Consider the following 57,173-nt stretch of genomic DNA (forward strand, 5'->3'; position numbering starts at 1 on the left):
TTCGCACCTTGAATTTTGCGCCACCTCTGTGAGGTGGGGAGGCCGGCCAGATGATTCTCAGATCTATTTTAAAAAAATAGATCAGTCCCCTTTTTGCTCAGCACCACCGCCAGTGGCGTCAGGACGAACGGATTCAAGCCGGGCAGCCGGGAGCCGCCAACATAATTCGGGGACATTGAAGTTTATCTTGGAGGGCCCGTGAAATTGGACTGAGGCGTCCATGATAGGAATCAGCGCGAGTTTTTTGGACTCGCTTTCCCCAAGGTCTGAATCAAGCCAAAAAAACCTTTTAAATCAGTTATTTAATTAGTATTCGGTATGGCAAAAACGACTTTTTGCTTCAAACGAACTCAGGTTTTTTGCCGCTATCGAAAGGACTCAAGTGAAGTTGACCACCATCCGTACTAAAGCATCTTCAATGGCTTGGCGACTGCCAGGTTCAAGGGTTTGCGGGTCGTTGAGCATGGCGCGCAACACACCACTGATTGCGTGAGTCAGCACAAAAGCCTCGGCCTCATCAAGCGTGCGCCGCTGGTGGTCGGCGTCAATCAGGCCAGTGTCAGTGAAGTACTGGATGACCGCTGCGCGCAACTGCGGCAACGGCGTGCCCGCCCCCCGACTCAACAGGTAGTGCATCAGTACACCATGCACCCCGGTACGCCCACCATAGGCGCTGACAATCGCACGGATCACCGCTCGAACCCGCGCCCCGGGCACGACAGGCTCATCACTTGTGATGACTGTCATCACCTCGCGAGTCAATGCTCCCAGCTCACGCAACGCCAGTTCATCGAGAACCCGCTGTTTGTTGGGAAAATACTGATAGAGCGTGCCGATGCTTACACCGGCCAGTTCGGCGACATGGTTGGTGGTAAATCCATCGATGCCGTCCCGCTCCAGGATGCGCCGTGAGGCTTCCAAAATGAGTTCGACCTTGACCTGCGCGCGTGTTTGCGACGGAGATCGACGGCTATCCAACTGATTTTCTTTTATTTTTTTTACCAAGAGCGCTCTCCCGGAATGCGAGTACAGGCAGGCGAAATGCTTGCCTATTATGGCAGCCATATCGCAACTAACGGGTGACTCCATGAATCACACACCTCAAGTAACAGAAGTAGAGCAGAACCCGACCCGTCGGCTTGGCATGACCTACCGTTTCAACGACGAGCATATGGATCTGTTTTTCATGGCAGCTTTGGGGTGGGGGCCAGCCGGCGGTCTGGATGTCGGTCAGGTCTACCACATCGCTGAAACGATCACAGACGGTGACCCGGACACGTGGGTGAACGCCTTTGCTCTTTACGGCAACTATCTCGATCAACAAGCCAACACCTGGCGGGCCAAAGGCTGGCGACATTCCGCCGGTGAAATGCGCCTGAAGGCCTTTGCCAGCTATCGGTCTGCCTGGCAGTTTGCTGGCCCCGGCCAACGTTTCAGCGAGCTGTATGCCCAGCATCAACGCACCTTCGCCTTGGCCATCGACGAACTACGGCTACCCGCCACACGTTTCGAAATCCCGTGGAAACATACCAGCCTACCTGGGCATTATTTCGCTAATCCGGATCCGGACGCTCAGTTGGTACTGGTGATTGGCGGCGCGGACACGTGCCATGAAGACCTGTTCCTCACCGTCGGCCGCAACTTGCTCGAGCGCGGCTATTCTGTGGCACTCGCGGACTTGCCCGGCCAAGGTGAGTTGCAGGCGCAAGGTCTGTATTGGGAAGCCGAAGCGGAGAAGCCGATAAGCGCCATCATCGACCAATTGATCATTCGCTTCGGTGCCCGTCCAGGTCGAATTGCCCTGCTGGGGTTGAGTCTGGGGGGGTATTTCGTCAGCCGTGCAGCCGGGCACGAAACCCGTCTGGCAACAGTAATCGCCAGCACTCCACTACATGACGCCGGACTGCTGTTTGCCCGTTCAGTGCAAGCCGCCACCAGGAACCAGGCCAGTACTGCGTTTTCTGCGGCCACGCTGCGCAGTTACCAGACGACCTTCTGGAAGGCTGGCGCTCGAACACCAACGGAACTGGTCGACCGCACTTGCGCCATGCGCGCCGATCCGGCTCGGGTCACGGTACCGTTTCTGTCCTTGCTCGGCGGTGGCGAATCGGACCTGTTCACCGAGCAGGCTAGAACTTGGCACGCAGCCATTGGATCAACGCAAAAATCGCTGGTCGAGTTGCCGGCGCAAACTGGTGCAGACGGTCATGTGCAACTCAACAATCGGCTGCGTCTGGCGCAAGAATGCTGTGGCTGGATGGACGATCTATTCGCGGCAAATCCCGATCAATAATCATCTTGCTAACGAGTGAACACCTCTCAAAATATATCGTACGGAAAGCCCCGATCAATCCGACTGGCCGCTTCTGACCGAAACCAGACATTCTTCACGCTAACCAAATCCTCAACATAGGAACGCATCGATACCCGCCCCCTAGCGTAGAATCCCCCAAGCCCCAGCCCACCCCGAGACGGAGCCTCAATGCAAACCCCCACCACCTCCATCCCCCTCTGGAAAACCTACCTCCTTTTCCTAGCCCCCATGGTCCTCTCCAATTTCCTCCAATCCATGTCGGGCACGATCAACAGCATCTACATCGGCCAAATGCTCGGCACCCAGGCTTTAGCGGCGGTGTCCGGCATGTTCCCAATCGTCTTCTTCTTCATCGCCCTGGTCATCGGCCTCGGCGCGGGCGCGGGTGTGCTCATCGGCCAAGCCTGGGGCGCTCGGGAGACGCATTTGGTGAAGACCATTGCCGCTACAACGTTGCTGTTGGGCGCGATGATTGGGTTGGTGGCGGCGGTGTTGGGCAGTGTGTTTGCCAGGCCGGCGTTGCAGGGTTTGGGGACGCCGGCGGATGTGTTGGACGATGCGGTGGCGTATGCGCATGTGATGATGTGGATCATGCCGTCGTTGTTGGTGTATGTGCTGTTCACGCAGTTGTTGCGGGGGGTGAGTGATACGGTTTCGCCGTTGGTGGCGTTGGTGGTGTCGACGTGTATCGGTCTGGCGCTGACGCCTGCCTTGATAAAAGGCTGGCTGGGTTTTGCGCCGATGGGGATTCAGAGTGCGGCGTTTGCGGGGTTGGCGGGGAATTTGTCGGCGATGGGGTGGTTGGCGTGGCGGTTGATTCGCAAGGGGCATCCGTTGGCGCCGGATCGGGAGATGTTTGCGGCGATGCGCCTGGACCTGGATATTTTGGGCAAGGTGTTGCGCATCGGGTTGCCGACCGGGTTGCAGATGGTGGTGTTGTCGGCGTCGGAGTTGGTGATTCTGGCGTTGGTGAATCAGCACGGTTCCCAGGCGACGGCGGCGTATGGGGCGGTGACGCAGATTGTGAATTACGTGCAGTTTCCGGCGTTGTCGATTGCGATCACGGCGTCGATTCTCGGCGCGCAGGCGATTGGGGCGGGGCGGCTGGAGCGGATCACGCCGATTTTACGCACGGGCCTTCTTATTAATGTGTGTTTGACCGGTGGCCTGGTGTTGCTGGGGTATTTGCTGTCGCACTGGTTATTGGGGTTGTTCCTGACGGAGCCGACCACCCAGGCGATGGCGGAGCATCTGTTGCACATTATGTTGTGGAGCCTGTTGGTGTTTGGCTTCCAGGCGATTATCGGCGGGATCATGCGCGCCAGCGGCACGGTGATGGTGCCGATGGCGGTGTCGATTTTTTGCGTGCTCTGCGTGCAGTTGCCGGTGGCGTATTGGCTGGATGGGCGGTTTGGGTTGCAGGGCGTGTGGATGGCGTTCCCGGTGGCGTATTTGGGGATGCTGGCGTTGCAGACGGCTTACTACAAGTGGGTTTGGCAGCATCAGAAGATTGAGCGGTTGGTGTAAGTCTCTAGAGGGAGAGGGTTTTCAAACCGGTGGGAGTTTGGATGTGCGCCAGCAGGTAGGGATTTGCAGTGGCTTCCAGCGCATGCAGATGAACCGGGCCGCTGAAGTTGATGGCGGTGAGCAGCGCCTGGACTTTTTCCGGATCGGGATCGAATGCGTCCAGTGCTACCAATGAGCAACCCTGATCCACCATCGCGCTCGCGGGATGTGGCGTTTGCGCCCATTGAATCAAGGTCGGGGCTGAGCCGTTCAGCGGCAAGCGGCCGTCGGCGGGGATGGTGATTTGCCAGGACAGGGTGCCTCGGGTCATGGGTTCGGGGTCGCCGAGGAGGTTGCGGCAGGTTTCGTTCATGGCCTGGATGTCGTCGGTGCGGGCGACCCAGGTGGCTAGCCGTGGTGGTGCATCTAACGGCAGGTCATCCATGCCGAACCAGCGTGGGCGGTTGGGATGGTTGGCGGTTGGGTCTATGGCGATCACTTCGAGGTAAATGTCGGGGCCGAGGCGCAGCAGGCGGTTGTGGGTGCCCATGCGTGGGTGGGCGCCGCCGGGTTGCAGGTCGACGCCGAGATGGCGGGTGACGAAGGCGCAGCCGGTGTCGAGGTTGGGGGCGATGATGGCGAGGTGGTCTAGGGTGGTTTTCATTTGCCTGGGGCCTTTTTGGGGGGCTGCCTGCCATGAGCGATTGTAGGTTTATACACCTTCTTGGAATGTGGGAGCGGGCTTGCTCGCGAAGGCGTCGTGTCAGTCAGTATTTGTGCTGGCTGATAGGGCGCCTTCGCGAGCAAGCCCGCTCCCACAGTGGTTTTTGAGGCTTGCAGGGGTTATGCGTTGCCTGCCCAGATGTCGGGGCGGCGTTGATGCCACGGCATCGCCACTTCCAGTTGGCTCGCCAATCGCAATAGCACATCTTCCGCGCCGAACCGTGCCGCAAACTGAATGCCAATCGGTAAGCCCTGATTGCGCGAGATCCCCAGCGGCAACGAGATCGCCGGCGTGCCCGCGACGTTGAACACGGGGGTAAACGGCGAGTGGTCGAACACTCGCGCCGTCCATTGCAAGCCGTCCATGTGTTCGGCGCCGAGGCTGTAGGTGTTCAGCGTTTGGGGCAGGCGGGGCAGGGTTGGGGTGAGCAGAATGTCGAAGTGCTCGAACCACCCGGCGACGCTGCGGGCGATGAGGTTGCGGGTGTCGAGGGCGGCGGCGAAGTCGACGGCGCGGGCCTGTTGGCCGTAGGCGTAGCAGGCGAGGGTGGCGGGTTCGAGGGTGGTGAGGTCGATGGGGCGCGAGGTGGCGGCGGCGAGGCCGTTGATCCAGCGCACGAGGGTGGCGCACCAGATGTTGGCGTTGGCTTCGACGAAGGAATCCCACGAGGTGCCGAGGGGGGCGCTGACCGGTTCGACGTGATGGCCGAGGGCTTCGAGTTCCCGGGCGACGGCGTGGCTGGCGGCGGCGATATCGGGGTCGATGGCGGCACCGTTCCACGGAGTCTCGAGCCAGCCGATGCGTAGTCGTCCCGGGTCGCGGCCGACGTGGGCGAGGAAGCCTTCGGCCGGCGCGACGGTGTGGTAAGGATCGCCGGGGGCGCCGCCTTGCACGATGTCCATCAATGCCGCGCTGTCCCGCACGCTGCGCGACAGGCCCAGTTGTACGCCGAACCCGGCAAACACTTCGTCCAGCGCCGGGCCGTTGGAGGCGCGGCCACGCGTGGGTTTGAGGCCGACCAAGCCGTTGAAGGCTGCCGGGACGCGGATCGAGCCGGCGGCGTCGGTGGCGTGGGCGATGGGCACGATGCCGGCAGCGACTGCCGCACCCGAGCCGCCGCTCGATCCGCCCGCCGATAACCGCGTGTCCCACGGGTTGCGGGTCGGGCCTTGCAGGGCGGATTCGGTTTCGGTGCTGAAGGCCATTTCCGGCGTGGTCGTACGGCCCAGGGTGGCAAGGCCGGCGGCGATGAAGCGTTGCATCAGGTACGAATCCGCCTCCGCGACCAATCCTTGGGCCAGACGACTGCCCAATTCCACGCGCCGGCCCGCCGAGGTGATTGCCAGGTCCTTGATCAGGAACGGCACGCCCGCCAATGGCCCGGTGCCTTCCGTCACGGTGGGACGCCAGGTTTCGATCACGGCGTTGATCTGCGGGTTGACCCGTTGCACGGCGGCCAGCGCGAGGTCGGCCAGTTCCTTCGCGCTGACTTCGCCTGCCGCGACCAATCGGGCGAGGCCAATGCCGTCGAGGGCGGCGTATTCGTTGAGGTTCATAAGCGGTCTCCAGTTCAGAGACCCGATCATAGGTAAAGCGCCGGTCGCCGATTAGCCCATAAAAGCGGTTTGCAATGTGCCGTTGATGGCACAATCCAGCGATTCCTCAATGGCAGGCTGCGCGATGATCCGGGACTTGAATGACACGCTGGTGTTTGTGCGGGTGGTGCGCCTGGGCAGTTTTACCGCCGCGGCCCAGGCGTTACAGATTCCCAAGACCACCGTCAGTCGCCGCGTGCGCGAACTGGAGCAGGCCATGGGCGTGCAACTGCTGCGCCGCACCACCCGCCAGTTGAGCCTGACCGAGGCCGGGGCGGTGTACTACGAACAATGCAAGGACATCGCCGCGACCCTCGAACATGCCGAACTGGCCGTGCATCAATTGCGCGATGGGCCGCGTGGCTGGCTGCGGGTGACGGTGCCGTACTCGTTCGGGGTCAGTTGGTTTGCGCCGTTGGTGGCGGGGTTTCGTCGGGCGTATCCGGAGATCAAGTTGGAGATTCTGGCGTCCCACGTGCCGCTGGATCTGGTGGCGCAGGAGATCGATGTGGCGCTGCGGTTGGGGGCGTTGCCGGACTCCAGCTTGGTGGCGCGGCGGTTGGCCAGTTACGCCACGGGGATTTACGCGGCGCCGGGCTACATCAAACGCCCGGCCACACCTGATGAGTTGATCGAACATCGCACCCTGGTGCTCAATCAGGCCCGGCGCGATGTCGGTTACGTCTGGCCGTTGCGCAAGTCCGGCGCCAAGTTGCGCAACTATCTGGTTGAACCCACGATCGTTGCCAACGACCCCGCCTTGTTAAAGGAGGCGCTGCTGGCCGGTGAAGGGCTGAGCCTGGGGATGGATCTGAGCATGCGGGCCGACGTGGAAACAGGGCGGCTGCAACGGGTGTTGCCGGAGTGGATCGGCCCGCCCCAGGACCTGAATGCGGTCACGGCGCGGGAGCATTTGCCCTCGCCGAAGGTGACGGCGTTAATCGGCTATTTGAAAGCGCAGATGTCTGGGACGGGGGTTCCACACAACTGGACAGAGTGATAGCAAATTAGTAGCCTCGAAACACATTCGCATTTGACCAGGGAGGTCTTTCGAACATGGCGACTCGAGGAAGAGAGCTTTACCGACATTTTGATTCCGCCAAAAACCTGCTGTACGTCGGTATCTCGCTGAGCACTGTCAGCAGGTTATCCCAGCACCGACGCACATCCCGCTGGGCCGATGAAATTGCTTCGATAGAGATAGAGCGCTTTCCCAATCTGGCGCTGGCCGCCGAAGCCGAGAAGCACGCGATCATTGTGGAAAACCCGAAGTGGAATCGAGTGCATAAGCCTTTCCAAACCACGAAGGCCGTGTCGAAAAAAAGCCGTCGCAATGCCTGGAAAGCCAAGTCGCTGCATTACCCGTTCGATGTGTCCAATGTGGCCCGGCGTCTGCAGGAAACCACTGCGTTGGTGGCTCGGACGGTTGCGCTCGCTGAACATATTCGCCTGAGCGGCGGCGCCGAGACGGGGACGTTCGTCAGTCTGGTTTTGACGATGAAACCAGCAGTGTCATCCGATGAGTTGCGCCTGCATGAACTGTTCAAGGCACAACCGCCCGAAACCGCGCCGAGGCGGCGAATCCTGTTGATCAGCCAAACCACGGACCATGCGCCCGGCACGCTGGTTGATCAGTGTGAGTTCACGCTTATTACGCCGAGCTGGCTGTCCAGACTGTGTGAAGAGTGCCTGGGCCGGCGCGACGATTATGATCGGGCGTATGAGCGCGAGATCCTGCCGGCGATTGCCGGGTTCAGCCGACTGTTCGATTCGCTGGCGATCGATAGCGCGGCTTCCTGAGCCGTTTTGTGTCATGCAGGCCAGCGCCAGTGGAATAACCGGCGGTTATTTGCTTTAGTCCACCTTATCGCTGGCCAACACGCCCGGCATCTTCGACCGGAGAATCCCATGCGCTTTCAGTTCCCGCAGTTCGCCGCCATCGCGGCTGCCCTGGTCTTCGCCGTCAGCGCCCATGCCGTCGAGTACAACCAGGTCAACGCCGCCGCCAGCCAGATCAGTTTCACCTTCAGCCAGTTCGGCTCGCGGGTCTATGGCACGTTCAGCCAGTTCGAAGGCACCCTCGATTTCGACACACAAAACCCCGCCGCCGCCCACGCCGCCCTCAGCATCCAACTGGCGAGCATCGACGCCGGCAGCAGCGATGCCAACACCGAACTGCAAAAACCGGCCTGGTTCGACACCGAGCACTACCCGCTGGGGCTGTTCAAATCCACCAGCGTCAAAGCCTTGGGCGGCGACCGTTACCTGTTCACCGGCGACCTCACCCTGAAAACCGTCACCCACCCGGTGCAGGTGCAAGTCGAGTTGAAAGCGGAAAGCGGCATCGGCGTGTTCGTCGGCGAATTCGCGCTCAACCGCGACGACTTCCAGATTGGCGCGGGGGAGTGGGCGGATGGCGTGGTGTCGAAAGACATCAACATCCGCTTCCGCATGGTCGCGCCGCAGCGCTAGCCATCCCCAATCCCTGTGGGAGCGAGCTTGCTCGCGAAGACGGCGTGCCAGTCGACATCTTCATCGCCAGACCCACCGCATTCGCGAGCAAGCTCGCTCCCACAGTGTTTAGTGTTGATCGATGATTTTGTGCCCGCCGCAAATCCCTTGTAGGAGCGAGGCTTGCCCGCGAAGGCGGAGTGTCAGTCGACATCTTCATTGCCTGACCCACCGCATTCGCGAGCAGGCTCGCTCCCACACTGGATCTCCAATGGTCACAGCATTTGTACCCAGCCCTGAATCCCCTGTGGGAGCGGGCCTGCTCGCGAAGACGGCGTGTCAGTCGACATCTTAATCGCCTGACCCGCCGCTTTCGCGAGCAAGCCCGCTCCCACACTGGATCTCCAATGGCCGCGGCATTTGTGACCCGCTCTGAATCCCTGTGGGAGCGAGCTTGCTCGCGAAGACGGAATGTCAGTCGACATCTTAATCGCCTGACCCGCCGCATTCGCGAGCAAGCCCGCTCCCACACTGGATCTCCAGTGGTGACAGCATTTGTACCCAGCCCTCAATCCCCTGTGGGAGCGAGCCTGCTCGCGAAGACGGAATGTCAGTCGACATCTTAATCGCCTGACCCGCCGCTTTCGCGAGCAAGCCCGCTCCCACACTGGATCCGCGCCAGGCGCAGTATTCCTGACCGGTAGTCACGCTATATATCAAGGTGCCACTACCGATTTCCCCCCAACTGCTAAGCTACGCCCGTGCAAAGCCCGAGTTGAACGCGACAATCTGCAAGGAGGCAGACTGATGATGATCAAACGCATTGCCGATACACGTGCGCGCGGGGTTTCTGAGCCGTTCGTTCGCGAAGAAGTGGAGCAGGTGCTGGCGCTGCTCCTGGCCAGTCCATTGTTCGCCAAGTCCCGGCGGATGGGCGGGCTGCTGCGTTTTCTGGTGGAACACGACCTGCAGTTCGCCAATACCCCGCTCACCGAACACGCCATTGGCATCGCCGTATTTCGCCGCGACCCGGTGGTCTATTGCACGGGCGACGATCCGGTGGTGCGGGTGCAGGTCGGTCGGCTGCGGCGCAAGCTCGCCACTTATTACGCCACCCTCGGCCAACACGACCCCGTGCGCCTCAACGTGCCCGCCGGCAGTTATCGCCTGGCCTACGAACGGCTCAAGCCCAATGTGCGCAGCCAGCAGCATCCGGTTGTGCAACTGCAACAATTCACCTGCATCACCCATGATGGCGGCGACTTTACCCGTGGTTTGTGCGAAGAGTTGAGCTGCCGCTTGTTCGAGTCCTTCGAACACACGCAAACCCGTGGCAATCATGTGTTGATGAACGTCCCGCGAAGCAGCATCAAGGCGCTGGTGCCAGGGCGGGGGCGCGGTCGTTATTCGCTGGAGGGCAGCGTGCGGGTGGAACCGGCGCGAGTGCGGGCATCGGTGCGCTTGATCGATGTCGATCAGGGGCGGATTCGCTGGTCGGAGCAGTTTGATCGCAATCGACCCTACGGCATCGCGACCCAGGAGGATCTGGCGGAATCGATCTGTCTGTCGCTCACGGGCTATTTCGCCCAGGGTTGTAACGATGGCTGAAGGTAACAGGGGCAACCGCGAGGTTGCCCCCGGTGCTGCCGTTACACGGTTTTCCAGACGCCGCCGACGTACAGGCGCGACGCGCTGTTGACGTTGGTCAAGTCGACTTCGATGGCATTGGAGCGCGAGGTGCTGAACATGGTGCTGGTCTGCACGTTCTGTTCGAACCACACGAGAATGGTCTCGACTGGCGTCAGCGTCACCTGGCCGGTGACCACTGCATTGGTGGCGACGTAGATCGGCGTGCTGACCTGAGCACCATCAAGGCCGGTGGACAACTGGTTGATACCGGGATGAATCGAACCGTAATTGTTGATCAGAGTAATCGAGGTTTCAGGACCGCCGGACACCGCACCACCCAGCAGGCCGTTGTTGTCCAGGATTGATTGTTGGCCCAGGCCGATGTTGATCGTGTTGGTCGACGCCCGCACGGTCACGTTCGCCTGGAACTGGTTGGTGCCAAACAACTGATATTGCGGCGTCCAGCTGAAGTCATTGAAGCTCAGGTATTGGACGTAGGACTGCCAGACCACGTTGTAGGCTTCGGTCCCGACCTTTTTTGCAAAGCACAATTTGTAGCCATTCTGCTTGAGCGTGGTGAGGTCGGCGGAATCGATCTGGATCGAAACGGTTTTTTGCGTCGCGGCCAGGGTCGACGTCAGCACTTTGCTGTAGTCGGTGGTTTTCAAGGCCGTTGGCGCGGCGAGGAGCGACTTGACGGCCGCTTGAACGTCGTCGTGCAGTGCTTGCTGGTTACTTGCAGCGCTAGACTTACTCATGATGTCCCTCTGTTCTGTCTTGGTTGTGTTTCGGCAATCAATGGGCAGCGGGCGTCGATGATGTGTCACAACCCTGTAGGCACATTGACGGCTTCACAGTAGGCGCGAGGGGCAGGGGGGCTAAGTGTCTTGGCGTTACATTCGTGGCAGTGGTTGTGCCTGTTCCGGTCAGTCAGGTAACAGGCGGAGTAACGGGGTTGTATCAATGAGGCGAGCATCAGGTCGTGAACGGCTCGAGAAAAATCTGCGGTTCAACCCGGAGTCTCAAGCCGTATGGGATTACGGAGTAACCATCGTAGCGGCCAGTGACCGTATCAGCCGCGGCAAACGTGAAGTCAGTTTGTGTTGTGCGTTGATCGGTTGCTCAATAAAACCGGTCTTCCTCTTTCATCGCATAAATCCGCCCCAGCGTCTTGAATGAAATCCCCAGGAACAACAGCGCCAGCAACACCCCGCCGGTCATGATGCAGAAGCCGGGCCGGTTGCTGTCTACCCGGTTGGCGATGCTGTTTTGCGCTGGCAGCCAGCGCGAGTACAGGAGGGGAATGGGGCCGCCGGTTTCATAGTGATCGTTTTGGGCGTAGCGCTCATCGACGTATTCGGCTTCATGGCGCTGTCCTTTGTCGTCGGTGTAGGTGTAGTGGATGACCTTGCCATTCGGGTTCATCCGGATGTCGTCCATTTGCGTCACCGTGCCGGTGGTTTCGACGGCGCCCAGCTTCAGGGCGGCATACAGGATCCCTTCACCCCGCGCCATGCTGGCCAGGAGCAACACGACACAGCAGGCGACGGTCAACAGGATCACGCGATTGAACAGGTGGTCTTTTTCGGCTTCGCGGGGGTAGAACATCTGACGGTCCTTCGCAGTAGGGATTGGCTAGAGCAAATCGGCCGCGAAGGCAGCAACTTTAGATGTTGCGCGATACGAGAACGACGCATCCACCGCTGATCCCTTGTAGGAGCAAGGCTTGCCCGCGAAGGCGGAGTGTCAGCCGACATCGATGCTGGACGTGCCGGCCTCTTCGCGGGCAAGCCTCGCTCCTACAGGAATCAGCGTTGATCGATGACTTTGTGCCCGCCGCAAATCCCTTGTGGGAGCGGGCTTGCTCGCGAAGGCGGAGTGTCAGGCGACATTGATGTTGGCTGTGCCGGCCTCTTCGCGGGCAAGCCTTGCTCCTACAGGGTTCGGTGTTGATTGATGATTTCGTGCCCACCGCAAATCCCTTGTAGGAGCGAGGCTTGCCCGCGAAGGCTGAGTGTCAGGCGGCATCGATGCTGGATGTGCCGGCCTCTTCGCGGGCAAGCCTTGCTCCTACAGGAGTCGGTGTTGATTGATGATTTTGTGCCGACCGCTGATCCCTTGTGGGAGCGAGGCTTGCTCGCGAAGGCGGAGTGTCAGGCGACATAGATGCTGGACGTGCCGGCCTCTTCGCGGGCAAGCCTCGCTCCTACAGGGTTCGGTGTTGATTGATGATTTTGTGCCGACCGCTGATCCCTTGTGGGAGCGGGCTTGCCCGCGAAGGCGGTGTGTCAGGCGACATCGATGTTGGCTGTGCCGGCGCTATCGCGAGCAAGCTTTGCTCCTACAGGGCAGTCAGTTGATTGACTTTTGCCACGTCCAGCAACCGATGCATGCGCAGGGCATCTTCAAATGACACTGCGGCATGGGTGCCGTCCGCCAGGTCCTGGGCGAAGACGTGATACAACTCCGCCAGTTCCAGCACCGCCGATGGCAATGCAGATTCCGGCAAGCGTTGATAACTGTCCGGCACCGGCAGTGGTTGCAGCGGCAGGTCGTCGCCGTGGGCGCCTTCGATCACGAAGTCATCGCCCACATTCCCGAAGGCCGAGCGGTTGGTGATTTTCAGGTCGCCCTCATCGCCGGTGATGTCGATCTGCACGCCGGAACCGTTGCGTTTGCCGCCCTCGATATGGATCGAAATCACCGCGCCGTTTTCCAGCAACCCACTGAGGACCAGTTGATCCGGTGCGGTGCTGTCCAGTACTTCGCCGGTCTCGATGATGGTCACTTTCGGGAACTGACTGACCGTTAATCCCGAGACACTCACCGGCCAACCGGTGGCCGTGAACAGCATGTCGAGGAAGTGCCCGGCGTAGATCGAGACGATGCTGGAGAAGTTCTCCTCAGCCGCCGTCCAGCGCACCGAGTTGGAACGTCGCGCCTGGAGGTAGTGAGTGCTGACATGCATGCGCACCGAGCGCAACTGGCCGACATAGCCTTGTTGCAGCAGGTCTTGCAGATAACGGTTGTGCGGCGCGTGGCGGCGTTGCAGGCCGACGATGTGGCGCACGCCGGCGTCCTTGGCCAGATGGACCAACTGTTCGGACGCGGCGGTGGTAGTGGTCAGCGGCCATTCGCAGTAGACATTCTTGCCGGCAGCGATGGCGGCGCGCACGGTTTGTTCGTGTTGCGGCGCAGTATTGAGCACCACCACCAGGTCGACTTCCGGATTACTGACCAACGCGTCAAGGGAATCGGCGACCTGTGGAATGCCGTACTCGCTGGCGGCGGCTTCGGCGCGTTCGCGGTGTTCGCTGTACACCGCTTGCACCCGGTATTGCGGCAGCAGCGCCAGGACCCGCAAGTGGCCATGGCGAGCCCAGGTGCCAACGCCGACGATGCCGACGCGAATGGGGGAGTGAGAAGTGGTCATAGGTTTAGCCTCGTAAGGTTGATGGCAGACGAGGCAAAGTCTAGGGAGCACGGTCCTTGGGAAAAACAGGCCACAGGGCCGGACTCTCTGGACAAAAATGGCGCTAATACGCGGTCCAGAGCGCCGTATTGCGGAGTGATCGATCCAGAGTGATTGGAGCTCTGCACCGTTTTTCCGCCGCGGGCCGCTCCCTACCATGGCTCCACTCATTACTGTGGAGCTTTCCCCCATGAACGATATGCACGTCATCCCGGCCACGCCAGCGCTTGCGCTTGAGCCGCCATCCTCCTCACGCGACTGGCTCTCGGTATTCTCGGTGGCCCTCGGTGCCTTCGCGTTTGTCACCACCGAATACCTGCCGGTGGGCATCCTGCCGCAGATTGCCAGCAGCCTGAATATCACCGACGGGGTGGCGGGGTTGATGGTGACGGTGCCCGGCATTGTCGCGGCGATCTCGGCCCCGGCGATCATGCTCGGCGCCGGCAAAATGAATCGACGGCATCTGCTGCTGTTATTGACGCTGTTGCTGGTGGCTTCGAACCTGGTGTCGGCCGTGGCGCCAACGCTGGCCACCATGCTGTTGGGACGAGGGCTGCTGGGCGTCGCGCTGGGTGGTTTCTGGGCGGTGGCGATTGCGGCTGCCGGGCGGTTGGTCAGCGAGTCAAAAGCTGCCAAGGCGACGGCGTTGATCTTTGCCGGCATCACCCTGGCGACCGTGCTCGGCGTGCCGTTCGGGACTTTTGTCAGCACGTTGTTTTCCTGGCGGGTGTCGTTCGCGGCCACCGCCGGGTTGGCGTTGCTGACGTTGCTCGCCCAGTGGCTGACCTTGCCTTCGTTGCCCTCCAGCGAAGGCTTACAGGTGCGTGCATTGCTGGGTTTCCTGAAACGCAGCAACGCCCGACGCAGCATGTTGCTGTTAGGCCTGGTAGTGGCGGCGCATTTCACGGCCTACACCTACATTGCACCGTTCCTGGCCCATGAGGTCGGCTACTCGCCCAGTGCAATCACCGCGATTCTGCTTGGCTTCGGCTTGTTGGGCATGCTCGCCAATTTCGCGATGGCCGGTAGCATCGTCCGGCATTTGCGCCTGTCCCTGGGGGCGGTGGTGGTGTTGATGGTGATCGTGCAACTGGCCTTGCCCGGGTTACACGGTTGGGGTGTGGCATTGGCGGTATTGGTCTGGGGCATTGCCTACGGGGCGATTCCCCTGGGCGTGAGCACCTGGATGCAACTGACCTCGCCGCAATTGCCGGAAGCCAGTTCGGCCATGTTGGTCACCACGTTCCAGGTGGCAATCGCCTCGGGTTCGCTGGTCGGCGGCTTGATGGTCGATCACTTCGGCGTGCCCTCGGCGCTGTGGCTGGGCGCCGCGATCGGCGTGCTCGGGTTGGCGGTGATGCTCAGCTTCGGCATCAGCAAAGCCCCGATTGCCGAGGCCCTGCAACGCTGAATCAACGCTTCAAGATGTTGTCTTTGACGAAATCGATCAACACCCGCAGCCTCGGTGCGGTCTGCTTCGATGCAGGCCAGAGCATCCACAGGTTGCCGGTGTGGTCGGTGTAGTCCGCCAGCACCACCTTCAACCTGCCATCGGCCAACGGCTGCTGGATTGAAAAGTCCGGCAGGCAGGCAATGCCTATCCCATCGATCGCCAGGTATGTCAGCGGATCCATCGTGGTGCACGTCAGGGCCTTCGATAGATTCGGCTCGATGTGCGTCTCGTCGACACGCAGCGGCCAACGCTCGATCATCCCCGTCGCCGGAAACTTGTGCAGCAGGCACACGTGATTGACCAGTTCATCCGGGTGCGCCGGGTTGCCGTGGCGTTTCAGGTACGCCGGCGACGCCACCAACTGCAACTGATAGCCACCGAGCTTGCGCGCCATCAACCGCGAATCCTGCGGCGCGCCCGTGCGGATCACCACGTCGAACCCTTCCTCGATCACATCCACCATGCGGTCGGACATGTCCACGTCCAGCTCGATGTCCGGGTAGGCGCGCATGAATCCGGCCAGCACCGGCATGATCAGCACGTTCTGGATCGGCACACTGATGCGCACCTTGCCCCGGGGCGTGGCGGACAGTTCCAGCAGCTCCATCTGCGCGGCTTCCACTTCACTGAGGATGCGCTTGCAACGGTCGAGGAACAGCTCGCCTTCGGTGGTCAGGGTGACGCTGCGGGTGCTGCGATGGAACAGCCGCACGCCCAGGCGCTCTTCCATGCGCGCCACGCTTTTGCCCACGGCCGAGGAGGAGATTTCCAGCAAGCGCCCGGCTTCGGTGAAGCTGCGGGTTTCAGCCACCTGAATGAAGGCCGTGATACCGCTGAGGCTGTCCATCATGGGAGGTGTGCTCGATGCAGGAGGGGTTGACGCAGAGTAGAGGCGGGCGGGGGATTTGCAAAGGGCAGAGTCAGGGAAACCGAGGTGCCCCCTTCGCGAGCAAGCCCGCTCCCACACGGGATCTGCGTCGAACACATATTTTGTGTTCGCTGAAGATCCCGCGTGGGAGCGGGCTCGCTCGCGAAGAGGCCCTGACATCCAACGCAAATTCCGGATCAGCTCCGGCACTGCGCCAATACAGCTAAGCCAGTTTCAATGGCGCCCGGTGTTGAGCCGGGCGCCAATCTTCAATGCGCCGCAATCGGCACCGTCACCGCTTGCCCCAGGGCCGAGCGAACGGTGGCGGTCGGGCTCGGCGTCGGCCCGTCGCCAGTGGTGGTGACGGACAACCGCCAGCGCGCCCCGGCACCACTGGGCGTCAGGGCCGCCGTGCCGAGATTCAGCGCTCCGCCGGTGGTGGTCGCGCTGACTGTGATGCTGTTGCCCGCCGCCCGGGAGGTGGTGCCCGCCAGGTCCCAGGTGTAGCGGTTGTTGCTGCGGGCCACCACGGTGGCGCTGGTCACCTGCAAGTCTTCATTGACCGCCGCCGCGCTGACCGCCACCGACACCGTGGCCGGTTTGTCCGAGACCGCGTCCTTGCTGTCACTGGCCTGGTAGGTAAAGGTCGCGGTGAACGGCGCGCTGACCACGGCCGGCGGGGTGTAGACCACGCGCACACCGTCGGTGCTGACCGTGCCCTGGCCCGAATCCGGCTGGCTCAGGCCCACCACTTTGAGCGGCAGGTTGCCGTCGGGATCGGTGTCGTTGGCCAACACGTTAATGGTCAGCGGCTGGCCATTGTTGCTGATGGCGCTGTCGGGGTTGGCCACGGGTTTTTTGTTCGGGCCGTTGTTCTCCTCACCTTGATCGCCGGTGCGGAAGGTCGGCAGCGCGGCGGAGTTGACGTAGGTGACACCGTCCCAACCGGGCAGCGGCGTGGGCATCAACTGGAACTGCCCGGGGTGTTCGATATCCCAGCGCAGCAACATCGAAGTGTCTTCATGCTGGGTGTTGTGGCAGTGCTCCATGTAGGTGCCGGCGAACTCACGGAAGTGGATCGCCATTTCCACATCCACTGAACTGTCGATGCCTTCGCCGATGCGATAGACGTCCTTGCGCGCCCATTTCTCCCATTCCGGCGGGGCCTTGCCGTCGCGGCTGAGGATCACCCCTTCTTCAAAATGCACGTGCACCGGGTGGTTCCAGCCATTGCCGCCGTTCTCGATTTTCCACACCTCGAGGGTGCCGTCACCGGCGAAGCCCGCGTCGGTCGGGCCGTTGGCCAGTTGCGGCGCGGCACTGATACGGCGCGGGTCCATGTTGTAGCCCAGGCCGCCATCGGTCTTGATGGTCCAGGGCGCTTCGTCGGTGCCGTCGGAACGACCGAATACAAAATGACGATGCCGCGCCAGTTTGAGTTTGGCCTGGTCGCTGGGGTTGTCGCGGTCGATGGTCAGCGGGATCATTGTCTTGCCGGCGGGCTTGCCGGGTTTGGCCGGTTCGAAGTCCGCCGGGTTCATGCTCAGGTCCTGGCCGCTGTAGGGCTGGACCAGCAGTTGCAGGAACTTGCCGACGGCCGGGTCGCCCTTGTCCCATTGCGGGCCTTTGCTGGTCTGCTTGATCACTGCTTTGTATTTCTCGGACAACACGTCCGCCAGGGCCAGTTCGTTTTTCTCCGGGCCCTTGCCGGTGCGGTGTTCCAGCAGGTTGACGAAGTACAGCTTGTCGCCGGGCTGAATGCCGTTTTTCGCGAAGTTGACGATGATGTCGTAGCGTTCGGCAATGCCTTGGGTCGGCAGGATCGCGTTGTGGTCCTGACGGTCGCCATCGCCGTCCAGGTCCATGCTGCCGTCGAACGGCACCGTGTGCTCCATGAGGTTGCCGTCGTTGCCGATCAGGTGGAACGGTACGCGGTTGTAGGAAACCCCCGAGCCCGCCGGGCCGGGAAACTCGCCGCCGTTGCCGCTGATTTCACGCACCAGGGCAAACTTGAAGAAGCGCGACACCGAGCCGTTGAGGATGCGGAAACGATAGCTGCGCGCACGCACTTTGAGGCGTGGCTGGTACTGCCAGTTGACCAGGATCTGATCGCCAAGAAAGCCATCGGTGTTGAACGGGTTGAACCACAACTGACCGTTCTCGTCCCAGGCCTTGTCGGCCACCAGCAGGTTGACGTCATAGTCGCGGTTGCCCCAGGGCAGCGCCGAACCGCTGGGCAAGCGCAGGTTCACACCGTCGTCGATGGCCTCGTTGCCCCGATCCAGGGCACTGTAGTAATTCATCATCACCGCGTTGCCCTTGTAGACGTTCTGTGCGGTGAAATCGAGCATGTGGTCGTGGAACCAGTGGGTGCTCATGGTCTCGCGCCAGTCGCCACGAATCTTGATGCTGCCGTGGTCGCAGGTCTTGAGGCCGGGGTTGGCGTCGTTGACGTACAGGGTTTCGCCCGGTGAGCAGGGGAACGCCGCACGCGGGTCTTGGGCGGTGGTGTTGATCGTGTCGTAACCGGCCAATTGCAGCGGCCAGCGATAGTCGTAGTACTGGCCCGGAAAAAAGAATGCGTTGGTGTAGCCGTCGCTTTCCGCCGGGGAGTGCCCGTTGTGTTCGTGGGTGCTGATGGTGTGCAGGCCGAAACCGGCGTTGGCCGCCGGGTCGATGGGCAGGGCGTTGTAGTGACGCATCAACACCGGTTGGCCGTAGCGGACCATCAGCAGTTTCGGTGGCACGGAGCCGTCGAAGGTCCACAACGAGTTGTGGTTTTGTAACGGCATCTTGGAGTGGAAACGCACGTCGATGCCCCGGGTGGTGCCGGCGGTTTCCGGGATGTCCGAGGTTTGGTAGTAGAGCCCGCCGGGGGCGAATTCGCCATTGGCGTAATTGTGCAGTTGTTTGCGGTCACGCAGGCCCTGATTGGTGCGCGCGCCCATTTGCACGGTCTTGAATTGCACCTGAGGAAAAAACTCGTTCCAGCGCTGATGCGACCAGCCTTTGCCCGGTGGCCGACCCTCGGCGGGCGAGCCGACCGGGTGGCGATTGAGGAAGGCTTCGATCTGCGCTTTCCAGGGGTTGCGGTCGAGCACGTTGGAAAATTGCGCCGGGAATGGAAACAAACCCGGCTGACGCATGAAGGCTTCGATCGCGGCGCTGGACGGGCCGCTGCGAGCGACGTTGTTCGGGTCTTGCTGGGGCGCCGGACCGAGCGTGGGCACCGGGAACGTCAGCGTTTGCGGCGGGGTGGTCGGGTCGAGTTTTTCCGTACCGAATTCTTCGAACAACAGCAGTTGCTGGGTAAACGGTTCGGCCCCGAACAAGGGGCTGGGTTTGCCGTTTGTGGGGAAGTTGAACGACGTTTGCAGCGACGGTGGCAATACGTTGTCGGCCCGCGGTGTGTTGCGATCGCCAAATACGTCGTTGGGCAGGGCAATCGCGCCTTGGTTAGCCTCGGGCAAGGTTTTCAGGGCTTCCAGCGCCGCCTTGGGATCGGCGGGAGGATTGGTGAATGCCGAGGGATCCGTCGGTGGCGGTTGCCCGACATCATCGAGCGGGGCGGCGCTGGCCGTGGCCAGGCTGAACGTCATCAGCATTACTGAGGTAATGCCTTGCGCCCGGAAAAAGCCAGGCGACTTGATCACAGGGACTGAGCGTTTCATTGGGTTTCTCTCGCGGGGGGATGCCGGGTGACGGCACTTGCTCAGTCGCCGATGCAAAGGTCATTCCATCGCCTGATGCCAACTAAAATCCGTTTAAAAACAGCGGGTAGTCGTTTAAACGAACTATCAAAACCAGTTCAATTGGGTGAAGACCCTCACTATTGGGTCAGGCAACGGCCCCTCGCCACCGTGCGCCAGCACGTTATGATAGGCACGTCCGCGACACGCTTTTCGCATCCGCCCCCGGAGTCAGCCCCAGCAATGCCCCAGATCAGCCATTTCAAAACCCCGTGCCCCGAGCCCGTTACCAGCCAGATCCTGCAACTGGTGGTCGACAACCTGACCGACATAAGCGCCGTGGCCCTGCCGCCGAGCAACCTGTTGTACAACGTGTACCAGTACGCGATCGGCTATGAAGTGCACCTTTATCTGGAAGCGTTGAACGGGGCCAAGGGGTTGGCGGTTGAGTTGATCGTGGCCACCGACGTGGACGATCCGGAAAAGGTCATTGGCTTCGTGTTGTACCTGCCGGTCAAGGACGATCCCGAGGCGTGCGGCGTGGCCTACATGGCCGTCGATGCCAGCCATCGGGGCCAGGGCATTGCCCGGGCGATGCTGCGCGAAGTGGTCGGTCGCTACCCACATGCGGAACTGACTTGCAGTGTCGGCAAAGTCGCGTATTTCGAGGCGATGGGCTTCCAGGTACTGGGCGTGCGCGCCACGCAAGTGCTGATGAACACCTGCGACCACGGCACGGACGGCTTGATGGCGGTGCTGGACACGGCACCGATCTACAGCTCGCTGGAAGTGCGGCAGATTCATAACTACTTGCTGCAAAAGAACGGCAAACGGGCGATGACCGATGCGGAAAAACAGCGGGATCGGCATCTGGATCAACTGACGCGCAAGGCCAACGAATTTGTGCGCGGGCGGTTGGGGGATGAGGCGGTGCCGACCATGGCACCGAGGTTGCGGTTGGTCTGACCATTTCCCATCCAACACAAATCCCCTTGTGGGAGCGGGCTTGCTCGCGAAGGCGGCTTGTTGGCCGACATCGATGTTGGATGTGCCGGCCCCTTCGCGAGCAAGCTTCGCTCCTACGGTTAAAAGCCTCTGAGCCGTTATGAAAGCTTCACATTCATCGTAATCCGCGCCGTAAACACCTTCTTGCCCTCGGCATCGTGAATATCCACCGGCACAATCTTGTCGCCCCCGGTCAACCAGTCCACCGTTTGCCCATCCGCAACTGCCGTCACATCGGTCTTGGCCTTGGCCAGGTACTCCACCGTCATGCCTTTAGGAATCCAGCGTGCGCCTTCGGGAATGGAAACGTCGGTCATCGTCCCGGCCGCCAGTTCCGCGGCATTGCACATGGCAATGGCGTGGACGGTGCCCAAGTGGTTGGTGACCTCCCGTGAAAACGGCACCTTCACGCTCGAATAGCCTGGACGCAGTTCCGAAACCAGCGGGTTGATGGTGCTGAAGTAGGGCGCCACCTGGCAGGCCATTTGGCTGAATGCTTCGGGGCCGGCGCTGGTGAACATATTGAGAAACTGGTTCATGTTGAAGCCTCGTGAAAGGTTGGATTAACCGAATGATGTTCCGTAACAGAATAATATTCTGTAACGGAACAGTATTCGGTCGATGGGAAATCTGTCAACCTAGCGCCACTTATTCGTGGGCAGCCCGCTGCCTTACCCTTGATTTTTTGGGCCTGTGTTGAGCATGGAAACCGCAGATTTACTCGAGCGCTGCTACCCCGGACGACGAGCCGAACTCAAGCGCGATATTTTTCGTAAAGCCCTCAAGCTGTTCAACGAGCAGGGGATCGAGGCCACGACCATCGAGATGATCCGCGCCGAATGCGATACCAGCGTCGGCGCGATCTACCACCATTTCGGCAACAAGGAAGGCCTGGTGGCCGGGCTGTTCTTCACCGCACTGGATGATCAAGCGCAGCTTCGCGACAGCTACCTGGCCGATGCCGACACCACGCGAGCCGGTATCTACGCCCTGGTGCACAGCTATGTGGATTGGGTCGACAACCAGCCCGAATGGGCGCGGTTCCAGTACCACGCACGGTTTGCCGTGACCAAAGGACCGTTCAAGGACGAACTGGCAACCCGCAACAAAACCCGCAACCGCCAACTGTGGGAATGGCTGTCAGCCCCGCAGCGGGGGGATGAGCTGAAAGGGGTTCCGGCGGAGTTGATGCTGTCGCTGATCATCGGCCAGGCGGAGAGTTATTGCCGGACGTGGTTGTCGGGGCGGGTGAAGGGAAGGCCGACGGTCTACAGGGACGTGCTTGCAGAAGCGGCGTGGCGATCGATTTCCAGCGGGGAAGTCTGCAATTGATGAAGATCTTGCCGGTGTAGAAGATCCCTGTGGGAGCGGGCTTGCTCGCGAAGGCGTCAGTTCAGTCGATGAAGATGTTGCCTGACACTCAGCCTTCGCGAGCAAGCCCGCTCCCACAAGGGGAAGTGGTGGTGTCAGGTACTGCGCGCCGTTCTTTCAACCATCGCCTTGATGGTTTCAAACAATTCTTCCTCGGCCTGCCCTGCGGTGATTTCCCCAGTCGCCGCCGCATTCGACAAGGCCTCCGCCGCCCCCAGCATCGCCCGCAGACTCGCGGGTTTGATCGTGCTCGCTCCAGCAAAGGGTTGCAGCACGTCGTGGCATTTATCGAGGAAGATCGCCTCGTACTCGCGCTTGATCTTCTCCAGTTCCGGCGAGCTCGCCAGCGCGGCAATCACCCCGGAGATTTCGTTGCCCTGGGTCAGCACACACGCCACATACGACGACGCGATAACCTGGGCCATGCTGACCAGGGTCGGTTCGCAGGTCAGCAGCGCCGCGTCCATGATCGCGGTCTGCCGGGCGTCGAAATCCTGATACAGCGCGGCCAGCAAACCCGAGCGCGTAGTGAAATGGTCATAGACCACGGGTTTGGTCACCCCGGCCAGTTCGGCGAGGCGCCCGAGGGTCAATGCATCGGTGCCTTCTTCCCGGACCATTTGCCAGGCGACGTCCAGCAACTGGCGTTGGCGATCCTCCCGGGACAGGCGGCGACGGGGTTGCGGCGTAGAATCCGGCTCGGTTTTTTCAGTGCTTGACATGGCTATGTACCAAAAGTAACTTACTGATCGTAACTTACCAAGAGTATATAAGGTCCGCCCTGTGCTCTCAATCAGGAGTTTCAGCATGCACGCACTGATCGTAGTGGCTCATCCCAATCCCCAGTCGCTGACCCACAATCTGGCCCGGCAAATCGCCGAAGGCCTGACCTCTGCCGATGCCAGCAACACCTATGAAATCGCCGATCTCTCGGCGCAAGGTTTTGATCCACGGTTCGGCAGGGCGGACATGGCGGTGCATCACCGCGAAGCTCCGCCGCCCGCCGATGTCCTCGCCGAACAGGCACGAATTGATCGCGCCGATGCACTGGTGCTGGTCTTTCCCGTTTACTGGTGGTCAATGCCAGCGTTGCTCAAGGGCTGGATTGACCGGGTGTTCTCCAACGGCTGGGCGTTCGACTTCAGCCTGGACACGCCTTTTGTGCAGAAGCTCGGCCACTTGCGGGTGCATCTGGTGGGGGTGGGCGGCGCCGATGCAGATTCGTTTGCCCGGCATGGTTACGACCAGGCGATGAAGACGCAGATCGACCATGGCATCTTCCAATACTGCGGCGCGCGGGTGGTCACGTCTGAATTGTTTCTGGACTCGGAAATCCAGGAGCCGCAGATTCACCTGAAAGCCGCGCGGGCTCTGGGCCGAAACCTCTTCTCTGAAGTGACCGAGCCGGTGTGAGCACCGCGGTCCAAATGTGGGAGCGGGCTTGCTCGCGAAGACGGTGGGTCAGTCAATATAGATGTCGACTGACCTGATGCCTTCGCGAGCAAGCCCGCTCCCACATTGGTTTATTGGCGTCTAGACGGCCCCCGGCCAACCGGCCTGGCGCAACGCCTTGAGCAATGTCCCGGCATCCAGCCCCGGCACCGCATGCCCATTGCCCTCAGCCGTTTCACCCGCCAACAACGCATTGATGATCGCTTCTTCCACCGCTTCGGTCGCCGCCAAAAACAGCTCACTGATGTGGTCGTTGTTGACCATGCGCAGGTTGTCGCAGGTCGGCGCTTTCTTGCTTTCATACGCCGCCGGCGGTACATCGTTGCCGGTGGAAAAGGCAATGAAGATGTCGCCACTATGGTCTTCGTTGCCGCCCCCGGTACGAGCCAGGCCGAGGCTGGCGCGTTGGGCCAGGCGCGTGCATTGGTGCGGCAGCAACGGTGCATCGGTGGCGAGGCAGACGACAATCGAGCCCATGCCCGGATGCGGCAATGACGCCTTGAGAAACGGTGAGTCAGCCTTTTCCATATAGCGCCCGACCGGGTAACCGTCGACGCGCAGTTCATTGCGAATACCGTGGTTGGCCTGGACGATGGCGCCCACTGTCCAGCCACCCTGAGCACTGCTCAAGCGGCGCGACGCAGTACCGATGCCACCCTTGAATTCATGGCAGATCATGCCGCTGCCACCGCCGACATTGCCCTCGATGACCGGCCCTCCGACCGCCGTGCGCAGGGCTTCGGCCACATGTTCCGGCTTCACATGAAAGCCATTGATGTCGTTGAGCAAACCATCGAACGTCTCCAGCACCACCGGCATGTTCCAGTAGAGCCGTCCGTCGTCCGGTTGCTGCTCGCGGTCCAGCACAATCAGCGCATCGCGCACCACGCCCAGGCTGTGGGTGTTGGTAAAGGCGATCGGACTGGTCAACAGCCCGGCCTCGCGAATCCACTCCAGCCCGGTGGCATCGCCATTGCCGTTGAGCACATGGACCCCGGCAAAACACGGCTGCTGGCTGGTGGAGCCGGCGCGGGGTTCGATCACCGTGACGCCGGTCAGGATGTCGCGACCCTGGGCGGTACGCCCGCGCACATCGCTATGGCCGACCCGCACGCCGGGTACGTCGGTAATGGCGTTGAGCGGGCCGGGTTGCAGTTGGCCGAACTGGATATTCAAATCGCGGGCACGTGGTTTCATGGTTGTTCTCATGTTCAATCCAAATACTTAATGACTGGCGCAATCCCTTGTAGGTGCGGGCTTGCTCGCGAATGCGGTGGGTCAGGCGACATCAATGTTGAATGTGCCAACCTCTTCGCGAGCAAGCCCGCTCCCACAAGGGAATTGCGCTGGTTTTATTGGCCGTTTTTGACCTTGCTCCACACCCGCGTGCGCACCCGCTCAGTCGCTGGCGGCAAAGGCTGGAGGGTGAATAACGTGGCCATGGCCTCGGCCGAGGGGTAGACCGCCGGGTTGTTGCGGGTTGCTTCGGCTACCAGCGGCGTCGCGCTGCGATTGCCGTTCGGGTACGACAGGTGATCACTGACCGGCGCAATGACTTCCGGGCGCATCAGGTAATCGATAAAGGCCAAGCCTTGCGCCGGGTTCGGTGCGTCCTTGAGCAATACCAGGGTGTCGAACCACACCGGCGCGCCTTCTTTCGGCAGGCTATAAGCGATCTTCACGCCGTTACCGGCCTGTTCAGCTGTTTTTTTTGCTTCGAGCATCGCCCCGGACCAACCTACTGCCACGCAGATATTGCCGTTGGCCAGGTCACTGATGAATTTGGACGAATTGAAGTAGGCAATGTGCGGCCGCAACTTGAGCAGTAGCGCTTCGGCCTTCTTGTAGTCTTCGGGGTTGGTGCTGTTGGGCGGCAGGCCGAGGTAATGCAGGGCGACCGGCAGCATCTCCGATGGCGAGTCGAGCATGGCCACGCCGCACTCGCCGAGCTTGGCCAGGTTTTCTTCCTTGAAAACCAGGTCCCAGGAATCCACCGGCGCCTTGTCGCCAAGGGCGGCGCGGACCTTGTCGACGTTGTAGCCAATGCCGTTGGTGCCCCATAGATACGGCACGGCGTACTGGTTGCCCGGGTCGTTGTTGGCCAGTTTCGCCAACAGCTCGGTGTCCATGTTCTTGAAGTCCGGCATTTGCGCCCGGGGCAGTGGTTGCAGGGCGCCGGCCTTGATCAGGGTCGGCAGGCTGAAGTTACTCGCCACCACCACGTCGTAGCCGCTGCGGCTGGTCAACAGTTTGCCTTCCAGCACTTCGGCGCTGTCGAAAGTGTCGTAGACCGGCGCGATACCCGTGTCGCGCTTGAAGTCGTGCAGGGTGGTGGGACCGATGTAGTCATACCAGTTGTAGACGTGCACGGTGGGGGCATCGGCGGCAAATGCCGACAACGACGCTGACAGACAGGCGCCCAGTCCCAGGTTGATATACGTGCGATGACGACTCATGATGCGGCACTCCTGGCCTGCTGCAGGCCGGTGGTCAATAAGTGCATGCAGCGTATCGATCAGGGTGGCCGTCACCCATTCCCATCATGGGTTACTCGAAAGGGGTAGGGCGTGGACGCGTTGTTGAAAGAACTGCCGGTGCACCAAGGGCTGGCCCGAGTGTTTGGCGCGCTGGGCCACGACAGTTTCTGGCGGGCGCTGGTGGATACCTTGCGCTTGCTGGTGCCGCTGGATAACGCCTTGGTCGCAGTCATGCGGGCGGGAAGGGTGCCGGTGCTGCTAATCGATTTCGACTCCCGGGCCAGCGCTCCCGAGCAAGAAGAACTGGCCCGCTACAGTGCCGGCATGTATTTGCTCGATCCTTTCTACCAAGCTGTTTGCGCCGGCATCAGCGACGGGTTGCACAGCCTCGATTCAGTGGCCCCGGACCAGTTTCAGCAGAGCGAGTACTACCAGAGTTACTTCCGTTCGGTGGTGGGTGGCGATGAACTGCAATTCATGATCAACGTGGACGGCGCCGTGCTCGGTCTGTCCCTGGGTCGAGTCTCGCGGTTTACCCTGGAAGAACAGGGACGCTTGCTTTGCGTGCGCGACTGGCTGCTGGCCGCGATGGGCCGACACTTGCAACTGGTGCCGCCGGAGGGGCCGACCGCAGTGGCCGGGGACCTGGCCACCTTGCTCGATCAGTTCGATGCGCGATTGACGGCGCGGGAAGTCGAAACTGCGCGCCTGATCCTCCAGGGCTTCTCCAGCAAAGCCATCGCCCAGCAACTGAGCATCTCCCCGGAAACGGTGAAGGTGCATCGGCGCAATCTGTACCACAAGCTCAACGTCAGCGGTCATGGCGAGTTGTTTGCGTTGGTGTTGCAACCCAAATAACAGACCCACCACCAACCCCCTGTGGGAGCGGGCTTGCTCGCGAAGACGGCGGCACATCCAACATTGATGTATCAGACAGACCGCTTTCGCGAGCAAGCCCGCTCCCACAAGGGATCTTCAGCAGCAGGCCCATGTGGAAGCGAGCCTGCTCGCGAAAGCCGCCCCTCAATCCCCCTGCCGAAACACCAACGCCTTCAGCCCGCATTCCACATCCGCATCCGGAAATTCCGGCGGGTTTTCCAGCCGTTCCACAAAGCGCAAACTCGGCGCCTCCCGAGTCACGCCCTCGATCAAAAAATCTGAACCCAGCGCCGGATCATTCATGCACGCCAGTACCGTGCCCCGTTCGGTCAGCAACTCCGGCAACCGACGCAGCACCCGCTGGTAATCCTTGGTCAACAGGAAACTGCCTTTCTGAAATGACGGCGGATCAATGATCACCAGGTCATAAGGCCCTTTGCCAATCACCTTGCCCCAGGACTTGAACAGGTCGTGGCCGAGGAATGTCACCTTGCTCACGTCATGACCATTGAGCCGATGGTTGTCGCGGCCACGGCTCAGGGCCGAGCTGGACATGTCCAGATTCACCACATGGTCAGCGCCACCCGCGATGGCCGTCACCGAAAAGCCGCAGGTGTAGGCGAACAGGTTCAACACCCGCTTGCCCTCGGCATTGGCCCGCACCCAATCGCGGCCATAACGCATGTCGAGGAACAGCCCGGCATTCTGTTTGCGACCCAGGTCCACCCGATATTTCAGGCCACCCTCGGTGATGGTCATCTCCTCGAGCGCGTCCCCCAGCAGCCATTCAGTGGTGCTTTGCAGCAGGTAGCGGTGTTGCAGCAGCAACGTATGCGCCCTGGATTGCTGCCACTCGGCGGACTCGGTGATCTTCATCAAAAGCTGTTTCAAGTCCTCCAGTTGCTGGGGTTCCGGCTCCTTGAACAGCGACACCAGCACCACCCCCTGCAACCAGTCCACGGTCAACTGCTCCAGCCCCGGCCAGCAACGTCCGCGCCCATGGAACAGGCGACGGGTTTCGGCCGGGGCGGTGGCCAGGGCGGTCAGCAGGTGGGTGTGAAGCGTGGCGAGGGCGTCAGGGTTCATCAGGCAACGTCGGCAATGTGAGTGGGCGGCATTTTAACCACAAATGTGCGCCGGCACCCCGCGGATAGTTATCACGTTTAATTTAACTTTACGTGAGGATTTGGCGATCTTCCGGCTCCCATACTTGGCCCCATCGAACAACAAACAAGGAGCCGGACATGTCGCAGCCAACTGCTTCACCCAAGGCCAGCCACCCACGCTGGCTGCGTTTGACCCATTGGCTCAATGCCCTGGCGGTCGTGGTTATGCTCACCAGCGGTTGGCGCATCTATAACGCCTCGCCGCTCTACGATTTCAGCTTCCCGGCGTCGCTCACCCTCGGTGGTTGGCTCGGCGGTGCGCTGCAATGGCATTTCGCGGCGATGTGGTTCCTGGCGATCAACGGCCTCGTCTATCTGATCATCAACCTCGCCAGCGGTCGTCTGTTCCGACGGTTTTTCCCGGTGTCGCCCAAAGGCATTTTGCATGACCTGTGGGCCGCCCTGAGAGGGCGGCTGGGGCATGCCGACCTCAATCATTACAACCAGGTCCAGCGATTTGCCTACCTGTTCGTCATGCTCGACATCACGATGATGGTGGTCTCCGGGCTGGTGCTGTGGAAGTCCGTGCAGTTCCCGTTGTTGCGTGAACTGCTGGGCGGTTACGAAGGGGCGAGGCAGGTGCATTTCATTGCCATGGCGCTGTTGGTGGCGTTCATCGTGGTGCATCTGGTGATGGTGCTGCTGGTCCCGAAAACGCTGTGGGCCATGATCGTTGGTCGCAAGGAGCCGGTATGAAAAAGCGCATCGAAGGACTCGACGAATCGTCCATTCTCAGCGAAGCCCGGAAGGTGCTGGCGCCGCAGATCGAAGACCGTTCCCGGCGCTCGTTCCTGATGCGCGGCCTGACCCTCGGTGGCGTGGCCATGTTGTCCGGTTGCAACATCACCGACAACGACAGCGTTGAAACCGCACTGTCCTCGATGTCGCGCCTCAATGACCGGGTCCAGGGCTGGTTGTTCAACCCCAACGCCATGGCGCCGACCTATCCCGAGTCGATGATCACCCGACCGTTCCCGTTCAATGCCTTCTACGGCATCGACGACGCACCGACTGTCGAGGAAGAAAGTTTCCGCCTGGAAGTCACCGGCCTGGTCGCCGACAAACGCAGTTGGCGCCTTGAAGAGTTGCGGGCCATGGCCCAGATCGACCAGATCACCCGGCACATTTGCGTCGAAGGTTGGAGCGCCATTGGCCGCTGGGGCGGCGTGCGCTTCAGTGATTTCCTCAAGCGCATTGGCGCCGACACCAGCGCCAGGTACGTCGGCTTCAAATGCGCCGACGACTACTACACCAGCATCGACATGGCCACGGCCCTGCATGCGCAAACCCTGTTGGCACTGACGTACGACGGCGCGGTGTTGCCCCGTGAGTACGGCTTCCCGATGAAGCTGCGCATGCCCACCAAGCTTGGCTACAAGAACCCCAAACACATTCAGGCGATTTTCGTCAGCAACACCTACAGCGGCGGCTACTGGGAAGACCAGGGCTACAACTGGTTCGGTGGTAGCTGAGGACGCCCAGGCACTTCACCGCAAGCACACTCAACTCTATAAGGAACACCACCATGAAAAAGCTAGCCACCGCCGCACTGTCCCTGTTCTTGGCCATGGGCGTCGCCAGCGTCTACGCCGCCGACACCATGAGCAACGACAGCATGAGCAAGGACTCGATGTCCAAAGACGCCATGTCCAAAGACAGCATGAAAAAAGACACGATGAAAAAGGACAACATGGCCAAGGACACCATGAAGAAAGACAGCATGTCCAAGGATGCGATGAGCAAGGACACGATGAAGAAAGACAACATGTCCAAGGACAGCATGAGCAAAGACGCCATGAAAAAAGACGCCATGTCGCAATAACCCAAGCCAACCCCAATACCCCTGTGGGAGCGGGCTTGCTCGCGAAGGCGTCGTGTCAGTCAGCATTCACATCAACTGACACACAGCCTTCGCGAGCAGGCTCGCTCCCACAGGGTTTTTCTCAGCCTGAAAAAGGGTATGACCTAACCTCATACCCCCATGACTTTTAATGGTTACAGCCCCGCCAACCCCCAGTGTTAAAAAATCGCAAACCAGCTCATCAACAACAAAAAAGAGCGTTTGCAATCATGATCAAGCCTCACTGCCGCGTCCTCGCCAGCCCCGTGCTGCGCTCTTCGAACCCCGACATTTGCCCCGCGATCTTCACGATCTGCGTGCGCTTCTGATCACCCAAAAACTCCAAAAAGAGTAACGACCCATGAAAGAACTCGACCTGTACATCGGTGAAGGTTTCGAAGGCCCGGGCGTGAACGCCGCGCACATCAACATCCTGATCGGCCCGCGTAACGGTCCGGCGGGGCAGGCGTTTGCCAATAGCCTGGCGTCGCCGAGCCAAGGCCATTGCCCGTTCATGGTGATCGCCCAGCCGAACATCCCGGTTAAGCCGATGACCCTTTACGTCAACAAAGCCGCGATCAGCAGCGACTTGCACGGCAACGCCACCTGGGGCGCGTCCCAGGCCGGGATCGCCAAGGCTGTTCTGGAAGCATTGCTGGACGGCACCTTGCCGCCGGAAGCTGAAGACGAGTGGGCCATCGTCACGGCTAACTGGGTCAACCCGGCCTGCGATGACCTCGATGCGGTGTACCTGAACAACTACAACGCCTGCCGCACCGCAATCCGCGCCGCCCTGACCGGCAAGCCGGAAACCGCGCAACTGGCGGATGTGGTCGATCACATCAGCAACCCTTTCTACACGCCAAAAGCCTGAGGTCCGCGCCATGCAATACATTCGTTTGGGCAACTCCGGCCTGCAAGTTTCCCGCCTGTGCCTGGGCACCATGAACATGGGCACTCCGGACTGGAAGCCGTGGATTTTCGATGAGAAGCAAAGCGAGCCGATCGTGGCCCACGCCCTCGACAACGGGGTGAATTTCATCGACCTCGCGGACTTCTATTCCGCCGGCGTCGGCGAGGAAGTGGTGGGGCGCATCGTCAAGCGCCTGGCCCGTCGCGATGACCTGGTGATTACCACCAAGGTCGGCTACGGCACCCGCAACGGCATCAATGCCAGCGGCCATTCGCGCAAGCACATCATGGACAGCATCGACGCCTCGCTGAAGCGTCTGGACATGGATTACGTCGATGTCTTCATGCTGCATTACTTCGATGTGAACACCCCGGTCGAGGAAACCATGAGCGCGATGAACGACATCGTGCGCTCCGGCAAGGCCCGTTACATCGGCGTCTCGACCATGCTCACCGGGCAACTGGCGAAGATCCTCATGGCCTGCGAGCGCAATGGCTGGGTCAAGCCGATCAACATGCAGTTGCAACTGAACTGCGCCTACCGCGAAGAAGAGCGCGAGATGATCCCGTTCTGCCGCGATCAAGGTTTGGGTGTCTCGGTGTTCAGTCCACTGGCCCGTGGCTTGCTGACCGGCGACGTGCAATCGACCCGCAACCAGACCGACTTCTTCACCCAGCAGATGTACAGCGACGAAGCCTCGTTCCAGATCGCCCATTCGGTACAGCGCGTGGCCCGCGCCCGTGGCGTGTCGAACGCGCAGATCGCCCAGGCCTGGGTCGCTAACCATCCGGGTGTGGATTGCATGCTGGTCGGCGCCGACACCACCGCGCAGTTCGACAGTGCTTTGGCAGCCTTGGAAACCAAACTCGACGCCGAAGAACTGCATGAACTGGAACGCAACTACACGCCATGCGATGTGATCAACGATTACACCGCCGGCAAACGCATCCTGCGCTCGGCCCGTCCGGGGCTGGAACGCTTCAACTTGACCGAGGCCGTGGCATGAGCGCGCTGATCCGCAATGGCAACTTCATCGATGGCCAATGGTCCAGCGGTGGTCCCACTTATCCGGTGTGGAATCCGGCCAACGGAGCCCTTATCACCGAGGTGCAGAAGGCTGGCGCCGAGGAAACCAACCTCGCCATCGCCGCCGCCAATCGGGCGTTGCCGGCCTGGCGCAAACTGACCGCCAAGGAACGCAGCCAGAAGCTCAAGCGCTGGAGCGAGCTGATGCTGAGCCACCAGAAGGACCTGGCCACCTTGCTCAGCCGCGAACAGGGCAAGCCATTGGCTGAAGCCATGGGCGAAGTGGTCTACGCCGCGAGTTTTCTGGAGTGGTTCGCCGAAGAGGCCAAGCGCGCTTACGGCGACGTGATTCCGAGCCACAAGGCGGATGCGCGGATCATCGTGGTCAAGGAAGCCATCGGCGTCGTTGCGGCGATCACCCCGTGGAACTTCCCGCTGGCGATGGTCACCCGCAAGGTCGGCCCGGCCCTGGCGGCGGGCTGCACGATGATCCTCAAACCGTCGGAAGAGACGCCGTTGTCGGCCTTCGCCCTGGCGGTGCTGGCCGAGCAGGCGGGCATTCCGGCTGGCGTGTTCAACGTCGTTTCCGGTGATGCCGTGGCAATCGGCGGGGCGCTGCAAGCCTCCAGCGTCGTGCGCAAACTGTCGTTCACCGGCTCGACCCGCACCGGCAAATTGCTGATGCGCCAGGCCTCGGAAACCTTGAAAAAAGTCTCGCTGGAACTGGGTGGCAACGCGCCGTTCATTGTCTTCGACGATGCGGATCTGGATGCCGCCGTCAAAGGCGCCATGGCCTCGAAATTCCGCAACACCGGGCAGACTTGCGTCTGCGTGAACCGCTTCTTTATCCAGGACGGCGTCTACGAAGCCTTCACCGGCAAACTCGCCGAAGCGGTCGCGGCGATGCGCGTCGGCAGTGCCCTGGACGGTGAAACCGAGCAAGGCCCGCTGATCAACGCCGCTGCCTTGGCCAAGGTTGAACTGCATGTCGGCGACGCGTTGGAGAAGGGCGCTACGTTACTGTGCGGTGGCCGCCGCCATGCCCTGGGCGGCACGTTCTACGAGCCGACCATCCTCACCGACGCCAACAGCGACATGCTGATTGCCCAGGATGAAACCTTCGGCCCGGTCGCCGCGTGCTTCCGCTTCAAGGACGAAGCCGAAGTGTTGCAACGGGCCAACGACACGCCTTACGGCTTGTCGGCGTACTTCTACAGCCGCGACATCGGCCGCGTCTGGCGCATGGCCGAAGGCCTGGAAGCGGGCATGGTCGGGATCAACGAAGGGATCATCTCCACGGAAGTCGCGCCGTTTGGCGGCATCAAGGAATCGGGTCTCGGTCGCGAAGGTTCCAAGTACGGCCTGGAAGACTACCTGGAAATCAAATACCTGTTGATGGGCGGGCTCTAAAAAGAACACCGATAACCCCTTGTGGGAGCGAGCTTGCTCGCGATGAGGCCGTCACATCCGACATGGATATTGCCTGACAGACCGCTATCGCGAGCAAGCTCGCTCCCACAGGTTCCACCAGTGCCTCAGATCCCATAGTTAAAAGCCAGACCGGTTTCATTTCTCCGTCAATAACAACAACTGGAGACGAACATGTCCGCTCAATCGATAAAGATCGACGACCTGCCCATCGGGCGCTTTCATCTCAAAATCGCCGGGCTGACGTTCGGCGCGCATTTCACCGACGGCTACATCCTCGGCCTGATCGGCATAGCCTTCACCCTGCTCAGCCCACAGATGCACCTCGACGCTTTCTGGCAAGGCCTGATCGGTGCCTCGGCGCTGATCGGCCTGTTTCTCGGCAGCCTGTTCTTCGGCTGGATCTCTGACAAGGTTGGCCGGCAGAAAATCTTCCTGGTCAGTTTCGTGCTGATCACCATCGCCTCGCTGATGCAGTTCTACGCCGAAACCGCGCTGCAATTATTTCTGTGCCGGGTGCTGATCGGCATTGGCCTGGGCGGTGACTTCAGCGTCGGCCACGCCATGCTTGCCGAGTTTTCACCGAAGAAACATCGCGGCGTGCTGCTCGGTTCGTTCAGCGTGATCTGGACCTTCGGTTACGTCGCCGCGACCTTCGTCGGCACGGCGATGCTCAACCTCGGCGATGACGCCTGGCGCTGGATGCTGGCCTCGTCGGCGATTCCGGCGGCGCTGATCCTGATCGCCCGCATCGGCACACCCGAGTCACCGCGTTGGCTGGTCAATCAGGGCCGCATTGCCGAAGCCCGGGCCATCGTCAAGAAACACCTGGGGGACAACGTCGAACTCGACGAAACCCGCTCCACCGAAACCCGCTCCGGCTACGCGGTGCTGTTCAGCCGTGAATACCGCAAGCGCACCGCGTTCAATTGCCTGTTCTTTGTGTGCATCGTGATGCCGTACTTCGCGATCTACACTTTCCTGCCGTCAATTCTGCAGAAGATGGGCCTGGCCGAAGGCTTTGGCACGGAGCTGATGCTGAACCTGCTGCTGATCCTCGGCGCGTTGATCGGCATCTGGTGCACGGTGAAATTCTCGCGCCGGGGCTTCCTGATCAACTCGTTCATCATCCTCGCGGTGGCGTTGTTTCTGTTGGCGGTATTGCCAGGCAGCGCGGCGTTCCTGATGGTGTTGGTGTTCGGCCTGTTCACCCTGGTTTTGTCGGCGGTGAGCAACCTGGTGGGGGTGTTCCCAGCCGAGAGCTTCCCCACCGAAGTGCGGGCCAGCGGGATTGGTTTGGCCACGGCCGTGAGCCGCTTGGGCTCGGCGGTCAGTACCTTCCTGCTGCCGGTGAGTGTGGCGGGGATCGGGTTGAGTCCGACCATGGGCATCCTGGCGGCGATCCTGGCGCTGGGCGCGATGATTTCCTGGGCCTGGGCGCCGGAAACCAAATCCCTGACCTTGAGCCAGGCGTGCAAGGCGCAGAGTCCGGTGGAGAGTGGGGTGCCTGTCACGGTGAAAGTCGCAGCCCCGATCTGAAGCATGATCGTTCCCACGCTCTGCGTGGGAATGCCTCAATGGACGCTCTGCGTCCGCTTGTGGGACGCGGAGCGTCCCTGGCTGCATTCCCACGCTGAGCGTGGGAACGATCAATGCAAACTGACACACCGCCTTCGTGAGCAAGCCCGCTCCCACAGGGAATATCGGCATTTTCAGGGATTGCTGACGAGTCCCAGCCACTCGGTAAACAACCGCACCTTCGATAACCCCTGTTTGTCGTTCGCCACGTCCAGCCAATACCCATACGGCCCGACCACTTCCACCGGGGTGATCGGCAGCAGGCTGCCATTGGCCAGTTCCTTTTCGATCATCTGCCGGTCAATCACCGCCAAACCACCCCCGGCCAGCGCCGTGTGGATCACCTGGTCCAGGGTGCTGAATTCCAGCCCTTGCCCCGCATCGATATCGTCGCGGCCCATCGCCGCCAGCCAGTTTTCCCAGACCTTCAAGCGCTTGCCGTCGTGCAGGATGTGCAGCAAGGGAAACTGTCGCAGGTCCGGCGGTTGGCCATTGACGAACAGCTCCGGGCTGGCCACCGCCATGTGCCGTTCCATCACCAGTAACTGGCTGCTGCAATGGCTGGCGGCTTCGAGGCCGAAGCGGATGTGGCAGTCGATTTCCGCGAGGCTGTCGTGGCCGCTCTGGTTGGTCACGCTGAGGCTGATGTCCGGGTAGCGTTGGCAGAACGCGCGCAGGTGCGCCGACAACCAGCGCGTGGCCCAGGTCGGTGGCGCGACGATGCGCAGGCGTTGGCGCAGGTTGGGCACGCGCACCGCTTGCAGGGCGCGTTCGAGGTGGTCGAAAGCATCGCTCAGTTGCGGGGAGAGGGCGAGGCCGGTTTCGGTCAGGGACAGGCCTTGGGGCGTGCGGATGAACAATGCCACGCCGAGGTAATCTTCGAGTTGCTTGATCTGCCGGCTGACCGCGCCTTGGGTGACGTTCAAACTCAGCGCTGCCTGGCTGAAACTGCGATGCCGGGCAACTTCTTCGAAGACACGCAGCATGTTGAGCGAGGGCAGTTGACGCATGAAAGGCTGGCTCCGCACCTGGCGCCGATTCGGGCCGGGTTTATTGTTTTTGGCGAATGTTCTGTAGGGCGTATCTGACTCCTGTGGCAGGGGCGGATGCAAGTGTTGTTTGGGCTAAAGTCTTCGCGAGCAAGCCCGCTCCCACATTGGAATGCGGTCCACTGTGGGAGCGGGCTTGCTCGCGAATAGGCCTTCAAAAGCGCCACAAATCCCGGATCAGAAGTAATACCCAATGTTCATATACAACTGATTCTCCCAATGATCAGTCCCGCCAGCCCCCAAACTCTGGGTGTAGCTGCTGCCACCGATGTACGGGTCATTCTTGCCATACAGCCACTCCGTCGCGATCCACAATTTGCTGAAGGAAAACGACGTCCCGAGGATCATCCGCTGCGAGGTCTTGAACTCATCGGCGGATTTGTCGAAGGCGCTGTAGTTGGCGTACAGCTTCACCCCGCTGATCTGATCAAACAGGTACTTGCCGCCGATGTCGTAGCTCAGGTCGGCAACGTACAGATTGCCGCGACTGGCGACGTTGTAGGTGCCGTCGTAGCCGCCGAGGGTCACCACTTCATCGGTGCCGGCGTTGCGTGGCGACATCTGCTGCCGCGCCGCTTGCAGTTGCACGCCCCACGGGCCGTTCTTGCCCAGGTAGTGCACGGCCACGGCGTTACGCCGGCCGTCGTTGTCGGTGTCCTTGTTCTCCAGGGTCGAGGTCAGGCCCGAAATGCCGACTTCGGATTTCCACGGCCCCAGGTCCAGGGCCTTGGCCACCCGCAGCACCACGGTGTTGCGTTCCTGGTTGTCACTGCCGTCACCCACGTAGCTGTCGGCGCCGGACACCACGCTGGAATAGGTCACGCCTTTGCTGGTGCCTTTGCCTTGCCACGCCGGGCGCAGGTAGTAGCCGGCCTGGATGTTCCAGTCGCCGCTTTGCTGGATGTACTTGGCGCCGACCTGTTGCACATCTTCCAGACCAATAACGTTGCCCAGGGTTTCGTAGAAAGTGCTGCCGAAATACGGCTGCAAGCCAAACGGTATCGTGTTCAAACCCACTTGAATTTGCTGGTCGGGGTTGAACTTGTAACCGGCCCAGGCGAACTTGGCGAACTGGATATCGCCGTAGTTCTTGGTGTACTGGTAAGGGTAAGAGCGCCCGTAAAAGCGGTATTGCGCCTCGCCGATCCAGGTGTCGGAGTTGTATTTGGCGCTGAGAAACACGGTGTCCAGACCGAACTTCTGAATGTCGCGATCCGGGTCATAGTCCCAACGAGCCCGAATGGCGCCGCCGAGGTCGAGGTTGTCGGTGACCTGCACCGCCATGGCCGGCGCCGCGAAGGCGCCGAGCAGCGGAATGAGAGCGATGGAACGGACCGCAAGTGGGGTGGTTGTGCGCACAGTCATACTCCTGATTTTTTAGTTATGGTTGGCAACAGCAGCCCATGCCGCAGCGAACGCTGCGACCTGGGGAAAGGGTTATTGACTCAGTTGGCCTGAGGTCGGATCAGCCTCAGCGGTGGTTCAGCGACGGGCACCACCGGTATCGCCGAAGCGCCGGGCGCCGCCGCGAGCAAGGTCTGGGTGTAGGTGTTCTGTGGGCGCAACAGCACCTGTTGCGCGGTGCCGTATTCCACCACTTCACCCTGGCGCATCACTGCGATGTAGTCGCTGATCTGCGCCGCCACCCGCAGGTCGTGGGTGATGAACAAGATGCTCAGGTTGAAACGCTGTTGCAGCTCGGCCAGCAGTTCCAGCACCTGTTTTTGCACCGACACGTCCAGCGCCGAAACACTCTCATCGGCGATCAACACTTCCGGGCGCATGGCCAGGGCCCGGGCGATGCCGATGCGCTGGCGCTGACCGCCGGAGAATTGCCGTGGCTTGCGCTTGAGGGCGTCGCGCTTGAGCCCGACCTGTTCCAGCAAGTCGCCGGCCTCGGTCCAGGCATCCCTGGCCGACAAACCACGCAATTGCGCGGCGCGGGCGATGATGTCGCCGACGCTGTGCCGTGGATTCAGCGAGCCGTACGGGTCCTGGAAAATCATCTGGATCCGCCGCCGATTGGCCGCCAGCGCCGAGCCGCGCAAGGCGAGGAAATCCGTATCACCGACCCAGACGTGACCGCTGTCGCTGTCCACCAGCCGAATCGCGGCTTTGACCAGGGTGCTTTTGCCCGAGCCAGACTCGCCGACAATCGCCAAGGTCTTGCCCCGTGGCAGTTGCAGCGACACATCCTTCAGCGCCGGCACCAAACGACCGCCGACGTTGTAAGTCTTGGTCAGATGCTCGATGCGCAACGCCATCTCACCGTCGGCGCACGGCACGTGCAACTCGGGATGCAACGCCGGCACGGCCGCAATCAACTTGCGGGTGTAGGGGTGATTTGGCGCGTTGAGCACTTGATCGCGCTCGCCGATTTCCACCAGCACACCGCCCTCCATGACGGCGATGCGGTCGGCGATTTCTGCGACCACGCCAAAGTCGTGGGTGATGAACAGAATGCCGTGCTGACCGCGACCCCGCAGGTCGCGCACCAGTTTCAGCACCTGGGCCTGAGTGGTCACGTCCAGCGCCGTGGTCGGTTCGTCGGCAATCAGCAAATCCGGGTTCATCGCCAACGCCATGGCAATCACCACCCGTTGGCATTGGCCGCCGGAGAGCTGATGGGGGAAGCTGTTGGCGATCCGTGGTGGGTCGGGCAATTGGGTCGAGTCGAGCAGGGCGAGCATGCGTTCGCGACGTTCGGCGGCGGGCATGTTCGGCGCGTGAATGTCGAAGATTTCCTCGACCTGTTGACCGATGCGAATCGCCGGGTTCAGCGCCGCCATCGGCTCCTGGAAAATCATCGCGATGCGGTTGCCACGCAAGCGACGCAGGGCGTTTTCATCCATGCGGCAGATGTCGTCGCCAAGGAAATCGATCACCCCTTCGCTGTGGCGCAGACCCTTGGCGTAGTCGCCCATGATCGCCGCCGACAACACCGATTTGCCGGAGCCGGACTCGCCGATCACACAGAGGATTTCACCCTTGCGCACGTCGAGGCTGATGCCTTTGACCGCGTGGCTGCGGTCGGCGCCGGCGGGCAGTTCGATGGACAGGTTCTCAACCTTTAAGACTTGTTGTTGGCTCATGCTCAACTCCTTGTGCCTTTCTGGGCGTGTTCGTCCAGACCGTCCGCCAACAGGCTCAGGCCCAGCATCAGGGTGGAGATGGCAATGCACGGGAAGATCACCAGGTGCGGGAAGGCGATGGCCATGCTGCGGCCTTCGTTGATCATGCCGCCCCAGTCCGGGGTGGGCGGTGGCAGGCCGAGGCCGAGGAAACCGAGGGCGCCGATCATGATCGCGGTGTAGCCGATGCGCAGGCAGAAATCGACGATCAGCGGCCCGCCGCAGTTGGGCAGGATTTCCACCAGCATGATCCGCAGCGACCCTTCGCCCTGGGTGATGGCGCTGAGCACGTAGTCCCGGGAACGGATGTCGATGGTCAGCGCCCGCATGATGCGGAAGATCGCCGGGGCGCTGGTGAACGTCACCGCGATCAGGATGTTCAGCGCCGAAGCACCGAGGGCGATGATGATCACGATGTACAACACCAGCACCGGGAACGACAGCACGGTGTCCGCGACATAGGACAGCAGCGCATCGACCCAGCCATTGAAGTAACCGGCGCACAGGCCCATGGCGATGCCCACGGCGAACGCGGTCAGGGTCGCGAGGATCGACCAGAACAACACCGTGCGGGTGCCCCAGATCAGCCGCGACAGAATGTCCCGACCGATCATGTCAGTACCCAACAGGAAGCTCACACCGTTGCCATCCGGGGTCATCGGCGTCAGCAGTGGGGTGAAGCTTTCCAGTGGATCGTGGGGCGCCAGCCACGGCGCGAACAGCGCCATCAACACCCAACCGCCGACCAGCAGCAAACCGAGCAACGCCAAGGGATGTTTGAACGAATTGAGGAAGTTCATTGGCCGCCTCCGCCAAGACTGCGCAGGGTGATGCGCGGGTTGAGCCAGGTGTAGGCCAGGTCCGAGAAGATTTTGGTCGCGCCGACCACGATGCCGCTGATCATCGCGCAGGCTTCGATCAGGTAGACGTCATGGTTCAGCGACGCGGTGTACAGCAGCGAGCCGAAGCCTTTGTAGGCGAAGAACACCTCGACCACGATCACGTTCGACAGCAGCCACGGGATGTACAACATGATCACCGTGATCGGTGCGATCAGCACGTTGCGCAACGCATGCCGCAGGACGATGCGCGAGGTGGATGCGCCTTTGAGGCGGGCGGTGCGGATGTACGGCGCCTGCATCACTTCGACCATCGAGGCGCGGGTGATCCGCGCCAGGTAACCGATGCCGAACAGGCACAGCACCATCAGCGGCAGCGCCAGTTCCACGGCATTGAAGCCGTCGCTCATGCTGCTCACGCCGGGCAGCCAGTTGAGCCAGAACACGAAAATCGCCGAGACGAACACCGCACTGGCAAAGTCCGGAATCGAGGTGGTGACGATCGACAGGAACGACACCAGCCGATCCACCGCCGAGCCCTGACGAATGCCCGCCAGAATCCCGAGGGTCAGCGCCACCGGCACCATCACCGCCAGGGCCAGCCCGGCGAGGATCAGGGTTTGCCACAGGTTCGGCAGCAACAGGTCAATCACCGGCTCACGAAAGTGCACCGAGGTGCCCCAATCGCCGTGGACGAAGTCTTTCAACCAAACTAAATAGCGCCAGACGAAGGGTTGGTTGTAACCGTGTTCCGCCAGCCACGCGGCGCGTTGGTCGGCGGCGGAGTAGGGGCCGAGGACGTTGATCGCGACGTCCTCGATGTTCAGTTCCAGGGCCAGGAACACGATCACCGACACCGACAGCAGGGTTGCCGCCAGCGCCAATAACTTGCGCAAAAGAAATTCAGCCATGCTCGCACGCTCCGGCTAATCAAGGGATGGCGGCCCGACCCACCGAGGTGGGCGAACCGCGTGAGGGCGCGTGAATCAGGCGCTCAACCAGACTTCATCCATTGGGTAGAAGTCCGAGGGGTGAACCTGGAAGCCCTGGACTTTCTTGCTGGCGGCGGTGAATTTGTCGCCCCAGAACGGCTGCACCATGACGCAGGCGTCTTGCAGGATTTGCTCGACGTTTTGCATGGCTACCGCCCGTTGTTTCGGGTCGATGATGCCCATGGCCTTGTCCAGCGCCGCATCGAACGCCGGGTCGCTGTAGTGGCTTTCGTTCCACGCGGCGCCGCTGCGGTAGGCCAGTTCCAGGGACATCACGCCCAACGGGCGGTGGGCCCAGTAGGTGAGGCTGAACGCGGCTTTGTCCCAGATTGGCCAGTATTGGGTGGCCGGGATCACCTTGAGGTTGATGCGGATGCCGGCTTCGGCGCAGTTCTGTTGCAGGATTTGCGCGCAGTCCTGTTCGTAGCGGCCCTGGGTGTTGCCGACGATCAGATCGATGTCGATGCCGTTGGGGTGACCGGCCTCCGCGAGGAGTTTCTTCGCGCCGGCCACATCACGAGCCCGTTTGGGCAGCGGGAAATATTCCGGGTGGGACGGGGCGACGTGGTGGTCTTCGCCCAACGTGCCCATGCCGCGATAGGCGATCTTGAGCATTTGCGCGTTGTCGGCACACAGCACCACCGCTTTCCGAATTCGCACATCGTCGAAAGGTTTTTGATCGCAAGCCATGCGCATGACCACGGTTTGCGCCGATTTGCAGGTCAGCAGTTGCGCACCCGGCAAACGCTTGGCCAGGTCCAGCTCGGCCACGGTCACCCGGTACAGCACGTCCACTTGCCCGGCCTGCAATGCCGCGAGGTGGGTCGAGACGTCGGTGCCCATGTCGACGTAGCGCAACTCGTCGAGGTTGGCCGGTTTGCGCCAGTAGTCGGCGCGCTTGGCGAAGGTCGCTTGCTTGTTCACCGCGAACGACACCAGTTTGAACGGCCCGGTGCACAGCGGGTTTTTCACCCAGTCATCACCGGCCTTGAAACTGCGGTGGACGATGGCGCAGGTGAAGGCATTGAGCATCTCCGGGATCGCCAGCATCGGCCGCTTGAGCACCAGGCGGAACTGGAAGTCGCTGACTTTCTCGAAGGCGCTGATGTCCTGGAATGCGGTGCGGTTGACCGATTTCGAATCGGCGGCAATCCAGCGCTGGATGTTGTGCTGCACGTCCTCGACGTTGAACGTGTCGCCGTTGCTCCACTTCACGTCCTGGCGCAGGTTGAAGGTCCAGGTCTTCAAGTCTTCGGACGGGCTCCAGCTCTCGGCAAGGTACGGGTGGGTGATGTTGTCGGCGTCGACCCAGGTCAGGAATTCCAGGGAATTGCGCAGCAGGTTCGAGGCTTCGATCCAGGTGATCAGCATCGGGTCCTGGATTTCCTGGATCGCGCAGGCAAACCGCAGCGTGCCGCCCTGGCGTGGCGGGACAGCCTCGGCGGCGCGCACGCTATTGCCGAGCAGGGCCGAACCGAGGAAGGTGCTGGCGCTGGCCACGGTGATACCCAGGAGGGTGGCGGTGCGCAGGAATTGCCGGCGGTTGATCTCGCCACTTTTGACTTGGGTGCACAGGTCGTTTACCGCTGGATGCGGCAGGGCGCCGTCCAGTATCATTAACTCTTTCATATGCCTCTCCGATAACGTGCAGAAAATGCGTTTTTCGACTGGCCGCTGGTGGGGTAAGCGGCAGACGCGGTCGGTTTTCGATAAACCGAAACTGTCAGTGGCAGGCGCCGCGAAGGCACAGGCAAGACAGGCGTGAAGCCGGCAGCAGAACAAGGCGCAACGAAATCAGGAGGTCGGGAATGGGGTAGGACATAGGGCTGCTCTCATGTTGTTTTTATTAGAGATGCCCGCAGTTTTGTCATCTGCGCAAAGATCGACAAACGATAAATTCAACGGTGAAACGTTCGATAAATGCATGTTACTGGCCGTAAGGAAGGCTGCCGCTTGAGCTAGACAGGCCGGGCTGCTGAAGGAACGGGGCGTTGAAGTCGCAAACGCCCCTTGTTCCGGGTGGGAACAAGGGGAAAAACGGACGGTGCCGAAGGAGATGACGACGCCGTCCGCGCAACTCATCGCGGCATCAGGCGTGGATCGAACGGGTAGTCGGAGAGCAATTCGATACCGTTTTCGTGGATGTAGATCTGCTCTTCGAGTTTCACGCCTTCGCCGCCTTCATCGTGGCCGATGTAGCTTTCCACGCAGATGGTCATGCCCGCCTCAAACACGCCGTCGTAACCCAGCGAATCGATGTCTTCGCGGTGCACCACGTACGGGTATTCACCGGTCATGCCGACGCCATGGGCCAAAGCGAAGTAACGGTTGGCTTTGTAGTTGTCGGGAATCTTCCACGCCAGCTCGGCGTATTCCTTGAAGCTGCGCCCGGCCTTGAGCATTTCCATGTTGGTCTGCACTTGCTCGTAGGCCAGTTTGTACAGCTCCTGTTGCTTGGCGGTCGCGGCTTGTTCGCCGCAGAGGAAGGTCCGCGAGAAGTCGGCGTAGTAGCCGAAACGCCCGACCACATCAGTGTCCAGCGCCACCAGGTCGCCGGCCTCGATCGGCCGGGTGCTGCACTCCTGAAACCATGGATTGGTGCGCGGCCCGGAGGACAGCAGGCGGGTTTCCACATAATCGCCGTCGGTGGCGATCACGTGTTGGTGCAGGTGCGACCACAGTTCGTTTTCACTGATGCCCGGCACCAGTTTGCTTTCCATCAGACGCACCCCGGCTTCAGTGGCGCGCAGGCTGGCGCGGATCATTTTCAGCTCGTTCGGCACCTTGATGCAGCGCGCCCGTTCCAGCGGTTCCTGGGCGTCGAAAATCTGATAGCCGAGTTTTTGCAGTTCGAACGCAGCAGCCGAGGTCGCGCTTTCGATGGCGATGCGTTTGTTGCCGCCACCGTGCTTGCGCACCAGTTCATCGATTTCGGCGGCCCATTCAGCGGTGACGTTGCTCAGGAAGCTGTCGCAGAAGTAGTAGGAGATGGCTTTGGCCGGGCGCACTTCATCGACGGTGTTGAGCTTTTCTGCCAGATGCAGGCAACCGCCGAACTCGAAGATCACCACCGGGCCTTCCGCCGGGATGAAGGCGTAACGCGCCGGGTTGCGCGCCGAGTACACCTGCATGTTGCGTGAGCCGGTGGCGTAGCGCATGTGGGTCGGGTCGAACAGCACGCAAGCGGCGTAGTCGCGTTTTTTCAGTTCGTTGCGCACCCGTTGCAAACGGTCGAGCTGGATTTGCTGGATCTCGTCGTAGGTCGGTTCGCAATCGGCGGGGTTGCGGTTGGGGCCGGACAGACTCATGGGGTGTTCCTCGCAGGGCAAATACGGTTGGTTTTTTCTAAGATTTTTTTTGGGCAAATCAGTCGAGCAACTGGTCGCTGCGCACCAGGTTGCGTTCGGCTTGCAGGTGAGCTTCGGACAGGCGTCCGTAAAGCTGTTTGGTGCGCTGGGCGCGACCGATGATTCCGGGCTTTTCGGAGTAGGCGAAGATGGCGGTGTTACGCTCGGTGGCACCCTCGACGCGGGTCACCCGGTGCACGGAGAAGCGGCCCTTGAAGATCTGCAAGTCGCCGGGGTTGAGTTCCAGTTCCTGCACCCGGCTGCGGTCTTCGCCGCGCACCACTTTGCCCACCGCACCGAGGTTTTCCTGGGTGCGGGTGCGGATCATCGGCGCGTACTCGAACACGCCACCGGCCTCGGGCTTCTGGGTCATCATGCTGACGATGAATTCGTTGGTGTCGAAGTGCCAGGGTTGCTCGGTGCCGTGGGGCATGACATTGATCACCAGGCCGGCGAACGGGTCGGCGTATTCGAAAATTTCCGGTTCGTTGAGGCAGGCGCCGATAAAGCGCTTCATCATCGGCGAGACGTACAGCCGATGAATGATCGCGTCCGGGGCGATCATGTCCCGGGTCACGAAACCGCTGGTGCGCTCCATGAATGTGCGGCGCGGGTCATCCTGGGGCAGGGCGGGGTCGTCTTCGGTGAAGTAGGCGTTGACCTTGCGCACCGAGTAAAACGTTTTACCCGACAGCGCCTGACCTTCGGCGCGGGCCTGTTCCAGCGCTTCGGGGCGCAGGAAATTCTTTAGCAGGCAGCAGCCGTCCTTGGCCAGTTCGGCGCGGGCGTGTTCGATCAGTGCCTGTAATTGGACATGGCCCGAATCATGTATGGGGTACAACTCGGTATTAATGATGTCGCTGATATCGCCCACTTCGGCGTCGGCAAGTTGAAGGCTCATGCAAGTCTCCTGGAACTATCAATTAACAGTGTCTGGCGTTGAATCGATAGTTGCTTAAAGAGGTGCGAAGTGGAAATTACAAGTTGTGATCGAATCCATCGGCAGGGGCGATAGTTATGTCAGGCGAATTGGATGGGACCTTACTTAAAGTGTTTGTCGCGATTATCGAGTGCCACGGTTTTTCCGCGGCAGCCGAGCGCCTGCATAAAACCCAATCGACCATCAGTCAGAGTTTGCAGCGCCTGGAAGAGATCGTCGGTACGCCGCTGGTGCAACGCTCCAGTCGTTCGGTGAGCCTGACCCCCGACGGCGAAACCTTTCTGATCTACGCCCGGCAGATCCTCAAGCTCCACGCCGATGCGATCAACGCTGTGCAACTGCCCGACGAACAGGTGTGCATTCACGTCGGCATGCCCGAGGACTACGCCCAGTTTTGCCTGGGCGGGGTGTTGCGCGACTTTCAGGCGCAGTTTCCCAAGGTGCGGCCGGACATTTGTTGTGAGATGTCCACCGCGCTGGTCAGCCGTTTGCAGCGCGGCGAACTGGACCTGGTACTCGGTGTGCAGCACGCCAACCTGCAGCCGGGTGAATTTCTGTGCGATGAGCCGCTGGTGTGGGTGGCGGCTGAAGGGTGGCGCGCCGGCAAGGACCCATCGGTGCCGTTGGCGGTGTATGCCGAGGGCTGCGCCTTCCGGGCCAACGCGGTGCGGGCGCTGGCCGAGGCCGGGCGGCCGTGGCATGTGGTTTACACCAGCCAGAGCCCGCGGGGCATCGGGATTGCCATTGAGCAGGGGCAGTCGGTGGGCGTCACGGCGCGACGGCTGGTGCCGCCGGGCTGGCAGGTGCTCGATGAGGCCCAGGGCTTTCCGCCGATCGACCCGGCGCGGTTGATGGTCTGGCGTTCGGCTCAGTCTCAGGCACCGGCCGTCGAGGCACTGGTGGAGATTCTGTGCCGCGAGTTGGGCCGTTCAGAGCGGCTGACCCAACGCGAGCTCGCGGGATTGACGGCGGGCCATCAACCCCAGCAATAACAGGCTGGCCGCCACCCAGCAGGCGATCCAGCCATGCACCAGGGCAAACTGCCCGGTGGCTTGCAGCAGCCAGCCACAGATCCCGTTGGCGGTGGCGCTGCCCAGGCCGTAACCGACCATGCTCAGGCTCACCACTTGCAGGCTTTGCACCGGGCTCAATCGGGCGCTGAGGTAGGCTGCCATCAAGCCCCAGACCGGGAAATAGAACAGCGCGAACAACCCGGCCGCCAGCCAGGTCAGGGTCAGGCTCGGTTGCCAGAGCAGGGCCAGCATCGCCAGGCCGAAAGCGCCGATGCTCAGCGCCATCACCCGCAATGCGCCCCAGCGATCCGCCAATGAACCCAGGAGCAAACCACCGACCACGCCGCCGATGCCGATCAGCGTCCACAGTGAACCGGTGATTTGCGCGTTGGCGCCCAGGCGTTCGGTGGCAAACGCCGAGAGGAAGTTCAGGAACGGTCCGCTGATGGCGCCAATAAAGGCGCTGAGCAGCAGAATATGCAGCGCCACCGGGTGCTCCAGACACAGGTGCAGCCATTGCCTGAGGACCCGACGCAGCGACGGCGCGCTGCTGGGCTTGGGGCGTTGCTGCGCGGCGAGCGGGGCCAGGGCCCAAAACGTCAACAGGGTGACGATCAGCGTCATACCGGCGCAGATCAACCAGAAGTGCTTCAGGGAAATGCCGTGCAACAACGCGATCAGCACACCATTGAGGCAAATCGCAAACGCCGCCCCGGAAGACGCCAACCCCAGCACACGGCTGCGGTGTGAGGCCGGAATCACCTCGCTGGCCAACGCCGCGATAGCGTTCCAGTTCGACACCGCACAGGCCGAGACCAGCGCCAGGCACAGCGCAAACGGCAGCACCCAGGGCGTGGCGACCGCCAGGGCCAACAGCGCCGGGCTCAAGGCCATCGTCAGGCGCACCATGTTGCGCGGGCTGATCCATGCCGCCGCGATCCCGCTGACAATCGACGCGCCCATATAGAACAGCTGCAACAGCGCCGCAATGAACGCGGCCTGGCTGTAGCTCAGTTCGAATACCTGACGGATGTCGGGCAATAACGCCGAATACAGAAAAATGCTGAAACCGTGGGTGGTGGCGTTACAGGCCGTGAAGATGAGCGCCAATATGCCAATACTTCTGGCGGGTGAATGAACAGGGGTTGGCATATATTCGGCTCGGGTTAATTGCAACAGGATGGGGCGAAGTTGTGCTGTTCGCCCTAGGTAAGTGCGCTGACGTATTGAAGTATTTAGTTGAGGTCAGACTAGCGTTTATATAAATAAAACAGCCAGTGCTTAATAGTCATGAGTGTGCGGCGAAATACTCATGCTATTTATGCGTGAACGACAGTTCCCCATTCAAAAAACGACCCCCCTGATACAACGCAGATCAAATGTGGGAGCGGGCTTGCTCGCGAAAGCGGTGTGTCAGCCAAAACAAGGTTGCCTGACACACCGCCTTCGCGAGCAAGCCCGCTCCCACACAAAGCCAATCTTCATCCGCTTCAAATCACCCCGCACAACACAAAAATGCATGTTACTCAGGAAATTTCCCGCAAGCCGTGGGATGCTTGGCGCTCGTCAGCCCCAGCGCGAGTCCCTTTCATGAAACGCAAAATGCCCGCGCTCAATGCGCTCAAAGCCTTCGAAGTGGCCGGCAGCACCGGCAGCTTTACCCGGGCGGCGGAGTTGCTGAATGTCACCCAGAGTGCGGTCAGCCGCCAGGTGCGGCAGTTGGAGGAACAGCTCGGCGAGAACCTGCTGGAGCGCCGCCATCATCACCTGGAACTGACCAGCGCCGGCCGGGTCTTGCTGCGGGCGCTGCACCAGTCCTTCGACAAGATCGAGCTGACGGTGCGCAGCATCCAGCAGAAATCCCACGCCAATCGCCTGCACATCAACGCGCCGCCGACCTTCACCAATCGCTGGCTGATGCCGCGCCTGGGACGCCTGCGCGAGAGGCACCCGGAGCTGGAATTGAGCATCACCACGCGCCTGCAAGACAGCCTCGCGGAAACCAGCACCCTGGACTGCGCGATCCGTTTCGGCGACGGCGAATGGGATGGCCTGGACGCCTCGCTGCTGATCCAGGAGCGGCACATCGCGGTGTGCGCGCCGTCCCTGTATGCACGGGAGTGGAGCGAGGGCGGCATCGACCTCAATCGCCTGACGTTGCTGCATGTGCTGGCCAAGGAAGACCAACGCTACCTGACCTGGAAACACTGGCTCGACGCGGCGAAAATCAGCGGCGTCGACATCCAGGGCGGCTATGAATTCGACCTGCTGGACCTGGCGATCCGCGCGGCTACCGATGGCTTGGGCATCACCATCGCTGACTGGCACATGGTCGCCCCGGAACTGGCCAGCGGGCAGTTGACCCAGGTGCTGAACGTGCACGTGGAAGGGCATCAATCCTACTGGCTCGTGACCCGGCCGGAGCAGACCTTGATGCCTCAATTGCAGGTGTTCAGCCAGTGGTTGCAGGAAGAAATCTGGTTGGCGCAACGCCAGCTCGAACCCTCTACCGCCGCCAGCTAAACACCCACAACCCCCTGTAGGAGCGAGGCTTGCCCGCGAAGGCGGCGTGTCAGGCGCCATTAATGCCAGCAGACATATCGCCTTCGCGGGCAAGCCTCGCTCCTACAAGGATTGGGGTAACGTGCAATTTTCGAATGTTCCCCCGCTCAATAAATCGTTTGTTCAACCCGTCCAGCGCGCCAAGACTGGAGCAACTGGATAAAAACAACGATGGGCGATGCACATGCGACTCGAGCGAAATTTTGTAAACGGTCACTTTATTGAGCCTGCCAGCGACGCGCTGATTGCGGTCTACAACCCGGCGACTGAATCCCTGGTGGGCCACGTTTCGGCAGCCAACACCGCTGAAGCCACCGCCGCCGTTGACGCTGCCGCCGCGGCGCAGAAGGTCTGGGGCAAGCTCACCAGCATCGAACGCGCCGAGCACCTGCGCGCTTTCGCCGATGCCCTTGAGGCCTGCGCCGACAACATCGGTGCCGCCTTGGCCGCCGAGTCCGGCAAGAGCGTCGCTGATGCCAGCAACGAGGCCCGTTACGCCGCGCAGATCACCCGTTACCACGCCGAGTGGGCGCGGCGGATCGAAGGCGAGATCATTCCCAGCGACACCCCGAACGAAAACCTGTTCCTGCACCGTGAGCCGATTGGCGTGGTCGCCTGCCTGATCCCGTTCAACTACCCGGTCTATACGCTGCTGCGCAAAATCGCCCCGGCGCTGATTGCCGGCAACACCGTGGTGGTGCGCCCGAGCAACAACACCCCGACCTCGGCGTTTGAAATCGCCAAGGCTGTGCAGCAATCCGGTTTGCCGGCTGGCGTGGTGAACATCCTGACCATGGACCACGCCACCGCCGCCGCCGTGTGCACCCATAAAGCCGTCGGTTTGATTACTTTGACCGGCAGCGTCAACGCCGGGCGCATCGTGCTCGATTACTGCAAGGCCAACATCGCCAAGCCATCGCTTGAACTGGGGGGCAAGACCCCGGCGATCATCGAAGCCGATGCCGATCTTGAAGCCGCCGCCAGCGCCATCGTGGCCTCCAAGACCACCCACTGCGGCCAGTTGTGCACGGCGGTGGAACGGGTTTACGTGCAGGAAAGCGTCTACGAGCAGTTCCTTGCGCTGTTGAAAGCGAAAATCAGCGCTGTGAAGTTCGGCGACCGCACCACCGACGCCGACCTGATGGGGCCGCTGGTCAATGCCAGTTCCCGGCAGAACATCCATGCCATGGTCGAGCGCGCCATCGCCGACGGTGCTGTACTGGAAGCAGGCGGGTTTATCCCTGAAGGCAACGGTCATTTCTACCCGCCGACCTTGCTCAGTGGCTGCCGCCAGGACATGGAAATCATCCAGGAAGAAATCTTCGGCCCGGTGCTGCCGGTGCTCAAGTATCGCGACATCGACGAAGCCCTGGCGATGGCCAACGATCACCAGTTCGGCCTGTCATCGGTTCTGTACACCGAGAACTACCGCACCACCATGAAAGTCGCCAACGCCATCGAGGCCGGCGAGTTGTACGTCAACCGCACCCCGGCCGACCCGTACCAGGGCTACCACGCCGGATGGAAACGCTCAGGCCTGGGCGGCGATGACGGCAAGCACGGCATGCTCGAATTCACCCAGACGCGACTGGTCGTCATGAAGTACTGATTCACCCGCAATACCCCTCCCGCTTATGTGGGAGCGGGCTTGCTCGCGAAGTCGGTGTGTCAGTCGACACATCAATGGCCTGACACACCGCTTTCGCGAGCAAGCCCGCTCCCACAAAGGCCTGAGTACACCTGAGTTATATAAAAATAATTATTGAGGTGCCCGGACCACCGGGCTGCCCGAGGTCTCACAGATGTCCAAGCCTGCAACCACTGTTGCCGCTGTTCAGGGTTCGAACGCGGGTTCAAAAAGCCACAGTGACAAGGGAAGTCGCTACCTCCAGTTGATGCTGCTGGTCCTGGCTGCCGGTGCGATTTACCCGATCCTGTACCTGCGTCAGGTCTACCAGACCACCATGCTCGAAGTGTTCCAGATCAACCACAGCGAGCTGGGTTATCTGTACTCGATGCTCGGCACGATTTTCCTCCTCAGTTACTTGCCCAGCGGTTGGCTGGCTGACCGCATCGCTCCGCGTTTCCTGATTTTCTTTTCCCTGGTGGCCACCGGTGCCCTGGGCCTGTGGTACTCCACCGCGCCGTCGATGACCGGTCTGATGATCATCTTCGGGTGCTGGGGCCTGACCACCGGCCTGACGTTCTGGGCCTCGGTGCTCAAGCGGGTGAAGATGATTGCCCATCACACCGAGCAGGGCCGGTTTTTCGGCATCCTCGACGGCGGTCGCGGTTTGGTTGAGGCGTTGCTGGCCACCGTTGCGTTGGGCCTGTTTGCCTTCGCCACTGAAACCCGTGGCGAGTCGGCGGCCGAAGGCTTCAAGCATGTGGTCTACCTTTACGCCTTCACTTGTATTGCCATCGGCTGTGTGCTGGTGCTGATCAAAGACCCGAAGTCGATGGCAGACACGGCGGCGGTGGAGAAGGGCAAGTACAACCTGGCCAGCGACTTGCTCACGCTGGTGAAAATCCCTGAACTGTGGCTGGTCACCGCCATCGTGTTCTGCGGATATCACATCTTCTGGGCCACCTACAGCTTCTCCGATTACTTGCAGGGCGGCGGTATGACGGCGGTCATGGCCGGCACCATCACCACCATCAAGTTGTGGATGCGCCCGATTGGCGGCATCGGCGGCGGTTGGCTGGGTGACAAGTTCTCGAATATTTCGGTGCTGATCGTGGCGCTGTTCTGCGCGACGCTGGCGATGGTCGGCCTGATCGTATTCCCGGCGCTCAACAGCATGGGTCTGCTGATTGGCACGGTGATTTTCATCGGCCTGATGACCTACGCCATTCGCGGGCTGTACTGGGCGATCCTCGACACCTGCAACATTCCGCTGCGCATCACCGGCCTGGCCATCGGCATTGTCTCGGTGGTCGGTTACCTGCCGGACGCCTTTATTCCCTTGATCAACGGCTACCTCACCGAACATTTCCCCGGTGCCCCTGGTTACAAGCTGTATTTCGGCTACATCGCCTTCGTCGGCCTGCTCGGGACCCTGGCGGCCCTGACCTTGCGCGCGCGTATCAATCGTCAATCTTTGAACAAAACAGGTGCCTGAGATGAAAATCGTCGCCCTTGAAACCCATATTGTTGCCGTACCACCGCCGCACATCGGTGGCATGTACTGGCTGTTCGTCAAGCTCAAGACCGATTGCGGCATCGAAGGCGTGGGCGAGATCTACGCCGCGACCTTCGGCCCCAAAGCCATGCTGCCGATCATCGAAGACGTGTTCGAACGCTACCTGCTCAACCACGACCCGCACCACATCGAGCGCTTTTTCCGTCAGGCCTATTCCAGCGGTTTCACCCAGCGCCCGGACCTGACCATGATGGGCGTGGTCAGCGGTCTGGAGATGGCGTGCTGGGACATCATCGGCAAAGCGGCGAACAAACCGGTCTACGAATTGCTCGGCGGCAAGGTCAACGAACGCCTGCGTTCCTACACCTATTTGTACCCGGTCAACAGCAAGGGCGAGTACGACTACGACGACCCGGACCTGGCCGCCGAGTGCGCCGTCGAGAACATGAACAAAGGCTTCACCGCCGTGAAGTTCGACCCGGCAGGGCCGTACACCGCGTACTCCGGGCACCAGATTTCGCTGGAAGTGCTGGAACGCTGCGAAACCTTCTGCCGCAAGATCCGCGAAGCGGTGGGCGACAAGTGCGACTTGCTGTTTGGCACCCACGGGCAAATGGTTCCGTCCTCGGCGATTCGCCTGGCCAAGCGCCTGGAGAAATACGATCCGCTGTGGTTTGAAGAACCGGTGCCACCGGGCCAGGAAGACGCCATGGCGCAAGTCGCGGCCAAGACCACGATCCCGATTGCCACCGGCGAACGGCTGACCACCAAGTACGAATTCTTCAAGCTGTTGCAGGCCGGCGGCGCGTCGATCTTGCAGATGAACGTGGCGCGCTGTGGCGGCCTGCTCGAAGCGAAGAAAATCGCGAGCATGGCCGAGGCCTACTACGCGCAAATCGCCCCGCATCTCTATAACGGGCCGATTGGCGCGGCGGCGAGTTTCCAGTTGGCCACGTGCACGCCGAACTTCCTGATCCAGGAAAGCATCATGACCTGGGGCGGGTTCCATGCCGAAGTCCTGACCAAACCGCTGCAATGGGAGGACGGCTACATCATCCCGTCCACCGAACCGGGCCTTGGGGTGGAGCTGAACATGGACGTGGTGCGCCGGCATTCGCCGTACACCGGTGAGCGTCTGCACCTGCAAATGGCGCCGACCCCGGCCGACGTCAAAGACACATCGCCGGCCAGGGGCTGACGAAAATGGCGCATCCCCCTGTAGGAGCGAGGCTTGCCCGCGAAGGCGGTGGGTCAATCAATTTCAATGTTGACTGACACGACGCCTTCGCGGGCAAGCCTCGCTCCTACAGGGGACGGCGCGGTTTTTTTGGATAACGACTTACGCGGTAACTGTGCATGACATACGACTACATCATCGCTGGCGCAGGCGCCGCAGGCTGCATCCTCGCCAACCGGCTCTCGGCTTCGGGTAAACACACGGTGCTGCTGCTGGAAGCGGGCGGCAAGGACAGTTCCTTGTGGTTCAAGATCCCGGTCGGCTTCGCCAAAATGTATTACAACCCGACCTTCAACTGGATGTACTACAGCCAGCCGCAGAAACAGCTCAACAACCGCGAAATCTACGCCCCGCGCGGCAAGGTCCAGGGCGGTTCGGGTTCGATCAATGCGATGGTCTACGTCCGTGGCCAGGCCCATGACTTCGACGACTGGGCGGCCAACGGCAACGATGGCTGGGGTTTCAAGGACGTGCTGCCGTACTTCCGCAAACTGGAAAACCATCCCCTGGGCGACAGCGAATACCACGGTGGCAGCGGCCCGATCAGCATCACCCCGATGAAAGGCCAGACCCACCCGATCTGCGACGTGTTCCTCAAGGGTTGCGACGAACTCGGCTACCCCCACAGCGACGATTTCAACGGCCCGAAATTCGAAGGCTCGGGCATCTACGACGTCAACACCAAGGACGGCCAGCGCAGCTCCAGCAGCTTCGCGCACCTGCACCCGGCCCTGAGCCGGCCGAACCTGACGGTCGAGCATTACGCCCTGGTCGACCGCGTATTGTTCGACGGCGAGCGGGCCACCGGTATTTCCGTAACCCAACACGGCGTGGTCCGCACCTTCACGGCGCGCAAGGAAGTGATCCTCTGCGCCGGTGCCGTGGACACGCCCAAGATCCTGCAATTGTCCGGCGTCGCCGATCAGAAGCTGTTGGCCAGGCACCAGATTCCCGTGGTCAAGCACCTGCCGGCGGTGGGGCAGAACCTGCAGGATCACCTGTGCGCCAGCTATTACTACAAGGCCAATATCCCGACCCTCAACGATCAGCTCGGTTCGCTGTTCGGCCAGTTCAAACTCGGCCTCAAATACCTGCTGACCCGCAAAGGTGCGCTGGCGATGAGCGTCAATCAGGCCGGAGGCTTTTTCCGTGGCGATGAGACCCAGGCCAATCCAAACCTGCAGTTGTACTTCAACCCGTTGTCGTACCAGATTCCAAAAAACAACAAGGCCAGCCTCAAGCCTGAGCCGTATTCAGGCTTCCTGCTGTGCTTCAATCCGTGCCGGCCCACCAGCCGCGGGCATATCGAAATCGCCTCGAAAAATCCCCGTGACGCGGCGCTGATCGACCCCAATTACCTGAGCACGCAAAAGGACATCGACGAAGTGATCCAGGGCAGTCGCTTGATGCGCAAGATCATGCAGGCGCCGGCGCTCAAGAGCATCACCGTTGAAGAGGTGTTGCCGGGGCCGGTGGTCGAAAGCGACGAACAAATGTTGCAGTACTTTCGCGAAAACAGCGGCTCGATTTATCACCTGTGCGGCTCGTGCGCCATGGGCTCGGACGTTCAGCGGTCGGTGGTCGACAAGCGGCTCAAGGTCCATGGTCTTGACGGTTTGCGCATCGTCGATGCCTCGATTTTCCCCAATGTAACCAGCGGCAATACCCACGCCGCGGTATTGATGGTGGCGGAGAAGGGCGCCGATCTGATCCTGCAGGACGCCTGATTTCAACTCTGGCTGTATCAAAAATGAATTTCCGCCCAGTCCGCCGTTCATACCTGATAGGTGGCGGATTTGAGCTGCAAAATCATTGGGTGCAATCAGGGAGTGGGACGGTCATGAATCAAAAACAAGGGGCGGACGAGTCGTTACCTGGCGGCTTGATTCTGGTGGTTGAAGATGACCCGCTGATTCTGGAATTCCTCTGCGAAATTCTTCGGGACGAAGGCTTTGTCGTGCAGCCGCAAATCAGCGCCGACGCGGCTGTGCAGTATCTGGAAGAACATGCGGGCGAGGTACAGATGTTGCTGACGGACATCACCATGCCCGGGCAGCGCAATGGCGCAGACCTGGCCAACGAGTTCGGCGACCGCTGGCCGGACAAGCCGATCATGATCATGTCTGGCTTCGAAACTCCGGAAAGTTCGGGGGTGCGGCATCACGTGTCCTTTATCAAGAAACCCTGGGCGTTGGGGCAGTTGATTGATTGCGTGGAAGGGGCTTTGAAATCCCAGCGGCCGCTGGCGTAACTGATTGGCGATGGTACATTGCCTGACACACCGCCTGGCCCCTTGCGATAGGAAGCTGTCTTTTGCCTGCTCAGACCTCCGTTTTCAATACGTCATACCGCGCTTTTCTGTTCGACATGGACGGCACCGTCCTCAACTCCATCGCCGCCGCCGAGCGTATCTGGACGGCGTGGGCGTTGCGTCACGGGCTGGATGTCGAGACATTCCTGCCGACGATTCACGGCGCCCGAGCCATCGACACGATCAATCGCCAAGGCTTGCCGGGGCTCGATGCCGAGGCTGAAGCGAGGTTTATCACCGAGGCGGAAATCGAGGATGTGCAAGGGATTGTCGAGGTGGCCGGCGCTGCCCGTTTTCTGAATTCGTTACCTGCCGATCAGTGGGCGATTGTGACCTCGGCGCCGAGGGCCTTGGCCTTGCGGCGGATGGCAGCGGCAGGGATTCCCGAACCTTCGGTGATGGTGACGGCTGAGGATGTGAAGGCGGGCAAGCCTGATCCGGCGGGTTATCGCCTGGCGGCGCAGCGGTTGGGCCTGGAAGTGACGCAGTGTCTGATTTTTGAAGATGCCGCCGTGGGGATTCAAGCGGCGGAAGCGGCGGAAGCCGATCTGCTGGTGATGACCTCGACCCATGAGCATCCGATTGAGACGCCGCACGCCACGATGGCGGATTACGACTCGGTCGAAGTCCGGGCTGACAGCGATGGCCGGATTCGCCTGCAAGTCCTGTAGTCACCATCGATNNAGCGGTGGGTCAGTCACCATAGATAGTGGCTGACCCACCGCTTTCGCGAGCAAGCCCGCTCCCACAGGGTTTAGTGTGGGTCAGTAGATTCCGGGGATCAGCCGCCAGGTCTTGCCGCAATACTCCTCATATTCACGACCAAACTGCGCCCGCAGCAGCGCCTCCTCCGAATGAATCCGCGCAATCAGCGGGATCAGCGTCAACGCCGCCAACACCAGCCCCACCGATGAACGAAACGCCAGCGCCCAGCCAATGCCGATCACCATCAAGCCCAGATAACTCGGGTTGCGCAGGGTTCGGTAGATTCCGTCGGTCACCAGGGTATGCCCCGGCTGAATCGCCACCAACCCGCTAAACCGTTTGCCCAGCACAAACACCGGCCATAGCCGCAGGGCGCCGCCGAGGGTGAACAGCAGCGCACCCAGCCAACGCACGCCTTCGCCACCAAAGGTCCAGACATCGAGGCGGTCGGTGTAGGCCGGCAGGAATCCGCTGAGCAACCCGATGATGCCGAACACCGGCAGCACCCAGCGATTACCCCGGTCTTCCCGTTCGCCGGAACTCAGGTTGACCTCGGTGAACAGCGACGCCACCGCCATCACCCCCGTGGCCAGCGCCACCAGCACCAGCGAACCGTGGGCAAAGAACGCCGCAAACCCACCCAACCCCCACACGGCGAGGCCGAGGTAGGCGAGGGTGGAGATGACGGCGAAAAACGCCAGTTTGGGGGAGATGTTCATGGTTGGCTCCACACAGTGCATACATCCAGTGTAGATACCGTATTGAGTCGACGACCCCTTTGCGGCGAGCCATGAACCTGTGGGAGCGGGCTTGCTCGCGAAGGCGATGTGTCAGGCAACATCCGTACTGGCTGAAAGACCGCTTTCGCGAGCAAGCCCGCTCCCACAGGGAGATCAGCATCAAGCCGATCTGGCATTGCGCCGGATGACTTGCGGCGGTTGCCCGAATGCTCTTAGAAACGCTTCTCGCATCCGTCGCCGATCACTGAACCCCGTCTCTTCGGCAATCTGATCCAGGGTCAACCGGCCCCGTTCGAGCATCTGCCGCGCCGCTTCCAGGCGCAGATTT

50 protein-coding genes (1 of these 50 running past the window's edge) are annotated in these 57,173 nt (G+C 61.1%); 26 read left to right on the top strand and 24 right to left on the bottom strand.

Annotated features, from left to right (window positions below; translation table 11 throughout):
* Positions 1-378: 378 nt before the first annotated feature.
* Entirely contained in the window at positions 379-1,089 is a 711-nt protein-coding gene (locus BK665_RS21770; protein WP_123408694.1) for a TetR/AcrR family transcriptional regulator, read from the bottom strand.
* Here BK665_RS21770 and BK665_RS21775 point away from each other — a divergent pair.
* Both BK665_RS21775 and BK665_RS21780 read left to right on the top strand, forming a co-directional pair.
* Complete coding sequence (locus BK665_RS21775) at positions 1,088-2,293, top strand: alpha/beta fold hydrolase (RefSeq protein WP_259699650.1); 1,206 nt, start codon at positions 1,088-1,090, stop codon at positions 2,291-2,293. The genes BK665_RS21770 and BK665_RS21775 overlap by 2 nt on opposite strands.
* Before the next feature lie 189 nt (positions 2,294-2,482).
* The gene (locus BK665_RS21780) at positions 2,483-3,841 is read left to right on the top strand and encodes an MATE family efflux transporter (protein WP_123408696.1); all 1,359 of its coding nucleotides are present in this window, start codon (positions 2,483-2,485) and stop codon (positions 3,839-3,841) included.
* 4 nt (positions 3,842-3,845) lie between these two features.
* Here BK665_RS21780 and BK665_RS21785 read toward each other — a convergent pair whose 3' ends face one another.
* A complete protein-coding gene (locus BK665_RS21785; protein ID WP_123408697.1) occupies positions 3,846-4,484 on the bottom strand; it encodes a VOC family protein in 639 nt (212 codons plus the stop codon).
* 179 nt (positions 4,485-4,663) lie between these two features.
* The gene (locus tag BK665_RS21790; protein ID WP_123408698.1) at positions 4,664-6,100 is read right to left on the bottom strand and encodes an amidase; all 1,437 of its coding nucleotides are present in this window, start codon (positions 6,098-6,100) and stop codon (positions 4,664-4,666) included.
* Positions 6,101-6,185: 85 nt separating this feature from the next.
* Between BK665_RS21790 and BK665_RS21795 the strand changes: the two genes are divergently transcribed.
* The 4 genes from BK665_RS21795 to BK665_RS21820 all read left to right on the top strand — a co-directional run bounded on the left by BK665_RS21795 (position 6,186) and on the right by BK665_RS21820 (position 10,198).
* Complete coding sequence (locus tag BK665_RS21795; protein ID WP_259699651.1) at positions 6,186-7,139, top strand: LysR family transcriptional regulator; 954 nt, start codon at positions 6,186-6,188, stop codon at positions 7,137-7,139.
* Between the two features lie 56 nt (positions 7,140-7,195).
* Positions 7,196-7,939, top strand: a complete 744-nt coding sequence (locus tag BK665_RS21800) for a GIY-YIG nuclease family protein (protein ID WP_148053247.1) — start codon at positions 7,196-7,198, stop codon at positions 7,937-7,939.
* 108 nt (positions 7,940-8,047) lie between these two features.
* Positions 8,048-8,611, top strand: coding sequence for a YceI family protein (locus BK665_RS21805; protein ID WP_123408701.1), 564 nt, complete (start codon positions 8,048-8,050; stop codon positions 8,609-8,611).
* Between the two features lie 786 nt (positions 8,612-9,397).
* A complete protein-coding gene (locus BK665_RS21820) occupies positions 9,398-10,198 on the top strand; it encodes a hypothetical protein (protein ID WP_123408702.1) in 801 nt (266 codons plus the stop codon).
* Positions 10,199-10,239: 41 nt separating this feature from the next.
* Here the strand turns inward: BK665_RS21820 and BK665_RS21825 are convergent, their stop codons facing one another.
* The 3 genes from BK665_RS21825 to BK665_RS21835 form a co-directional block, all read right to left on the bottom strand.
* Positions 10,240-10,977, bottom strand: coding sequence for a hypothetical protein (locus BK665_RS21825; RefSeq protein ID WP_123408703.1), 738 nt, complete (start codon positions 10,975-10,977; stop codon positions 10,240-10,242).
* A 364-nt stretch (positions 10,978-11,341) separates the two neighbouring features.
* Positions 11,342-11,827, bottom strand: a complete 486-nt coding sequence (locus tag BK665_RS21830) for a DUF3592 domain-containing protein (RefSeq protein ID WP_123408704.1) — start codon at positions 11,825-11,827, stop codon at positions 11,342-11,344.
* 733 nt (positions 11,828-12,560) lie between these two features.
* Complete coding sequence (locus BK665_RS21835; protein ID WP_123408705.1) at positions 12,561-13,652, bottom strand: Gfo/Idh/MocA family protein; 1,092 nt, start codon at positions 13,650-13,652, stop codon at positions 12,561-12,563.
* Between the two features lie 229 nt (positions 13,653-13,881).
* Here BK665_RS21835 and BK665_RS21840 point away from each other — a divergent pair, with 229 nt between their 5' ends.
* Positions 13,882-15,102: an MFS transporter gene (locus BK665_RS21840; RefSeq protein ID WP_123408706.1), complete on the top strand. Its 1,221-nt coding sequence runs from the start codon at positions 13,882-13,884 to the stop codon at positions 15,100-15,102.
* Between the two features lies 1 nt (position 15,103).
* Here BK665_RS21840 and BK665_RS21845 read toward each other — a convergent pair whose 3' ends face one another.
* Positions 15,104-15,991, bottom strand: coding sequence for a LysR family transcriptional regulator (locus tag BK665_RS21845; protein ID WP_123409001.1), 888 nt, complete (start codon positions 15,989-15,991; stop codon positions 15,104-15,106).
* Between the two features lie 290 nt (positions 15,992-16,281).
* Entirely contained in the window at positions 16,282-19,683 is a 3,402-nt protein-coding gene (locus BK665_RS21850) for an Ig-like domain-containing protein (RefSeq protein WP_123408707.1), read from the bottom strand.
* A 261-nt stretch (positions 19,684-19,944) separates the two neighbouring features.
* Here BK665_RS21850 and BK665_RS21855 point away from each other — a divergent pair, with 261 nt between their 5' ends.
* The gene (locus BK665_RS21855) at positions 19,945-20,667 is read left to right on the top strand and encodes a GNAT family N-acetyltransferase (protein ID WP_123408708.1); all 723 of its coding nucleotides are present in this window, start codon (positions 19,945-19,947) and stop codon (positions 20,665-20,667) included.
* A 137-nt stretch (positions 20,668-20,804) separates the two neighbouring features.
* Here BK665_RS21855 and BK665_RS21860 read toward each other — a convergent pair whose 3' ends face one another.
* Positions 20,805-21,245, bottom strand: coding sequence for a hotdog fold domain-containing protein (locus BK665_RS21860; protein ID WP_123408709.1), 441 nt, complete (start codon positions 21,243-21,245; stop codon positions 20,805-20,807).
* Positions 21,246-21,408: 163 nt separating this feature from the next.
* Here BK665_RS21860 and BK665_RS21865 point away from each other — a divergent pair, with 163 nt between their 5' ends.
* The gene (locus tag BK665_RS21865; RefSeq protein ID WP_123408710.1) at positions 21,409-22,038 is read left to right on the top strand and encodes a TetR/AcrR family transcriptional regulator; all 630 of its coding nucleotides are present in this window, start codon (positions 21,409-21,411) and stop codon (positions 22,036-22,038) included.
* Positions 22,039-22,172: 134 nt separating this feature from the next.
* Here BK665_RS21865 and BK665_RS21875 read toward each other — a convergent pair whose 3' ends face one another.
* Positions 22,173-22,799: a TetR/AcrR family transcriptional regulator gene (locus BK665_RS21875; protein WP_123408711.1), complete on the bottom strand. Its 627-nt coding sequence runs from the start codon at positions 22,797-22,799 to the stop codon at positions 22,173-22,175.
* Positions 22,800-22,884: 85 nt separating this feature from the next.
* Here BK665_RS21875 and BK665_RS21880 point away from each other — a divergent pair, with 85 nt between their 5' ends.
* Positions 22,885-23,490, top strand: a complete 606-nt coding sequence (locus BK665_RS21880; RefSeq protein WP_123408712.1) for an NAD(P)H-dependent oxidoreductase — start codon at positions 22,885-22,887, stop codon at positions 23,488-23,490.
* A 120-nt stretch (positions 23,491-23,610) separates the two neighbouring features.
* Here BK665_RS21880 and BK665_RS21890 read toward each other — a convergent pair whose 3' ends face one another.
* Both BK665_RS21890 and BK665_RS21895 read right to left on the bottom strand, forming a co-directional pair.
* The gene (locus tag BK665_RS21890) at positions 23,611-24,726 is read right to left on the bottom strand and encodes a DmpA family aminopeptidase (RefSeq protein WP_123408713.1); all 1,116 of its coding nucleotides are present in this window, start codon (positions 24,724-24,726) and stop codon (positions 23,611-23,613) included.
* A gap of 155 nt (positions 24,727-24,881) precedes the next feature.
* A complete protein-coding gene (locus BK665_RS21895; protein ID WP_123408714.1) occupies positions 24,882-25,985 on the bottom strand; it encodes an extracellular solute-binding protein in 1,104 nt (367 codons plus the stop codon).
* A gap of 111 nt (positions 25,986-26,096) precedes the next feature.
* Here BK665_RS21895 and BK665_RS21900 point away from each other — a divergent pair, with 111 nt between their 5' ends.
* Positions 26,097-26,864, top strand: coding sequence for a helix-turn-helix transcriptional regulator (locus tag BK665_RS21900; protein WP_123408715.1), 768 nt, complete (start codon positions 26,097-26,099; stop codon positions 26,862-26,864).
* A 165-nt stretch (positions 26,865-27,029) separates the two neighbouring features.
* On the opposite strand, the gene BK665_RS21905 is transcribed toward BK665_RS21900, so the two are convergent.
* Positions 27,030-27,971, bottom strand: coding sequence for a class I SAM-dependent methyltransferase (locus BK665_RS21905; RefSeq protein ID WP_123408716.1), 942 nt, complete (start codon positions 27,969-27,971; stop codon positions 27,030-27,032).
* Between the two features lie 158 nt (positions 27,972-28,129).
* Here BK665_RS21905 and BK665_RS21910 point away from each other — a divergent pair, with 158 nt between their 5' ends.
* From BK665_RS21910 to BK665_RS21945, 7 genes are all read left to right on the top strand, one after another.
* Entirely contained in the window at positions 28,130-28,747 is a 618-nt protein-coding gene (locus BK665_RS21910; RefSeq protein WP_123408717.1) for a cytochrome b/b6 domain-containing protein, read from the top strand.
* Positions 28,744-29,523, top strand: a complete 780-nt coding sequence (locus tag BK665_RS21915) for a molybdopterin-dependent oxidoreductase (RefSeq protein ID WP_123408718.1) — start codon at positions 28,744-28,746, stop codon at positions 29,521-29,523. Before BK665_RS21910 ends, BK665_RS21915 begins: the two co-directional genes overlap by 4 nt.
* Positions 29,524-29,576: 53 nt before the next feature.
* Positions 29,577-29,873 carry a pentapeptide MXKDX repeat protein gene (locus BK665_RS21920; RefSeq protein ID WP_123408719.1) on the top strand — a complete coding sequence of 99 codons (297 nt, stop codon included), beginning with the start codon at positions 29,577-29,579 and terminating at the stop codon, positions 29,871-29,873.
* Positions 29,874-30,252: 379 nt separating this feature from the next.
* Positions 30,253-30,765, top strand: a complete 513-nt coding sequence (gene fae / locus BK665_RS21925; RefSeq protein ID WP_054615233.1) for a formaldehyde-activating enzyme — start codon at positions 30,253-30,255, stop codon at positions 30,763-30,765.
* A gap of 10 nt (positions 30,766-30,775) precedes the next feature.
* The gene (locus BK665_RS21930) at positions 30,776-31,810 is read left to right on the top strand and encodes an aldo/keto reductase (RefSeq protein ID WP_123408720.1); all 1,035 of its coding nucleotides are present in this window, start codon (positions 30,776-30,778) and stop codon (positions 31,808-31,810) included.
* Positions 31,807-33,240 carry an NAD-dependent succinate-semialdehyde dehydrogenase gene (locus tag BK665_RS21935; RefSeq protein WP_123408721.1) on the top strand — a complete coding sequence of 478 codons (1,434 nt, stop codon included), beginning with the start codon at positions 31,807-31,809 and terminating at the stop codon, positions 33,238-33,240. Before BK665_RS21930 ends, BK665_RS21935 begins: the two co-directional genes overlap by 4 nt.
* Before the next feature lie 192 nt (positions 33,241-33,432).
* Positions 33,433-34,797 carry an MFS transporter gene (locus tag BK665_RS21945; protein WP_123408722.1) on the top strand — a complete coding sequence of 455 codons (1,365 nt, stop codon included), beginning with the start codon at positions 33,433-33,435 and terminating at the stop codon, positions 34,795-34,797.
* A 173-nt stretch (positions 34,798-34,970) separates the two neighbouring features.
* Here the strand turns inward: BK665_RS21945 and BK665_RS21950 are convergent, their stop codons facing one another.
* The 8 genes from BK665_RS21950 to BK665_RS21985 all read right to left on the bottom strand — a co-directional run bounded on the left by BK665_RS21950 (position 34,971) and on the right by BK665_RS21985 (position 45,095).
* A complete protein-coding gene (locus BK665_RS21950) occupies positions 34,971-35,846 on the bottom strand; it encodes a LysR substrate-binding domain-containing protein (protein WP_123408723.1) in 876 nt (291 codons plus the stop codon).
* Positions 35,847-36,062: 216 nt separating this feature from the next.
* Positions 36,063-37,169, bottom strand: a complete 1,107-nt coding sequence (locus BK665_RS21955) for a hypothetical protein (protein ID WP_372242369.1) — start codon at positions 37,167-37,169, stop codon at positions 36,063-36,065.
* Between the two features lie 161 nt (positions 37,170-37,330).
* Positions 37,331-38,977: a dipeptide ABC transporter ATP-binding protein gene (locus BK665_RS21960; RefSeq protein ID WP_123408724.1), complete on the bottom strand. Its 1,647-nt coding sequence runs from the start codon at positions 38,975-38,977 to the stop codon at positions 37,331-37,333.
* A 2-nt stretch (positions 38,978-38,979) separates the two neighbouring features.
* A complete protein-coding gene (locus tag BK665_RS21965; RefSeq protein WP_123408725.1) occupies positions 38,980-39,816 on the bottom strand; it encodes an ABC transporter permease in 837 nt (278 codons plus the stop codon).
* Positions 39,813-40,766, bottom strand: a complete 954-nt coding sequence (locus BK665_RS21970; RefSeq protein WP_123408726.1) for an ABC transporter permease — start codon at positions 40,764-40,766, stop codon at positions 39,813-39,815. Before BK665_RS21970 ends, BK665_RS21965 begins: the two co-directional genes overlap by 4 nt.
* 75 nt (positions 40,767-40,841) lie before the next feature.
* Positions 40,842-42,476 carry an ABC transporter substrate-binding protein gene (locus BK665_RS21975; RefSeq protein WP_123408727.1) on the bottom strand — a complete coding sequence of 545 codons (1,635 nt, stop codon included), beginning with the start codon at positions 42,474-42,476 and terminating at the stop codon, positions 40,842-40,844.
* Positions 42,477-42,925: 449 nt separating this feature from the next.
* Positions 42,926-44,155, bottom strand: a complete 1,230-nt coding sequence (locus BK665_RS21980) for a M24 family metallopeptidase (protein ID WP_123408728.1) — start codon at positions 44,153-44,155, stop codon at positions 42,926-42,928.
* Between the two features lie 58 nt (positions 44,156-44,213).
* Positions 44,214-45,095 (bottom strand): HalD/BesD family halogenase, encoded by an 882-nt coding sequence (locus tag BK665_RS21985; protein ID WP_123408729.1) that lies wholly within the window; start codon positions 45,093-45,095, stop codon positions 44,214-44,216.
* Between the two features lie 116 nt (positions 45,096-45,211).
* Here BK665_RS21985 and BK665_RS21990 point away from each other — a divergent pair, with 116 nt between their 5' ends.
* Entirely contained in the window at positions 45,212-46,126 is a 915-nt protein-coding gene (locus BK665_RS21990) for a LysR family transcriptional regulator (RefSeq protein WP_123408730.1), read from the top strand.
* Here BK665_RS21990 and BK665_RS21995 read toward each other — a convergent pair.
* Entirely contained in the window at positions 46,064-47,299 is a 1,236-nt protein-coding gene (locus tag BK665_RS21995) for an MFS transporter (protein ID WP_123408731.1), read from the bottom strand. The genes BK665_RS21990 and BK665_RS21995 overlap by 63 nt on opposite strands.
* Before the next feature lie 438 nt (positions 47,300-47,737).
* Here BK665_RS21995 and BK665_RS22000 point away from each other — a divergent pair, with 438 nt between their 5' ends.
* The 7 genes from BK665_RS22000 to BK665_RS22035 all read left to right on the top strand — a co-directional run bounded on the left by BK665_RS22000 (position 47,738) and on the right by BK665_RS22035 (position 56,071).
* Entirely contained in the window at positions 47,738-48,670 is a 933-nt protein-coding gene (locus BK665_RS22000; RefSeq protein WP_123408732.1) for a LysR substrate-binding domain-containing protein, read from the top strand.
* Positions 48,671-48,893: 223 nt separating this feature from the next.
* Positions 48,894-50,318 carry an aldehyde dehydrogenase gene (gene aldA, locus BK665_RS22005; protein WP_123409003.1) on the top strand — a complete coding sequence of 475 codons (1,425 nt, stop codon included), beginning with the start codon at positions 48,894-48,896 and terminating at the stop codon, positions 50,316-50,318.
* Between the two features lie 193 nt (positions 50,319-50,511).
* Positions 50,512-51,831, top strand: coding sequence for an MFS transporter (locus tag BK665_RS22015; protein WP_123408734.1), 1,320 nt, complete (start codon positions 50,512-50,514; stop codon positions 51,829-51,831).
* Between the two features lies 1 nt (position 51,832).
* Positions 51,833-53,050, top strand: a complete 1,218-nt coding sequence (locus BK665_RS22020; RefSeq protein ID WP_123408735.1) for a mandelate racemase/muconate lactonizing enzyme family protein — start codon at positions 51,833-51,835, stop codon at positions 53,048-53,050.
* 158 nt (positions 53,051-53,208) lie between these two features.
* Positions 53,209-54,816, top strand: coding sequence for a GMC family oxidoreductase (locus tag BK665_RS22025; protein WP_123408736.1), 1,608 nt, complete (start codon positions 53,209-53,211; stop codon positions 54,814-54,816).
* Positions 54,817-54,929: 113 nt separating this feature from the next.
* The gene (locus BK665_RS22030) at positions 54,930-55,340 is read left to right on the top strand and encodes a response regulator (protein ID WP_123408737.1); all 411 of its coding nucleotides are present in this window, start codon (positions 54,930-54,932) and stop codon (positions 55,338-55,340) included.
* Positions 55,341-55,402: 62 nt separating this feature from the next.
* A complete protein-coding gene (locus BK665_RS22035) occupies positions 55,403-56,071 on the top strand; it encodes an HAD-IA family hydrolase (protein ID WP_123408738.1) in 669 nt (222 codons plus the stop codon).
* A 93-nt stretch (positions 56,072-56,164) separates the two neighbouring features.
* Here BK665_RS22035 and BK665_RS22040 read toward each other — a convergent pair whose 3' ends face one another.
* Together BK665_RS22040 and BK665_RS22050 are read right to left on the bottom strand one after the other, a co-directional pair.
* Positions 56,165-56,824, bottom strand: a complete 660-nt coding sequence (locus BK665_RS22040; protein ID WP_123408739.1) for a methyltransferase family protein — start codon at positions 56,822-56,824, stop codon at positions 56,165-56,167.
* A 180-nt stretch (positions 56,825-57,004) separates the two neighbouring features.
* A protein-coding gene (locus BK665_RS22050) for a GlxA family transcriptional regulator (protein ID WP_123408740.1) crosses the window boundary here: on the bottom strand, positions 57,005-57,173 show its 3' end. 770 nt of this gene lie beyond the right edge of the window; only the last 169 of its 939 coding nucleotides appear in the window; its start codon lies off the right edge, out of view; the stop codon is at positions 57,005-57,007.

This window comes from Pseudomonas frederiksbergensis (genome assembly GCF_003732665.1).
In the GTDB taxonomy this organism is placed as follows: domain Bacteria; phylum Pseudomonadota; class Gammaproteobacteria; order Pseudomonadales; family Pseudomonadaceae; genus Aquipseudomonas; species Aquipseudomonas frederiksbergensis_G.

What these genes read in the sequence shown, in the direction of transcription:
- BK665_RS21930 (WP_123408720.1), top strand. Translation starts at nt 30,776, where the DNA reads ATGCAATACATTCGTTTGGGCAACTCCGGCCTGCAAGTTTCCCGCCTG.
- BK665_RS21830 (WP_123408704.1), bottom strand. Translation starts at nt 11,827, where the DNA reads ATGTTCTACCCCCGCGAAGCCGAAAAAGACCACCTGTTCAATCGCGTG.
- BK665_RS21895 (WP_123408714.1), bottom strand. Translation starts at nt 25,985, where the DNA reads ATGAGTCGTCATCGCACGTATATCAACCTGGGACTGGGCGCCTGTCTG.
- BK665_RS21860 (WP_123408709.1), bottom strand. Translation starts at nt 21,245, where the DNA reads ATGAACCAGTTTCTCAATATGTTCACCAGCGCCGGCCCCGAAGCATTC.
- BK665_RS21875 (WP_123408711.1), bottom strand. Translation starts at nt 22,799, where the DNA reads ATGTCAAGCACTGAAAAAACCGAGCCGGATTCTACGCCGCAACCCCGT.
- BK665_RS22040 (WP_123408739.1), bottom strand. Translation starts at nt 56,824, where the DNA reads ATGAACATCTCCCCCAAACTGGCGTTTTTCGCCGTCATCTCCACCCTC.
- fae (WP_054615233.1), top strand. Translation starts at nt 30,253, where the DNA reads ATGAAAGAACTCGACCTGTACATCGGTGAAGGTTTCGAAGGCCCGGGC.
- BK665_RS21880 (WP_123408712.1), top strand. Translation starts at nt 22,885, where the DNA reads ATGCACGCACTGATCGTAGTGGCTCATCCCAATCCCCAGTCGCTGACC.
- BK665_RS21850 (WP_123408707.1), bottom strand. Translation starts at nt 19,683, where the DNA reads ATGAAACGCTCAGTCCCTGTGATCAAGTCGCCTGGCTTTTTCCGGGCG.
- aldA (WP_123409003.1), top strand. Translation starts at nt 48,894, where the DNA reads ATGCGACTCGAGCGAAATTTTGTAAACGGTCACTTTATTGAGCCTGCC.
- BK665_RS21825 (WP_123408703.1), bottom strand. Translation starts at nt 10,977, where the DNA reads ATGAGTAAGTCTAGCGCTGCAAGTAACCAGCAAGCACTGCACGACGAC.
- BK665_RS21985 (WP_123408729.1), bottom strand. Translation starts at nt 45,095, where the DNA reads ATGAGCCTTCAACTTGCCGACGCCGAAGTGGGCGATATCAGCGACATC.
- BK665_RS21855 (WP_123408708.1), top strand. Translation starts at nt 19,945, where the DNA reads ATGCCCCAGATCAGCCATTTCAAAACCCCGTGCCCCGAGCCCGTTACC.
- BK665_RS21775 (WP_259699650.1), top strand. Translation starts at nt 1,088, where the DNA reads ATGAATCACACACCTCAAGTAACAGAAGTAGAGCAGAACCCGACCCGT.
- BK665_RS21790 (WP_123408698.1), bottom strand. Translation starts at nt 6,100, where the DNA reads ATGAACCTCAACGAATACGCCGCCCTCGACGGCATTGGCCTCGCCCGA.
- BK665_RS21995 (WP_123408731.1), bottom strand. Translation starts at nt 47,299, where the DNA reads ATGCCAACCCCTGTTCATTCACCCGCCAGAAGTATTGGCATATTGGCG.
- BK665_RS21990 (WP_123408730.1), top strand. Translation starts at nt 45,212, where the DNA reads ATGTCAGGCGAATTGGATGGGACCTTACTTAAAGTGTTTGTCGCGATT.
- BK665_RS21920 (WP_123408719.1), top strand. Translation starts at nt 29,577, where the DNA reads ATGAAAAAGCTAGCCACCGCCGCACTGTCCCTGTTCTTGGCCATGGGC.
- BK665_RS21800 (WP_148053247.1), top strand. Translation starts at nt 7,196, where the DNA reads ATGGCGACTCGAGGAAGAGAGCTTTACCGACATTTTGATTCCGCCAAA.
- BK665_RS22030 (WP_123408737.1), top strand. Translation starts at nt 54,930, where the DNA reads ATGAATCAAAAACAAGGGGCGGACGAGTCGTTACCTGGCGGCTTGATT.
- BK665_RS22000 (WP_123408732.1), top strand. Translation starts at nt 47,738, where the DNA reads ATGAAACGCAAAATGCCCGCGCTCAATGCGCTCAAAGCCTTCGAAGTG.
- BK665_RS22020 (WP_123408735.1), top strand. Translation starts at nt 51,833, where the DNA reads ATGAAAATCGTCGCCCTTGAAACCCATATTGTTGCCGTACCACCGCCG.
- BK665_RS21770 (WP_123408694.1), bottom strand. Translation starts at nt 1,089, where the DNA reads ATGGAGTCACCCGTTAGTTGCGATATGGCTGCCATAATAGGCAAGCAT.
- BK665_RS21935 (WP_123408721.1), top strand. Translation starts at nt 31,807, where the DNA reads ATGAGCGCGCTGATCCGCAATGGCAACTTCATCGATGGCCAATGGTCC.
- BK665_RS21820 (WP_123408702.1), top strand. Translation starts at nt 9,398, where the DNA reads ATGATGATCAAACGCATTGCCGATACACGTGCGCGCGGGGTTTCTGAG.
- BK665_RS21945 (WP_123408722.1), top strand. Translation starts at nt 33,433, where the DNA reads ATGTCCGCTCAATCGATAAAGATCGACGACCTGCCCATCGGGCGCTTT.
- BK665_RS21905 (WP_123408716.1), bottom strand. Translation starts at nt 27,971, where the DNA reads ATGAACCCTGACGCCCTCGCCACGCTTCACACCCACCTGCTGACCGCC.
- BK665_RS22025 (WP_123408736.1), top strand. Translation starts at nt 53,209, where the DNA reads ATGACATACGACTACATCATCGCTGGCGCAGGCGCCGCAGGCTGCATC.
- BK665_RS21890 (WP_123408713.1), bottom strand. Translation starts at nt 24,726, where the DNA reads ATGAAACCACGTGCCCGCGATTTGAATATCCAGTTCGGCCAACTGCAA.
- BK665_RS21960 (WP_123408724.1), bottom strand. Translation starts at nt 38,977, where the DNA reads ATGAGCCAACAACAAGTCTTAAAGGTTGAGAACCTGTCCATCGAACTG.
- BK665_RS21970 (WP_123408726.1), bottom strand. Translation starts at nt 40,766, where the DNA reads ATGGCTGAATTTCTTTTGCGCAAGTTATTGGCGCTGGCGGCAACCCTG.
- BK665_RS21910 (WP_123408717.1), top strand. Translation starts at nt 28,130, where the DNA reads ATGTCGCAGCCAACTGCTTCACCCAAGGCCAGCCACCCACGCTGGCTG.
- BK665_RS21835 (WP_123408705.1), bottom strand. Translation starts at nt 13,652, where the DNA reads ATGACCACTTCTCACTCCCCCATTCGCGTCGGCATCGTCGGCGTTGGC.
- BK665_RS22015 (WP_123408734.1), top strand. Translation starts at nt 50,512, where the DNA reads ATGTCCAAGCCTGCAACCACTGTTGCCGCTGTTCAGGGTTCGAACGCG.
- BK665_RS21780 (WP_123408696.1), top strand. Translation starts at nt 2,483, where the DNA reads ATGCAAACCCCCACCACCTCCATCCCCCTCTGGAAAACCTACCTCCTT.
- BK665_RS21845 (WP_123409001.1), bottom strand. Translation starts at nt 15,991, where the DNA reads ATGGACAGCCTCAGCGGTATCACGGCCTTCATTCAGGTGGCTGAAACC.
- BK665_RS21950 (WP_123408723.1), bottom strand. Translation starts at nt 35,846, where the DNA reads ATGCGTCAACTGCCCTCGCTCAACATGCTGCGTGTCTTCGAAGAAGTT.
- BK665_RS21805 (WP_123408701.1), top strand. Translation starts at nt 8,048, where the DNA reads ATGCGCTTTCAGTTCCCGCAGTTCGCCGCCATCGCGGCTGCCCTGGTC.
- BK665_RS21840 (WP_123408706.1), top strand. Translation starts at nt 13,882, where the DNA reads ATGAACGATATGCACGTCATCCCGGCCACGCCAGCGCTTGCGCTTGAG.
- BK665_RS21980 (WP_123408728.1), bottom strand. Translation starts at nt 44,155, where the DNA reads ATGAGTCTGTCCGGCCCCAACCGCAACCCCGCCGATTGCGAACCGACC.
- BK665_RS21965 (WP_123408725.1), bottom strand. Translation starts at nt 39,816, where the DNA reads ATGAACTTCCTCAATTCGTTCAAACATCCCTTGGCGTTGCTCGGTTTG.
- BK665_RS21915 (WP_123408718.1), top strand. Translation starts at nt 28,744, where the DNA reads ATGAAAAAGCGCATCGAAGGACTCGACGAATCGTCCATTCTCAGCGAA.
- BK665_RS21955 (WP_372242369.1), bottom strand. Translation starts at nt 37,169, where the DNA reads ATGGCGGTGCAGGTCACCGACAACCTCGACCTCGGCGGCGCCATTCGG.
- BK665_RS21975 (WP_123408727.1), bottom strand. Translation starts at nt 42,476, where the DNA reads ATGAAAGAGTTAATGATACTGGACGGCGCCCTGCCGCATCCAGCGGTA.
- BK665_RS21795 (WP_259699651.1), top strand. Translation starts at nt 6,186, where the DNA reads ATGGCACAATCCAGCGATTCCTCAATGGCAGGCTGCGCGATGATCCGG.
- BK665_RS21865 (WP_123408710.1), top strand. Translation starts at nt 21,409, where the DNA reads ATGGAAACCGCAGATTTACTCGAGCGCTGCTACCCCGGACGACGAGCC.
- BK665_RS21785 (WP_123408697.1), bottom strand. Translation starts at nt 4,484, where the DNA reads ATGAAAACCACCCTAGACCACCTCGCCATCATCGCCCCCAACCTCGAC.